General features: G+C 65.0%; 35 protein-coding genes (1 of these 35 running past the window's edge). 4 read left to right on the top strand and 31 right to left on the bottom strand.

The genetic code is table 11. The features are described 5' to 3' along the window. From AX018_RS13780 to AX018_RS13645, 29 genes are all read right to left on the bottom strand, one after another. Nucleotides 1-451: the 5' portion of a PP2C family serine/threonine-protein phosphatase gene (locus AX018_RS13780; RefSeq protein WP_111877969.1), read on the bottom strand. Its footprint begins 275 nt before the window's first position; 451 of the gene's 726 nt are visible here — the first part of the coding sequence; it begins with the start codon at nucleotides 449-451; its stop codon lies beyond the left edge, outside the window. After that, a complete protein-coding gene (locus AX018_RS13775) occupies nucleotides 452-1,246 on the bottom strand; it encodes a vWA domain-containing protein (protein ID WP_111877967.1) in 795 nt (264 codons plus the stop codon). Between the two features lie 33 nt (nucleotides 1,247-1,279). Next, nucleotides 1,280-1,627, bottom strand: a complete 348-nt coding sequence (locus AX018_RS13770; protein WP_111877965.1) for a DUF4258 domain-containing protein — start codon at nucleotides 1,625-1,627, stop codon at nucleotides 1,280-1,282. Between the two features lie 201 nt (nucleotides 1,628-1,828). Beyond that, entirely contained in the window at nucleotides 1,829-4,369 is a 2,541-nt protein-coding gene (locus AX018_RS13765; protein WP_146749312.1) for a phospholipase D-like domain-containing protein, read from the bottom strand. Next, complete coding sequence (locus tag AX018_RS13760; protein WP_146749311.1) at nucleotides 4,335-5,993, bottom strand: hypothetical protein; 1,659 nt, start codon at nucleotides 5,991-5,993, stop codon at nucleotides 4,335-4,337. Before AX018_RS13760 ends, AX018_RS13765 begins: the two co-directional genes overlap by 35 nt. Before the next feature lie 125 nt (nucleotides 5,994-6,118). Beyond that, nucleotides 6,119-7,528, bottom strand: a complete 1,410-nt coding sequence (locus AX018_RS13755) for a DUF2130 domain-containing protein (protein WP_111877993.1) — start codon at nucleotides 7,526-7,528, stop codon at nucleotides 6,119-6,121. 131 nt (nucleotides 7,529-7,659) lie between these two features. Continuing rightward, nucleotides 7,660-8,094 carry a hypothetical protein gene (locus AX018_RS24815; RefSeq protein ID WP_146749310.1) on the bottom strand — a complete coding sequence of 145 codons (435 nt, stop codon included), beginning with the start codon at nucleotides 8,092-8,094 and terminating at the stop codon, nucleotides 7,660-7,662. 123 nt (nucleotides 8,095-8,217) lie between these two features. Further along, nucleotides 8,218-9,969, bottom strand: a complete 1,752-nt coding sequence (locus tag AX018_RS13750; RefSeq protein WP_111877956.1) for an ATP-binding protein — start codon at nucleotides 9,967-9,969, stop codon at nucleotides 8,218-8,220. 74 nt (nucleotides 9,970-10,043) lie between these two features. After that, nucleotides 10,044-11,069: a hypothetical protein gene (locus tag AX018_RS13745; RefSeq protein WP_111877953.1), complete on the bottom strand. Its 1,026-nt coding sequence runs from the start codon at nucleotides 11,067-11,069 to the stop codon at nucleotides 10,044-10,046. 389 nt (nucleotides 11,070-11,458) lie between these two features. Then, on the bottom strand, nucleotides 11,459-12,442 hold the full coding sequence (locus tag AX018_RS13740; protein WP_146749309.1) for a hypothetical protein: 984 nt from the start codon (nucleotides 12,440-12,442) through the stop codon (nucleotides 11,459-11,461). Then, nucleotides 12,439-14,151 (bottom strand): AAA family ATPase, encoded by a 1,713-nt coding sequence (locus AX018_RS13735; protein WP_111877947.1) that lies wholly within the window; start codon nucleotides 14,149-14,151, stop codon nucleotides 12,439-12,441. Before AX018_RS13735 ends, AX018_RS13740 begins: the two co-directional genes overlap by 4 nt. Before the next feature lie 12 nt (nucleotides 14,152-14,163). Beyond that, the gene (locus AX018_RS13730) at nucleotides 14,164-15,189 is read right to left on the bottom strand and encodes a restriction endonuclease subunit S (protein WP_211322432.1); all 1,026 of its coding nucleotides are present in this window, start codon (nucleotides 15,187-15,189) and stop codon (nucleotides 14,164-14,166) included. Between the two features lie 143 nt (nucleotides 15,190-15,332). Further along, nucleotides 15,333-16,877: a type I restriction-modification system subunit M gene (locus AX018_RS13725; RefSeq protein WP_111877942.1), complete on the bottom strand. Its 1,545-nt coding sequence runs from the start codon at nucleotides 16,875-16,877 to the stop codon at nucleotides 15,333-15,335. A gap of 26 nt (nucleotides 16,878-16,903) precedes the next feature. Then, nucleotides 16,904-20,353, bottom strand: coding sequence for a DEAD/DEAH box helicase family protein (locus tag AX018_RS13720; RefSeq protein WP_111877939.1), 3,450 nt, complete (start codon nucleotides 20,351-20,353; stop codon nucleotides 16,904-16,906). A 34-nt stretch (nucleotides 20,354-20,387) separates the two neighbouring features. Continuing rightward, entirely contained in the window at nucleotides 20,388-21,920 is a 1,533-nt protein-coding gene (locus AX018_RS13715) for a sigma 54-interacting transcriptional regulator (protein ID WP_111877936.1), read from the bottom strand. A gap of 305 nt (nucleotides 21,921-22,225) precedes the next feature. Next, nucleotides 22,226-22,816 carry an ankyrin repeat domain-containing protein gene (locus AX018_RS13710; RefSeq protein ID WP_111877933.1) on the bottom strand — a complete coding sequence of 197 codons (591 nt, stop codon included), beginning with the start codon at nucleotides 22,814-22,816 and terminating at the stop codon, nucleotides 22,226-22,228. Between the two features lie 706 nt (nucleotides 22,817-23,522). After that, a complete protein-coding gene (gene dgoD, locus AX018_RS13705) occupies nucleotides 23,523-24,671 on the bottom strand; it encodes a galactonate dehydratase (protein WP_111877931.1) in 1,149 nt (382 codons plus the stop codon). Next, complete coding sequence (locus AX018_RS13700) at nucleotides 24,668-25,399, bottom strand: 2-dehydro-3-deoxy-6-phosphogalactonate aldolase (protein WP_111877929.1); 732 nt, start codon at nucleotides 25,397-25,399, stop codon at nucleotides 24,668-24,670. Before AX018_RS13700 ends, dgoD begins: the two co-directional genes overlap by 4 nt. Continuing rightward, nucleotides 25,396-26,430: a 2-dehydro-3-deoxygalactonokinase gene (locus tag AX018_RS13695; protein WP_111877926.1), complete on the bottom strand. Its 1,035-nt coding sequence runs from the start codon at nucleotides 26,428-26,430 to the stop codon at nucleotides 25,396-25,398. The genes AX018_RS13700 and AX018_RS13695 overlap by 4 nt, the downstream gene beginning before the upstream one ends. A gap of 7 nt (nucleotides 26,431-26,437) precedes the next feature. After that, nucleotides 26,438-27,376 carry a dihydrodipicolinate synthase family protein gene (locus AX018_RS13690; protein WP_111877923.1) on the bottom strand — a complete coding sequence of 313 codons (939 nt, stop codon included), beginning with the start codon at nucleotides 27,374-27,376 and terminating at the stop codon, nucleotides 26,438-26,440. 22 nt (nucleotides 27,377-27,398) lie between these two features. Beyond that, complete coding sequence (locus AX018_RS13685) at nucleotides 27,399-29,132, bottom strand: IlvD/Edd family dehydratase (RefSeq protein WP_111877920.1); 1,734 nt, start codon at nucleotides 29,130-29,132, stop codon at nucleotides 27,399-27,401. A 34-nt stretch (nucleotides 29,133-29,166) separates the two neighbouring features. Continuing rightward, nucleotides 29,167-30,207, bottom strand: a complete 1,041-nt coding sequence (yjfF, locus tag AX018_RS13680) for a galactofuranose ABC transporter, permease protein YjfF (RefSeq protein WP_170146252.1) — start codon at nucleotides 30,205-30,207, stop codon at nucleotides 29,167-29,169. Beyond that, nucleotides 30,204-31,259 (bottom strand): ABC transporter permease, encoded by a 1,056-nt coding sequence (locus AX018_RS13675; protein ID WP_111877914.1) that lies wholly within the window; start codon nucleotides 31,257-31,259, stop codon nucleotides 30,204-30,206. The genes yjfF and AX018_RS13675 overlap by 4 nt, the downstream gene beginning before the upstream one ends. Further along, nucleotides 31,252-32,790, bottom strand: coding sequence for a sugar ABC transporter ATP-binding protein (locus AX018_RS13670; protein WP_111877911.1), 1,539 nt, complete (start codon nucleotides 32,788-32,790; stop codon nucleotides 31,252-31,254). The genes AX018_RS13675 and AX018_RS13670 overlap by 8 nt, the downstream gene beginning before the upstream one ends. A gap of 20 nt (nucleotides 32,791-32,810) precedes the next feature. Continuing rightward, on the bottom strand, nucleotides 32,811-34,016 hold the full coding sequence (gene mmsB, locus AX018_RS13665) for a multiple monosaccharide ABC transporter permease (protein ID WP_415841988.1): 1,206 nt from the start codon (nucleotides 34,014-34,016) through the stop codon (nucleotides 32,811-32,813). A 9-nt stretch (nucleotides 34,017-34,025) separates the two neighbouring features. After that, on the bottom strand, nucleotides 34,026-35,543 hold the full coding sequence (mmsA, locus tag AX018_RS13660; RefSeq protein ID WP_111877906.1) for a multiple monosaccharide ABC transporter ATP-binding protein: 1,518 nt from the start codon (nucleotides 35,541-35,543) through the stop codon (nucleotides 34,026-34,028). Nucleotides 35,544-35,621: 78 nt separating this feature from the next. Further along, nucleotides 35,622-36,692 carry a multiple monosaccharide ABC transporter substrate-binding protein gene (gene chvE, locus AX018_RS13655; protein ID WP_111877904.1) on the bottom strand — a complete coding sequence of 357 codons (1,071 nt, stop codon included), beginning with the start codon at nucleotides 36,690-36,692 and terminating at the stop codon, nucleotides 35,622-35,624. Between the two features lie 75 nt (nucleotides 36,693-36,767). After that, nucleotides 36,768-37,730 carry an ABC transporter substrate-binding protein gene (locus AX018_RS13650; protein ID WP_111877991.1) on the bottom strand — a complete coding sequence of 321 codons (963 nt, stop codon included), beginning with the start codon at nucleotides 37,728-37,730 and terminating at the stop codon, nucleotides 36,768-36,770. A gap of 51 nt (nucleotides 37,731-37,781) precedes the next feature. Then, nucleotides 37,782-39,233, bottom strand: coding sequence for an aldehyde dehydrogenase family protein (locus AX018_RS13645; protein WP_111877901.1), 1,452 nt, complete (start codon nucleotides 39,231-39,233; stop codon nucleotides 37,782-37,784). A 104-nt stretch (nucleotides 39,234-39,337) separates the two neighbouring features. Between AX018_RS13645 and AX018_RS13640 the strand changes: the two genes are divergently transcribed. Further along, the gene (locus AX018_RS13640; RefSeq protein WP_111877898.1) at nucleotides 39,338-40,297 is read left to right on the top strand and encodes a LysR family transcriptional regulator; all 960 of its coding nucleotides are present in this window, start codon (nucleotides 39,338-39,340) and stop codon (nucleotides 40,295-40,297) included. A 114-nt stretch (nucleotides 40,298-40,411) separates the two neighbouring features. On the opposite strand, the gene AX018_RS13635 is transcribed toward AX018_RS13640, so the two are convergent. Then, nucleotides 40,412-41,218, bottom strand: a complete 807-nt coding sequence (locus tag AX018_RS13635) for an SDR family NAD(P)-dependent oxidoreductase (RefSeq protein ID WP_111877896.1) — start codon at nucleotides 41,216-41,218, stop codon at nucleotides 40,412-40,414. A gap of 122 nt (nucleotides 41,219-41,340) precedes the next feature. On the opposite strand from AX018_RS13635, the gene AX018_RS13630 reads away from it, so the two are divergent. The 3 genes from AX018_RS13630 (at nucleotide 41,341) to AX018_RS13620 (ending at nucleotide 57,435) form a co-directional block, all read left to right on the top strand. Further along, a complete protein-coding gene (locus tag AX018_RS13630; protein WP_211322431.1) occupies nucleotides 41,341-42,276 on the top strand; it encodes an SMP-30/gluconolactonase/LRE family protein in 936 nt (311 codons plus the stop codon). 69 nt (nucleotides 42,277-42,345) lie between these two features. After that, nucleotides 42,346-43,272 carry an aldose 1-epimerase gene (locus tag AX018_RS13625; protein ID WP_111877893.1) on the top strand — a complete coding sequence of 309 codons (927 nt, stop codon included), beginning with the start codon at nucleotides 42,346-42,348 and terminating at the stop codon, nucleotides 43,270-43,272. A gap of 288 nt (nucleotides 43,273-43,560) precedes the next feature. After that, on the top strand, nucleotides 43,561-57,435 hold the full coding sequence (locus AX018_RS13620; protein ID WP_170146251.1) for a LysM peptidoglycan-binding domain-containing protein: 13,875 nt from the start codon (nucleotides 43,561-43,563) through the stop codon (nucleotides 57,433-57,435). On the opposite strand, the gene AX018_RS13615 is transcribed toward AX018_RS13620, so the two are convergent. After that, nucleotides 57,386-57,671 (bottom strand): transposase (locus tag AX018_RS13615; protein WP_146749308.1); only part of this gene is annotated, 286 nt, incomplete at its 5' end. The two genes, AX018_RS13620 and AX018_RS13615, sit on opposite strands and share 50 nt — an antisense overlap.

Here is a 57,671-nt window from a genome sequence, read left to right as displayed (position 1 = left end):
CTTTATCGATGCCCATAGCGCGCGTTTCATTGCCGAAGCCGCTTCTCGGCGGCGTCAACACTCGCACTTGGCCTTGCGATCGGACCAAAACCATGCCGTCGCCCAACTGCCACGTCCGCACCTGCCCCTGGGCGGTACAGGCTGCGATGAGCAGTGTGGTGGCTGCGGCGTCGGCTCGGTCCGGCCCTACGGCACGCAGCCAGGCTCGGTAGATGCGCGTCGTCAGTTCCCGCATCACCTGTTGGTGATTCGGCTCGCGGCGCAGCACCTGGTGCGCCGCACGCACCGCGTACCGCGCCCCGATACCACTCTGGGACCGGCTGCCCAGCCCATCCGCAACGCAGGCAATCCATCCGCCACGCCAGCCGCGGACTCCGCAAGCGTCTTGGCTTGACTCGTCCGCTTCGGCATGGGCTGGGCCGATCACAGACGTACCGACGGCGCTCAGCATTTAGAGCGCGTCCAGATCGAGGTCATCCTCGAGATCTTCGCCCACGTTCAGGGGCAGGGCTGTGTTGGGCGATCCACTTGTGGAGCGAGCCACCACGCTCATCGTGACCGCACGGAAGAACTTGACGATGTCGCGTGCGCCGTCGGCTTCGAACACTGGCGCCTCCAGGTCATTGGTGAACTGGCGCAGCATGGCCCGGTCGGCATCTGCACCAATCGCCAGGGCGAAGCGTGTGGCCTTCTGCCCCCGTTCACTGGCCTTCAAAGACTGCAAGGGGCCTTGCCAGTCGTCCGTGGGCGCTCCGTCGGACACCAGCACCAAGACCGGCCTGTATGCCCGCGACGGGACCATGTCCTTGTCTTCCAGCCACTGGCGGGCCATCGCGAAAGCCGAACCCATGGGCGTGCGCCCCTGTGCGCCGAGCGCCTCCACACCTTCGATTCGGTTGGCGCCTACCAAGGGCACATGGGCTTGAGCGGCATCACCCCCAAACGTGATCAGACCCACTTGGATCTCCGCACGCAGGCGACTTTCCCGCCCAAAGCTCAGGATCATGGTCTTGATTGCCTCGTTCAATGCGTCGATCTTTCCGTTCGCCGACATGCTGCCGCTGGTGTCTGCCAGCACGATCACCGGCAATGGCCGAGGTTCCGGTGCGGCAAAGCCTTTCAGCTTGGTTGGCGCGCCCTTGGGCTCAGCCTCGGTCGCCAGCAAAGCGTCATGCTCTTTGGCGCGAATCACCGTGGCTTGATGGAAGCGAGACACGATGTCTTCGCGGAATTTGGCAAGTGCCATGTTGTTTGCTCCCTGTTGCTTACTGTGCAGTACCTAGTGTTGATCGTGTGAATAGCGGCGGCACCTGTCACTCGGCGTGCTGCGGATGGAATGAAAGTCTTTGCTGCGGTACGTTGTCACGACCATGCCCTCAGTTGCCTCCACGAGCACCTGAAGGCCCTCCAGCTTGGCGATGTCCTTTCCGACCAGGGCTTGCCGCTCGACCTCTTTGCGACCGACCACGTAGTAGGTCAGGCCCTTTGCATGAATTCGGCGCCCAAATCGAACGACTTGTTCGATGTCGTCGTCGCGGATGCCGCGTTGCTGCATGCGCACCTTGGCGTGAAGCGTCAATCGCGGCAGATTCACTTCGCGTTGTGCGCTGTGGTTTTGCTGGTTCATTAGGACCTCCAGAGGTTGGCTGTGACCAGTACTTCGCGAGAAGCGTGCCCACCCTGGCCGAACTGTCGGTCCTATATGAATCAATCACTTGAAGTCCGATATGGCATGTCGACTGGAATTATTGTTCTAGCTTTGTAAAATTATTTGCAGTTACATCTGAATGTATAGTAGATCCACCTTGGGGCGAAGGAGGGATGGCGGCTACTGGGCGAGGAACGTCCTGGTCCCATCAAAGTCCCACAGCGTGACCTCTGGACCAGCTACGGCACTCACCACCCGAAGGCGTGCAGGAGCGGACTTTGGCACCATCGCTAGCATCCCGCGGGCAAGACCGGGCTTGATCCTTAGCGTTTCTGGGCTCATGCCCCTCACGGTCAAGCCGACTGCAAGGTGGCGTCGCATCCAGTTCGTCGCTCGAGCGCCTTCCGTGCCAGTTGGAACCAACGTCATACGAACACTCCGCTCCAACTCGGCGGCCTCGTCCGGGTCCGACGCCGCCGCTGGCAGCAACTCGTACAGCACTGCATTTGCTCGCACGGCACGAATGGCGTCTTCTTCCTCCACGAGAGGGCCGATTCGTTCCGTCAGCTCTTCGCCCAAATCCCAGGCCAGCCAAAGCAAAAGCGTTCGAAGGAAACCCACTTCCTCGATGGGCTCGTCCGCCTGATCGCTCACGACTTGCAGCAGCCTGGATTCAGGCCCGAAGAGTGCCGACATCGCACCATCAAGCAGATCTCGTCTATCGGTCTCGTCAACGAGGCTAGGGGTGATGCGCCATCGGGGGTGAAGCCGCAGGCGTCTTAGCTCTCGGATCAGCCCCAATACAGCGACGAGTTGCACGATAGCGCTCTGGGCCTTTCGCTGGTCCTGGCAGGCCGCAATAAGCTGCTTTGTCATGCGCCTTACCAAGGTTCTGGCTTTGCGACGGACAATCTCGGCAATTTCTGCGTCACTGGGTCCGGAGGGGTCTTGTGCAGGCGCCTCGGGCAAGTCGTCATCATCTTGATTGACCGACTCCTCTTCAGTTCGCCCGCGCGAATCTGTTGTGCCCGGCTGGCTCTCAAGGTCAATTCCAAGCCGTCGGATTAGCACGTCTAGCAAATAGGCCAAATCTCCCGACTTCAGCAAGCGCAGCTTCTTCCTCTGCTTCGGCATATCAGCCACATGCACGCCGAGGCTGGCAGGCCGGGCAAGCGTAGTTGCATCGTCGGTCAGGTTCCGCCCAGTGCGCGAAAGCGTTGTCAAATCGGCATGGATGTCATCTGAGAAGATGACCTTCTCGACCGAAGCGATCAAGCGGGCAACATCACCCTCACCAGAGCCCAGAGTTCCGAGCGCCTCACGCAGGATGGCCTGGCGCTTGGTGTGCGCCAAGCCACTCAAGCTGGCAGGGTGATGAACGATGGCGCGAAGCATCCTCTCGTCGCCAACGCGGAACACCACAGACCGAATGCGTCCAAGCGCCCCCTCAGTTCTGATCGCAACCCGTGACGGCCCTGCGATCTCCAGTGATCCATCCCAGCGTTCGTCGGCACTCGCGCCTTCCGTGTGCATCAACGTCAAGCGCTCTGGATTGGGGTAGTCGAAGGCTATTGACTCCGCGTCGGCGTCGGCAATGGCGACGCGAACCGACTCGAACTCATCAGCAAGGTGAACCATCTCGTTATGGCCTCGTTCGGCCACCGACTCAAGCTCTGCCTGGTTCAGGGGCGGGAGACCAAAGGCCTTTGCGAGTCCCATCGCGCCGGCGATCTCTCGGGCCGCTGAACCGGCGCGCGCAACCACTGCCTCAACGTTCCCATTTGTAGCGGTACCGAGCCAAGCCGGTCGACTGGGATTCGCGCTGCCAGAGACGAACAGATCCCCTTGCGCGGACTCGAAGTAGATGGCTTTCGCGTGCAAGTAGCGCGGTGCCTGATCTGGCCACAGCGACCGTGCGTCCACAAAGCGGCAACTGACGTTGTTTAGCCCCTTGCCCAAGTGCACCGAGTCAGGGTCAATGAGCGCAACAAGCTCGGCCATCGGCCATTGGACGGAAAGGCTGCGAAGCAAGCCGAACTCAGCATCAAAGAAAGCGCCCATCATCAGGATGCGCTCGACTCGCTCTGGAACTCTGGGCTTCAACTGCTCGAAGAGACTCTGACCTGACAATGACTGACCTAGAACGTCGGATCTGCCCGCTGCTGAAATCCGCTGAGTGAGTGGCGCGACGAACTTGGCCAGCGCGCGGGCGGACTCCAGCAGCGAGTCCGGGAGATAAGGTGCCTGCTGGTTGATCCATGTCTCCAATAGCGCCCAGGTGTCTGCCAACGCGGCAACCCCGTCAGCATCCTTGGTACCGGCAACGTCAATCCAGTTGGTCACTTCCCGGTTGTAGCCAAAGCCAGAGAGGGTCAGGTTGTGACTACCGATCAGAAGGGAGGCCTTTCGAGGTCCTGCGAGCAGGCACACCTTGGGATGGAATGCGCCCGGCACCTTCATCGGAAGGAGTGCGTAGGCATGTCCGGCGAGACGGGGTCTGGCTGCTTCGCTCGACCATGCCTGCGCGCATTGCGCTGCATCCATCATCACCACGTTGTAGCGGGATCCTGCTGCCATGAGCCTGCGAAGCACGAACTCCTCATAGAACGGCAACGTCGCGTTGAACGTGGTGATCAGTGATGCTTCGTAGCCACCGCGCTTCACCACATCGACAAGGGATATCGGCTCACCCACCGTATGCCTCCAGAAGAGACGTGCCAAGCAGGGTCGGCCGAGTCGGCCTTCCAAGCTTGGAGGCATCCCTTGTCAGCACGCCGATGTCACGCAAGATCTGAACGGCTTGCCGGAAGCGTGGTGTGGTAGCGGCGGGTTCAGGGATATCGACCAACTGCAAGCCTCGCTCAGTGGGTCGGAAGCGAAACGTCGACTGCCCACCCTGGCGCAGTTTTCGCAATGCAACGCGCAGGTGTGTATTCATGCACCAAGCAATTAGGTCTTCAGCGACCTGCTGGAGCGACATCGATTTCCAGGCCTGGAAGCGCGCTTGTGCCGACTTTAGGTTGATAGGAGCGTCCAGCAGCTCGTCGCTACCGATTGGCAGTGATCCGTAGGGCAGGTCGACTTCGCTCGCCCTGACGGACAGTAGCGCGAGCGCTTGGAATGCCCGGCTCAACTGCAAGCCAATGCCAGGATTCGAAGTCGCATCCTTCTGCAGGTCTGCAGCCAATTGAAACTCGTGACTGGAAGACTCCCATTCAGTCAAGGCGGGCCCAGACACTCGGAGCACCTCACACAGCGTCCCGAACGAGTCTGCCGAGAGGTCAGCATAGCAGGCCTTGGCCTCATCGTTCGCTGCCAAAGCCGCAGCAAACGTTTCAACGCTGGACAGGCTCCTTTGATCAGTTGCTGCGGGCGATGTCAGCGTATCCAAGCAGACCGAGAAGACGGCCTGCATGACTACGGATAGAAGGTCGTTGCGCTCGTAGATTGCCCATGCCCTTCGCGTCTCTTCAAGTGCGGGAGGTACCTTCCATTGGACTGCACCTGGCAAGACGCTCGAGTAAGTTGCTGCTCGGAATACCTGTTCGGTCAAGTCTTCACCTGTTTGTGCGTGCAATGCTGTGGCCAGGTGCAGGATGAGCGTGAGCGACTGGCGCCGTTGTTCGCCAAGCGCTCCATAGGCGTTCTCGCGGTCGAAGAAGATGTCCGTCAATGATTCGTGCTCCTGCGTCCCCGCGGAAATGCTGCAGGCACAGAAGTGAGACAAGGCGTCCAAGTCAGCCAACGTTACCCTGTCAGACTGGACAAGTCCCCAGAACAGGTCGCCGGGCACCGCGGCTGCGACTGCTTCCGCCATGGGTTGACCGCGCTCGATAGTGAACTTCACCCATGGCCTTGCAGACGGATCCATCAACTCGAGTTGAGCCAATGTGCCGGCGTAATACTGGCCAAGCCCGCCAAGACGGTTCATGAAGTACCGCCGAGGGTTGCCATCAGCTCGGTCCGTGTAGGTCGAAAGGCGCAGTTCTTCACCTCCTTCCAGCCTGTCCAAGGCCTGGAGCAGTTGGACGCGCCCAACCATGGCAATGCCGTGTCGCTCGGCCTCATGATCGGTCTGCCGCGCATGGCGCTCGGATATCAGGGTGAACAGGCAGTCCGCTCGCCGAAAGTATTCGACAAAGATGTCAGCGTTGGCGGTAGGAAAGTGCTGGTCGAAAGACCAGACAACCCACGGATACAGCGAGTAGTACCGAGCCCGGTCGGTGACGTTCGTGATTCCGGGCAGCAACCGCGCGTAAATTGCCAAACACGGTCCTTGTGTCCCTAGGTGGTCGAGGCCACCAATTGCAGTTGGTGGCTTAACCCAGTGCGTCGAGACTTCCATTCAGGTCTCCTCCCTTTGTTTGAGTGCCGTGCAAGGCGTTCTGGCATAAGCGGCACCAGCTGGCGCCAAGCTGAGTCCCCCAACCTCATGTTATTGATGAAGTCAGGCAGCGCGGGGCCGCACAATCAGCCAATTCCAGTGACGTCGGAATTCTTGAGTTCCGCAAACTTCGCCGCCATGGTTGGGTTGCCCTTGGTCAGCTTCTTGATGGTCACGTCCTGCGCTTTGTCGTTGGCCAAGCGGAGGTTGCGATCAGCTCCCAGCAAGGCGTCCTTGGTCTTTTGCAGGTGATCGATGGACTTGTCGATCTCGTCAATCGCAGTCTGGAAACGCCGGGACGCCAAGTCGTAGTTCTTGGCAAAAGCGTCCTTGAAGCTGTCGAGCTGATTCTCGAAGTTCGTGATGTCGATGTTCTGGGCCTTCACCAGAGCGAGCTCGGCCTTGTACTTCAGCGAATTCATGGCCGCATTGCGCAGCAGCGTGATGATGGGGATGAAGAACTGCGGACGCACCACGTACATCTTGGGGTAGCGATGGAATACGTCCACGATGCCGGTGTTGTAAAGCTCGCTCTCGGGCTCCAGTAGCGACACCAGCACCGCGTACTCGCAGCCTTTCTCGATGCGGTCTCTGTCCAGCTCTTTCAGGAAATCCTCGTTGCGCTTCTTGGTCGCCGTGGTGTCGCTCTCGTTTTTCATCTCGAACATGATCGAGACGATCTCGGCGCTCCCCTCGTCCGTGTCGCGGAAGATGTAGTCGCCCTTGCTGCCACTGCTGGCGTCATTGTCTTTCTCGAAGTAGGCCCTCGGGAACGCAGTGGCGCGGATGCGATTGAACTCGGTCTCGCAGTGCTGTTCCAGGGTTTCACCCACCATCTTGGTGGAAAGCCGAGCCTTCATGTCGCGCAGTCGCTCAATGGCGTCGTCGCGGTCCTTGATCTGGACCTCATAACGGTCCCTGAGAGACTGTTCGGCAAGCTGTTTGTCCAGACGCGCACGCTCCAGACTAATACGCAGTTCATCGCGCTCCTTCTCCACAGCGCTGCGCGCCTCGGTGATGGCCAGCGTCTGCGTCAATTCAGCTGCATCCAATCGGGCGTTGAGGGCCTGGATCTGGGCGTCCTTCTCGGCGGCAGCTTTCTGAAGCTCGTGATCCAGCTTGTCTTCGGCCATCTGCTTCGCCGAAAGGCTTTCCTGCCGAACGCGCTCCAGCTCACCCGCCAAAGCGTCGCGCTGCTTTTCCACGCCAGTCAATGCCTGCGTCACGGCCAATTGCCGGGCCACTTCCTCGGCTTGAAGTTTTGCCTTGAGCGCTTGGATTTCGGATTCACGAGCGGCCGTCTGTTTCTGCAGCTCGGCAGTCATCTGGGCACGGGCCAGTTGCACGGCAGATTGCTTGTCGCGTTCAGCCAACTCCAGGCGCTCGTGCAACTGGTGTTCGAAGTCGCTGTCGCGCACTTGCTTCAGGATGTCGGCGTATCCGGCATCGTCGATCTTGAAGGCTTTGCCGCAATGCGGGCAGATGATGTCGTTCATGGTTTCCACTCCGAAGGGTTGTCGATACCTGACTCTTTGCGAGAGTCATGCCAGGGCGAGAGATGGCAGGAAATCCATATAAATCAACAATATAGGCTCGCGGCCACATTGGTCAGAACAAGAGTTCTTATTTACTCATAAGGTTTTTTACCAACTTCATCTGCAAATGGTTGGCTAGGCCAGTGCGCGGTCAGTCGCCGCAGTTCAAGCGATGCGGATCGCTCGACAGCCAGTTGACCGTTGCCGCCCTGGAAGTTCGCTCGCAGGCTGCTGGGATGGTGGGCCCGCAACCAGGCAGTCACCTCGTCAAGGTGCTTCTGCGCAACCCCTTCGTCGAACCATACAGACCGAGGGTCGTCAGGCCGGTAGTGAATGAGGCTGTCGCCGGGAGCTGCCATCACCTTCGTTATGGGCGAGTCAGACCACACCAGTCGTCCCAGCAACTGCAGCCGCCCCTTGTACCCACGCGGCGTCTTCACCACCCAAATGTCATCCGGGGATCGCTGTCGCAGTTCCTCAAGCTTGTCGTTGGCAGATCGGAAGTAGCCGATACGACCTTGGCGCACATCGGACTCGTAGTCTTTTCAGTAGTACAGAACATCCATCGCTTATTCGAAGCCTTTGTAGCTAAAGGGGAGTGCAGCTCATCCAGAAATGTCCGGCACAAGCGGTGTCAACAGAGGCTAAATTCAGGCCTGCACGGACAGCTGCCAATCGAGTGCGCGGCGGGCGGTCGCGATAGCATCTGCAAAGGTCGCCACCTCCACATCCGGTTCTCGCCGCTCGTTGGGAAAGTCACCAGATCGGCTACCGCCCATCAACAACACCTTGATGGGCTTGTTCATGTGCTTTCGCAATTCGTGCCGGTAGCTGATCGCCTGTACGTAGTCGTCGTGATTTAGCGCATGCGACGGGCGCTTGAACTCGATCAACAGGCACGCGCCGTTTAAGTCTTCGTTGAGCAGCAGATCCGGACGCTCCTGCGCCTTGTCCCCCGTGTACTTTCGGTTCAGGGCATCCTCTACGGTGCGCCTGAGCGTCTGGTTGGAACGGAAGAAGGTGTACGTCGGCCCCAAGATCCAAAGATTCCGCTCGATGGCCTTGTGCATCTCTGCCTCGCGCGTGGTCGGATTGCGCGCAAGTTCCTCAAGCTCATCGAGAAACTGTGCGCGCGCCTTGGCCTGTGTAACTAAGGTTGCCAAGTCAGCTATGCCGAACTCGTCCAGCGCAACCGAGATGGCGACCACATCCTTCCGCGCGGCGTCGTGAATGTGTGACAGGACGATGCCGTACGCTGATTGCTCAATTGCGTCGAGCAGCACATGAACGTACTGCTCCAGCTTGCTCGGTTCTTCTCCATAGAAGCGCTCCAGAGTGCGGCGCACCGCCTTGTCGGCGAACTCGCGACGATGCTCTGGCATCGCAGCCAGTCTGTCCTTGATCGCGCGGTTGATACGCGCTTGCGCCAGCTGGATCTCGCGGCTGTATCGCTCCTTGTATGCAGCGATCAGGATGGGCTGGACCTGTTCGGCGACTGCGGCTAGCAAACTGCTGTTCTCGATCACACTGTCCCAGCCGGCGGTCACGTGGTCACGCAGGCCGTCCGCCTGGACCTCGCCGTAGAGCTTGGATTTCAGCTTCTGCGGAAAGTCCTCCCGCTCTTCAAGACCGAAGAACGAAGGCTTCCCCACCACCTTGTCATCGACTCGAAGCACGATGCCGGCTTGCCGCTGCGCCGACCGCTCGTCAGCGATTGCGAACCGCAACTGGACTGCGCCGACCCCCGGGACTTCCATGCTCTGGTCGGTGTAGGTTCCGGCCACATCGTCGACGCCGAGCGGCTTTCCATCCACGTGAACGGCGAAGTCCGCTGCTCGTCCGTACTCGAAGATCAGCACTTGCCGCATCCTGCCGGCGTCGGGGAAGGCAAGCTCACCGTGCAGGGAGTGGAGCGTGATGGTCGTGCCGTGCGAGTCAGGGTCGCAGCGCTCGGTCTCAATCTGGATGGGCAGGTGCTCGATATCTAAGACACCGGCCAGATCCGTCATGCGGAGCGTGAAGCGGCTGAGCGTTCCGCGTGTGCGGGTCTCGAGTGTCATTTCCGCTGCAGCCATGAGGCCCGCGAACTTGCCGATGCCCTTGCGTCCCTTCACTGAGCGCTGCTTGCCTGCCGTTCGCTCGCCTCGGTGCTCACGCCGGTCTTTGGCGATGGCCAGGTAGTGCGATTCGAGCTCGGCCCGTGTCATGCCCGAGCCGTCATCAGCGATGACGATCGGCGTATCGGTCATCGGCGCCGGCAGTGAAATCCAGACGTTCTCAGCGTCTGCATCCCAGGCGTTGTCGACCAGTTCCTTGAGGGCCTTTTCCGTCGACGGATATTCCTGGCTCAGCAGCCGGGCCAACCTGGAATCAACTTGAAAGCGTGCAGTCTTTGCTGCCATCTTCTTCCTCTCTATCAGGCTTACCTACAGATTTCTCCGACAAGCCGGCCGTCGGCTTGATGAGCATTGAGACTTCATGCAGCCTCTCGTCCTGCAAGCCACCATTCGCGGTGTGCCTGCTGCCTTGCAGCGCGCTGTTCAGGCGCATCAAATGCGATCAAGTACAGCGAGCGCTTCTCGCGCAGTTCCGAGACGGCGCGCTTCCGCTCTTCAATTCCCAACCGAACGGCCTGCTGCTCTACAAGCTCGGCCATCGCGCTCTTCTGGTGATTGAGATCCTTCTGTAGGCCGACCTCATGCCGAACACGTTCGGCCAACTCCGCCTCGACTCGATGGCGTCGCACGCCCTGGTCCCTCAGGTCGAACATGCGCTGCCTTGCCCCCTTCACTGTCGAGATTGACTCGAAGACGCGGTTCAGGCTTGCCTTGTTCTCCTGATGGAGTGTCCGGTTGGCCTTCTGCCGTCCTGCAATTTCTGCAATGGCTGCCTTGCAGGATCCGATGTCATCGCAGGCGCGGGCGCGATCGGCCTTGTATCCGTCGAGATCACCAAAGCTCTGACCGAACAGGGAGTGATCAGGTAGCTTCTTGCCCCCGTTACCGAACAGCCATGGCGTCCGCTCCGATTTCGCATGCCAACTGTCGATCGATGACTTGGCTTCGTTCAAATCGTCATAGGCCTCATTGAGTTCGTCTTGGGCGGCGGAGCGCTCCTGCTGCAAAGCCTTCATCTGTTCGAACAGTACTTGCTTCGTATCCAGAAGGCTCGCCTTCTCTGCATAAAGCTCGTCGAGCTCCCGACGATAGTCCCGGCTCAGTAGTTCAAGTTGCGTCCGGAGCTTGTTGATCTCAGGTTGGAGCGCGTAGATTGAGGATTCCCTCTGGCGAATGTGGGTGCCGTAGGCCGCGCAGCCATCAGCTTCAGCCGTCCGCCAGATTGACTCGATTTCTCGCTCAAGCTGGGCCGTATCAAAACGCCGGTTCGCAGTCGACTCGTGAGCCGCTCGCAGCTCTTGCTCGTAGCGCGGAAAGTCGGCGTCGATTCGGATGTCTTGCACGAACCGCTGGACGCCTCGCCATGCCTTACCGATGAGCGTCACGTTCTTGATCCTTTCGGCGCGGCCAAGATGCGATTGCTCAAGCAGAAGGAAGACGCGGCATTGCGGGCCGACGTAGGCGTGTGTAGATGGCGTGCACAAACTCTATGGCCAGCCAGACCATGACCGTTATGCCGACCCACGGCCTACAGTCTTGGGAAGCGACGCGGCGGCCGCCGCAATGCACACCGCATAGAAGGCCTTTGGCCGAGCTTGATAGAGGCGTGTGAGCAGCATCAGTCCGATCACGATCGCGGCAAGGATCAGGACGCTTTTCACAAGCGCCGTTACGGCTGCAGCGACCAACGCTAGGCCGACAATTAAAAGTAGAAACTTTCCCACTTCGAACCTTTCAACTACACGTGCTGCCTTCTGTTTTCTGCAGCCTTCGACTAGATGAGTTGGCCCTGAACCATGACCGGGTCACCGATGATGTTCAGACCTTCCGCCTTGCTGTATTGCTTCCAGCGCGCCCTGTACTGGCCCTCGAACAACGGCGCGATGTCGTCATAGACGCGCTCCCCCGTCGGGTGCGTACCGTACGGAAGACTTGCACCGCCCACATCAGTCAGCAAGTAGCGGTTGTGCAGCGCATCACCATCCGCAAACGCGGCAGCACACTGAAAGGTGACTGATAGCCCTCTCGGGATGGCCGCTCCAAGCCGCTCCAGTGCCATTCCGCACCGGTGCCTCGCTTCACTCAGAAGCTGCTCTGCACGCGGACGAACAGAGGCCTCTCGATCGCGATCTGCAACGCCAGAGATGAGCACCACCGAAGGTAAGGACCTGCCGGCCGCTCGCGTGCTCACAGTCGTTTGCAGCAGCGCCTTAAGAACGTCCCGATACTCGGGGATGTCGGCTTTGAAATAGGGGTCAATGAGAATGATCTGGCTCGCTAGTCGCAGCAGCGGCGATAACTGGTTGGCGAGCGCGTGAGCAGTCTTGCTAGTGACGTCGATAGTCGGCAAGTACCACCGCGGGTTTCGCAAGTCGCGCGTGACCTCTGGCGTAATTACAGCGTCACACTGAGCATGCTTTTCACTAGACAGGATCGCGTGAAACGGCTCTTCATGATGAACCGCTAGAACTTGCTCCAGCCAGGTCTGTGTAGTGCGGCGCGTTCCACGGGCTGCTCCTTGCTGCAAGAACTCCATTAGGCCTTGCATGAACTGTTCGGCATCGACGTATTCGGGCTCGCCAATCATGTCGACGCCGAAGTGGTTCATCAGCTCGCTGTACACCTCACCCGCCCAGTTGTCCGCGACGTCGGAGATCAAACGCCGCTGGTCGAGACCAAAGTGGCGTGCCAAACCAACGTCCCTGTTCAGCACCCAATCAATCACCAGTCGGGGATTAACTGCGTATTCGTAGATCACTTTGCTGCTCCCTTGAGGCGCGCTTCGAGCTGAGCACGCATGGCCGACGGCAGCACTTCTGCCGCACGCTCGGCAAAGAAGCCGTTCGGCCAGGGCGCATCGAACTTGCCTTGCTCAGTGAGCCCAATGTGAGATGCCCTGACGCACCCAGACTGGTCTCGACCCAGGTAGACGAAGCTCACGTCTTTGGGTTCCAGGGGCTCCGTCTCTGGCGACGCTTCGCCGGCCATCTGCTCGCGCAGGCGTCGCTGAAGGCGCATCACCAGATGCTCGCTGTGCGTCTCAATCAGGAACGACAGGCCCTTGTTCAGTACTCCGTCGATGAACAAGTCGCCCAAGCCGACCTGTACCGCTGGATGGATATGCAGCTCGGGTTGCTCGATGATCACCAAGCTGGCAGAGCGGTCCTGCGCGGCGACAACCACCGGCAAGACTTGGGAGATTCCCACGCCGACGTCTTGCGGAAGATGGCGCTGTCCGTCTGCATCCACCAGTGCCAGGCGCTGCCGCTCTCTACCCAAGGGCTTGGGCTCTGGCCCCGAGACGTCGAACTCTTGGACGACATTTCGCTCGACGCCGTACCCGGTGGCTAGCTTCTGCGGGTGACGCATCCAGTCACCGCATGCGCTTGCCAAATTGCCTTGGTCCGCCATCAGCGCCTGCCATGCTGCCATGCCGTCCGACCAAGCGGCCTCTGTCTTGCTAAGGGCCACGTCAAAGTCGCGCGGCGGAATGCGGCGCAGCGGGCCGAGGTAGCGTGACTTGCGCAATTGATCGCGCAAGAGTTGTGCAGGGCCGAGCAGCAGCCAGGACATGAAGGCCGAAAACTCTTGGAGGACGAACACATTTGAGGCGGTCTCAGGCCGCCCCGCGGGGATCAAGATTGGCTTGTCCAAGGCTGGGAGCGCGGCTTGGAAATCTCGTAGCCAAGTCGCGTAGCCGGGATTTGGGCTGTCGGCGTATGAGCCGCGCACGACTTCCAACGCTGCCAGCAGCACTGAGTTGGGAATCGGCTCCTTGATGTCTCCTTCCTCCAACTCGTCTGTGCACATGCCAAGCTCGGCGCGAAACAGATGGCCGGGCATGCCGGGACGAGCCCATGCCGCAAGCTCACTGAACAACGCATCGCCTTCGATCTCATCCGCAAAAAATATCGGGTGGCTCGCGTTAAGGCGGAGTTGGGGCCTGCTGCCGCTGGCATCAGTCTTGACGTCGACGCACCAAGTGTCATTGAAGTCGACCTGGTAGCCGCTCACGACTGCCCGTTGCTGGAATTCGCTCCAGCTGAGCGTCAGCTGCACCGCCACTCGCTGGACTTGGTTGCGAACCAAATCCAGCGTCTCATGGAAGCGCCAAACCTCGGCATCGACATCCGATCTATCTTCGATCGCATCCTCGAAGAACTCCGGGATGGCTTCGTCGCCAAGTTCCATTTCGACACGGAGGGTGACCTCGCGTGAAAGGTCGCGCTTGTGTACGAAGTTGCGGAAGCCACCGAGGTCGATGGTGTCCCCTCCCTGTCGCGTGCGGTCGACGTTGGCATCACCCCTCTCCAGGATCTCCCGCACCAGTTGCAGCCCCTGTAGCACGCTGCTCTTTCCGGCGCTGTTGGCTCCAAACAGCAAAGTGATAGGGCGGATTTCAATTCGAACTTTCTCTGAGAAGCCTTTGAAATTCGCTACTTGGATTGCTTTGATGATCGAAGTCATGTTGTCAGGGGCTTAGGCAAGTGCAAAGAACTTGGCTTGCAGGGAAGAGAGCAGTTCATCTCCGGACGTGGCGGCGATCGTGCCCGTGGAGGTCATCCCCCACACCTTTCTTGCGAGTTCAGAAAACAAGCGAAGCTCCGCTTCGGTAGCGCAGGGAACAGGGAATGAAGAAAAGTCTTTTGGGGAGATGTGAGGAATCGTGGTCTCTGTAATCCGGCAGTGGACCTTGAAGTCGTGGCCTTGCAGGCAATTGAAGACGAATGCACCTGTGCCTGGCTGCCTGGGACGCAGGCGAGCGACACGTTGCACGAGATAGCTACCAGCAACTCGATCGTCAACAACGGCACATTTGAGACCTGTCGAGATCCAAGGACGGTCCATCGCGAGTACAACGTCACCCTGCTCGAGTCGATATCGTCCTAGATCATCGACAGCGCTCACCGGGTACCCAACAGCGTCGCTCCAGTCGAATCGATCGACGCCGACATTGATGCCACGCAGCAAGCGGACGCCGTCGTGAGGCTTGATGTACTGATCGCTTTTGAATGCAAAGCCCGCAAGAAAATCGCAGTAGTCAGTCAGTACGCTGGATCGGGGCTTAGCTGCGAAGCGCTCGTGAAACACCGCTCTCAGAAATTCATCAGACAGCCGGATGGCCGCCTGTCGCTTGCGGCGCAGGCTGTCGGCCTTGTCGAGGATAGTGGCGATGCGCTCCTGCTGATTCAGCGATGGGGGCGAGAGCTCCATGTCAAGCAGGCTTTCCTTTCGGACACTTGCCTGATTGACCCACGCGTTGCACAGCCGCTGGAACGTTCCTTTGATCCATTGGGATCTCAACCAATGCGCCAAATAGCCAGCACTGAGTTGGTCAGGGTCGGTACGTAGGCGAAGGAAGTGGTTCGAGAAGACTACTGGTTCCTTTGCGCCGAGAAAGAGAGCTGATTTGCCGACTAGCTCTGGGCTGTTCGTAGCGTTGAATAGGACGTCTCCAGGCGCTAGCAGGCATCGATCAAGCTGCTTCTCAGTCGCGGGAACCATGCGCCTAGAGCTCCAGTTCCAGGAGCCGTCGGTCTCAACATTGTTCATTCGAACCTGTAGTACTCCACCCTCTGCAATATCCTCTCCCGACGCAAAGCCAGATTGCGCATCTAGCAAAAGGTCTCCTAGCCTTTTTGGGCGCATCAGAGCATCCCCTGCAAGTCAGCAAGATCATTAGAAATTTCTGCTTCAAGAGCTATCAGCCGTGAAAGGATCTTCGCGGGCGGAGCATGCGAAACTTGCTCGTGCGCATGCACTTGGTAGCGGCCTATTGCCAGGTCGTAGTCCAGAGCTCGAATTGAATCGATGTCGACTTCGAAGGCCTGTGCGGTCCTGTCCTCGAGCCGAGTTGATCCGTCGCACCACCGCCGATACGTGTCGAGCACATCCGGCAAGTCGCCCTTCCCACTGCCAATCTGAGTCCGCTTATCGTCAAGCGTGAAGCCGTCCGATCGCACGTCGTAGAAGAACACGTTCTCGGTCTTGCCACCCTTGGCGAAGATGATGATGGCGGTGGAGACTCCGGCGTAGGGCTTGAACACGCCGGAGGGCAGCGAGATCACCGCCTCCAGCTGGTTGCTCTCGATCAGGTGCTGGCGCAACTGCACATGGGCCTTGCTAGAGCCGAAGAGCACGCCGTCCGGCACAATGGTGGCGCTGCGGCCACCGACCTTGAGCATGCGCAGGATGAGCGCGATGAAAAGCAGCTCGGTCTTCTTGGTCTTGACGACGCGTAGCAGGTCCGGGGCCACGTCTTGCTCATCCAGGCTGCCCTTGAACGGTGGGTTGGCCAGAATGAGATCAAAGGCGCCCTTGGAGCCTTTGGGGTGGCGCTCCTCGAAGCTCTGGCTCAACGTGTCCTGATAGTGCACATCAGGCTCGCCCACGCCGTGCATCACCAGGTTCATGCTGGCGATGCGCAGCATGGTGGCGTCGAAGTCGTAGGCGTGGAACATGTCGCTGTCCACATGCGCGCGGTGGCCTTGCTGGACAAGCAGGTCGCCGCTGTAGGTGACGTGCTCCTCGCCGTCTACCAGTTCCACATGTTTGCCCGCCTCGCTGGTGTGTTCGCGCAGCAGATAGTCGTAGGCTTCGACGAGGAAGCCAGCGGTGCCGCAGGAGGGGTCGCAGATGCGGTCTGTGGGCTGGGGCTGCATCAGCTCCACCATCAGGCGGATGATGTGCCGAGGCGTGCGGAACTGGCCGTTGATGCCGGCGGTGGTGAGCTTGCTGAGCAGGTACTCGTAGAGGTCGCCCTTGGTGTCGCCACGCTCCAGGGGAAGGTCCTGCACGGCCGCTACGGCCTTGGAGAGCAGGGTCTCCTTCTGGATCATCAGCTGCGCGTCCTTCATGAAGGACGCGAACAGGCTGCCAGCACCGGTGCTGCGCTCAGCCAGGCGGCGGAAGTGCGGAAACACGCGGTCGCGCACGTGGGGCAGCATCTTCTCGCTGCCGTAGTGGCGCCAGGTTTCCCAGCGGCAATCCTGGTCGGCTTCACTGAAGCGGCGGGCGAAGGGCTGGCCGGTCAGCGAGGCGCGCTTCTCGTCCTTCCGCTCCTGCATGTCCAGCAGGCGGCTGTACATCAGGAAAGTGATCTGCTCGATCACCGTCAACGGGTTGGTGATGCCACCGGTCCAGAAATCGGTCCAGAGGCTGTCGATGCGGCTCTTGAGGGGCCCTGTGATCATGATGTGCTTTCTTCTTGTCTACGGCTTCAGTTGGCGGCGGGCGGCTGCAGCGGCTCACCAAAGCCGCGCACCAGCGCCACCACCTCGTCGAGTTGGTGTTGATTGGGGAAGACGCCGCCCAGACCCTCGGCATGGAGGGTGTTGAACGGTGCGTCGAAAAGCTGCGCCACGGCAATGGCGCCGAACTGGCGGATGTGGTCCTTGAGCATGCCAAGGAAGCGGAGCTGCTGACTGCTCAGTGCGTGGGATTGGGCGAAGGCTGTGAACTTGGCTTCGACGGCCTCGTGGTCCAGGCCGACGATGGCGCGCAGGATGTGGGCCAAGGGGATGGCGGTGTCGGGATAGAACTCGCGCAGAGTGGCCAGATCCACATCGGGGTTACGCGTGTGGAGCAGGCTGTTGAGCTTGTCCAGTTCGTCCTGGGTGATGGCTTCGCCGTTCCGCACCTTGACCAGCACCGGGTCGCTTTCGAACAGAGGTTCCAGCGCAGCTTGTACCGCCTTGCGGTAGATGACGAAGTCCACGTCCTTGATCTTGGAGGGGCGGACGTGGACCTGGTACTCGGCCTCGTCCTCGCGAACGTCGAGCACGGCTGTCGGCATCGGAGGCGGCAGGATTGGCGCTTCGGCCAGGGCCATCACATCACGCAGGGCCGCGCGCAGCTTGTCCAGGTGGGCAAAGCTGGGCGATTGCCAGAAGGCGTCGGAGCGCAAGGACTTCAACTCGTCGGCTTTGGCTCGCACCGGATTGAGATGTGGCGGCAGGCGCTCTACCCATTCCAGGATCTCGGCCCGATGCGGGTTGGGCTTGCCAGGGTCTGCAATCGCTGCAGCCTGGGCCTTACCCAGCAGAAGATCCCAGCGCAGGGCATCTCCCTCGCCGCGCACATCGACGGCACTCATCAGCGGCGCGACCGTGTCGACCAGCAGCTGACGTGTGACGGGCGCGAACTGGTGAATCAGCTTTGCATCGCGCGCTTGCTGCACCGCTTGCCAGTTCTCGCGCACGGCTATGGCGCCATCGGGCAGGGCTGCTGCGCATTGCCGGATCTGCTCGGCCAAGAGATCGAAGGCGGCCAGGTCGGACCTGGCAAGAGCCAGGGCGGCGAGTTCGATGCGGGCCTCGTAGCGGCGCTGGGTCAGGGGCTTGGGCGTGGAGGGTTCGACCTCCTCGGCGTTGAGCTCGTGGAACTCGAAGTTGTTCCAGTGGTCGAAGATCAAGAACTCGCTCTTATCCTTGCCGGGGCCGAAGAGGTTTTTGCACAGTCGGGTGCCGCGGCCAATCATTTGCCAGAACTTGACCTTGCTCTTGACCGGTTTGGCGAAGACGAGGTTGACCACCTCAGGCACGTCGATGCCCGTGTCCAGCATGTCCACCGAGATGGCGATGCGCAAGTCGCCGTTGGGCTCCTTGAACTGGTCGATCAGATTCTCGGCTCGCGGCTCCTTGGAGTGGATCACTCGGCAGAACTTGCCCGCGAACTGCGGGTACATCTTGTCGAACAGTTCGGCAAGAAGGCGGGCATGGTCGATGTTGCGCGCGAAGACGATGCTCTTACCGGGGAGCTGGCCATCGGCATCACGCAGGCCGTTGTCAATCAAGTTGCGCAGGATGACGCGGTTGGTGTCCTTGTTGAAGACGGCGTCGTCGATTTCCTTGGCGTCGAAGTCCAGGGTGTTGGGGTCGATGCCTTGATCCTCGAGCTGGGCTATCTGCTCATCGGTCAGGTGTGCTGCCTTGATGCCGTCGCGCAGGAACTTCGTGGTGTGCGCGACGACACGGAAGGGCACCAGCTTTCGGTCGGCGATCGCCTGTTCCAGCGGGTAATTGGCGGTGGGCAGCTTGTAGTCGCACCCGAACAGGCGGCAAGTGCTGCGGCTGACCATCTCCACCGGCGTGGCCGTCAGGCCCACCTGGATGGCGTCGAAGTACTTGAAGAGGTCGCCGTAGAGGTTGTAGATGGAGCGGTGCGACTCGTCAGCAATGATCAGATCGAAGAAGCCGACGTCAAACGACTCATAGTCGTTGATCAGCCCTTGGTAGATGCCGATGTAGATGCGCGCATCCATCTTGCCCACGTCGTTGGCCTGGCCGATGACGTAGATGGGTTCCAGGACGAAGTCGTTGAAGGCGTTCTTGGCCTGCTTGCGCAGCTCCTTGCGGTCGCACAGAAACAGCACGCGCTTGACCCAGCGAGCTTCGATCAGCAGCTTGGACAAGGCGATGGCGACGCGGGTCTTGCCCGTGCCGGTGGCCTGCACCACCAGGGCACGGCGATGACGCTGCGTGAAGCGTTCGGCGACGCGGGTGATGCTCTCAAGCTGATGCAGGTAACCGGCGATGTTGGGGTCGGGCCGGACGTCTTTCAGCAGATCCAGCTTCTCCTTGCGCTGGAAGCCCACGCGGTACTGCAGCGTGTCCTTGGAGAAGAAGCCGAACACCGAGCGAGGTGGGTAGCCGGCGGCGTCGTCCCACACCCAGATGTCGTGGCCGTTGGTATAGAAGATCATCGGCCGCTGGTCGTGCAGCTTCTCCAGCGCGTCTGCGTAGAGCTTGGCTTGCTCCTGGCCTGCGCGGGCATCGACCCGCGTCTTCTTGGCCTCCACAACCGCCAGTGGCTTTCCGTTGTCGTCCCAGAGCACGTAGTCGCAATAGCCCTTGCCGGTGGCGGTGGGCTGGTGCGGGACTTCGACCTCCTGGCCCACCGAATCGTTGCTGGCGGTGCCAGGCGGCACATCCCAGCCGGCCATGCGCAGGTCGCGGTCGATCAGCCACTTGCGGGTGTTGTCCTCCGTGAAGCGCAGTTGGCTGGCAGCCTGAGCCGAGGCTTGGCTGACCAGTTGCAGCGCTTCCGCGGTGGGCGGCGCGCTGGCGGCGGTCGCAGGCGCGGCAAGACGATCCGCGGCGCGCAGCGCAGCCAACTCCTCCAGCGCCTGCTTCAGACGCTCTTCCTTGAGGCTGTTCTCCTCGGCCAGCGCCTTGGCCTTGCGCTTGAACTCGGCCTTGCTGTCGATACCCTCGACCGGAGGTTGCTTGAACTCTGGGAAGTCCTCAACCTTGCCGACGAGGAAGGTCACATGGAGCCAGCGGGCGAGTTGCCACGCCTCCTGGACGCATCGGACGGCATCCGCCGCTTCGACGTCTTCGCCATGTGCGCCGCGGTTGCCCAGGCGGCGCAGCAGGTGGAGCTTGTCCAGAACCAGCGGCTGGGCGATAGCCTTGAAGCTGGCGTTGTGCAGCAGATCCACGAAGTTGGATTGCGGGACGCGTTCGAGCTTGAGCTTCAGGTAGAGCCGGTCGACGAGGCGTTCGGCGAAATTGCGCAGCTTGACCAGCGCGCTCTCTGGGTCGGTGTGCGCGTAGTGCTCCGCGTACCCGCCCATGTTGGCGAGCTCCGGGTAGGCCGCGCGCAGCGGCTCAAAGTTCAGCGATTTGATGTCTTGCATCGACATCTGGCTGGCTTTCGGGGCATTCATGCCTCGTGTTTTGCGAAAGCCGTGCCAGCCTCTCCTAGTCGTGTTGTTCCTGCGTTTCCAGCCCCAGGCGCTTCATCCAATTGCCCAACGTTTGATGATTGGCGAAGCCGAGCATCTTGGCGGCGGTGGTCTTACGGTCACCCGTTTGCTTGAGTGCTTTGGCAATGTAGTCGCGTGAGACGTCATCCAAAAGTTTTTGTAAATCAAAGCCTTGCGTCAATTTTCGGCTGAAAAGGCGTTGGTCGGCTGGCTGGACCTGAAGCAGAGCGGCCTGCAGGTCTTCCGCCTGAATTGCTGGGCCAGGAGACCAGATCGCCGCCCTTAGCAGCGTGTGATACAGCTCCCGGATATTGCCCGGCCAAGGATGTTGCGCGAGAAGTTTTCTTGCACTGGCGGAAAGTTTCTTCTCTTGCGCTTCTGGCCTGCCCTGCGCGTCGGCGTTGATCTGGGCCAGGAACGCGTCTGCGAGTAGGTCAGTGTCGCCATCGCGCTCCCGGAGCGGTGGGAGGCGGAGGATGCCAACGGCCAGGCGGTGGAACAGGTCTTCTCGAAAGCGGCCGGCAGCCACGTCCGCTGCCAAATCTCGGTGTGTCGCGGCAATGATCCGAACATCAACCTTGACCGGCTTTGAGTCTCCGAGCGGCGTGACTTCCTTGGCCTGCAAGGCGCGCAGAAGTCGCACCTGGGTTTCGAGGGGGAGGTCGCCGACCTCGTCGAGGAACAGGGTGCCACCGTTGGCTTCCTGGAAATGCCCCTTGCGAGCGGCAACTGCACCTGTGAATGCCCCCTTCAAATGACCGAAGAGCTCGGAATTGGCCAGCTCGGGCGCGATGGCTCCGCAATTGACGGCAACGAAGGGCTTGCCAGCTCGCTCGCTGGCGGCACAGATGGCTTCAGAGAAGAGCTCCTTGCCCGTGCCGGTCTCGCCAAGGATAAGGACGGGGACATCGTGGGCGGCGATCCGACGGGCGAGCAACACCTGCTGGCGCACAGCGTCGCTCTGATGAAGGATCTTGCTGAACTCCGGAGCGCTCTCCGTGGGGCCTTGGGCCAAGCGCTCAATCCGTTCCGCACTGCGCTGAAGGAACTCGGGCAGGAAATCGTTGGCCAGATCGAACGAGAAGTCCACCGACTCGAGGCCGTGTTCCTTCGAGGTCTGGATCAACTTGGCCGGGAAGCGGGTCTTCGCCAGCATGATCCAGATGGCCGCCATGGCGGGGGTGCCAGGGCTCAAGTGAAAGGTGAGTTCGACGTCTGGGCGGGGGAGGCCAAGGTCCTTGAGGTGTTTGCTGACCTCGTCGTAGATCGATGCGTAGTCGATGGGGCTACGAAGGCCGATCTCCTGGAGATCCACGGCGGCGGCGTCGTAGCCACAGCGCCGCTCAAGCCAAGCACAGTAGGCGGCACTGCGCTCATGGGGGTAGTTGGTCAGCAGGCAGACCCGATCAAACCTTGGAGCATCGGTCAGCGCCGTCGCGATCGGGCCATTCCCAGAGGCCGGCGCGCCTTCGGAGGCCTGATGGTCGGCGTTGCCAATCCAGGAGATGAGCCATTGCTTGTTAGTCACGCGCCATGATAAGAAATTTTCCTGAGAAGGAAAATAGATTCCTTGGGTCGAATGAAGGGCGACGGCAAAGCTATCGCTTCGTTCCGTTCCGACGGACTATATTTGCGACGGTGCAAGGTCCACTTTCTGTTTGGAAATCTCCGACGAACTTTCGCGCAATGCGCAAGTGTCGAAAAATCAACAACTAATGAGCGAGGATCTCGACGAACTTTATTTGTCGGAGTCAGTACTGCGTTGAGGCAATATAGGCGAGGGCCGGAGTAGCTTCCACACAGCCTCGGCCGAAAGCTGCCGCCATTCTTGCACTAACGCGGCTTTTTCAAGTTCTCCAGCCGCTCTATGAATGCGGCCGGCAGGCGGCGTGCCCGTGCGATGGTGACGGCGTCGCGCCCCTGGTCGTCGGCAATGGAGACATCCGCTCCGGCGTCGATCAGCAGGTCCAGCGCCTGGAGTCTTTGCAACCGGGCGGCGTAGAAAATCGGGGTTTCGCCGTGCGCCCTCAGGTTCAGATCGGGTTGTGCCTGCAGCAGCATGCGGCACAGGGCCGCGTCATCGCGCTGCACGGCAGCCCAGAGGGAAAAGCTGGTGTTCGCTCCTCGCCCGATAAGGAAGCGGGCGAGCGCATGGTTCTCGCCCCGCGCCACTGCATACCAGAGCGGTGTGGCCCGAAAATCCCCCTCGTCCTGCGGCATGGGCACGGCGGCTTCGAGGTCAGCGCCAGCATCGAGCAGGGCGGTCACGGTTTCAATGCCATGCGGCTCGGCCAGCGATGCGGCACCCGGCTTCACTGCGCAGGCGAGGTGGATGGACATGCGCCCCTGCGGGTCGGCTGCATGTATCAATTGCGGCGCTTCATCCAGGGTCTTCGCCACCGAGGCGGAATCCCAGTTCTTCACAGCGGCGAAAAGTGAGGTTTTTGACGGCCGAGGCACGGGGGTCTCCTGCGTGTGAAAAGTTTGGTCAGCATGTCCGCTACGGGGCCGGAACCGGTCTACCTACTCCACATCTTGCCATCGGCGTGGTATTTGGGCCATGGCCTGTTGGCGACTCCGGATGAAGGCGCCGAGTGATGGGGCTGGTGCTGTGCTGCACCTTCCTTTGTCGTCCCCGGCCATGGGTATGCACGGCGATGGCGCTGGTGAGCCGGCTACCTGCACCGATGCCACCCATTTCGATCGTGGCTGCCCTTTTGCTCGGAAGGATCAGAACGCCGCAGATCACCGAACTTCTGCGCCGGGCCATCGCATCGATACCGGGGGGATCCTTCGACAAAGACTGAGGGCGGTGGCGAGCGTCGATGTGACCTCAGAGGCTAGAGGTCTCTCCATTCCTGTCCTGTATCTCCGGGCGAACGAAGACCACCTGGTCCCGGAGAGCGCGTCGAAGATCGTTCAATCAGTGTGCCCGCAGACATTCGTGCAGGAGGTGCAGGGCCCGCACTGCCTGCTTCAGGCAGCACCGTCGGCTGCAGCTACAGCGGTCTTGGGGTTTCTCGGTGGGATTCCGCGCCCATGATGTTCGCGATGGGCGGCGGATTCAACCGGTCGATCTGGGGGAGCCTCTCTACTTCAAGGTGGTTCAGGTTTTCGCGGTGGCTTCACCTCACCACTCGGCAAAACTCCCATCCCGGTGGCGCCACACGGGGTTGCGCCAGCGGTGGCCTTGTCGCGCGCGCTCCCGCACATAGGCTTCATTGACCTCGATGCCCAGCCCGGGTCCGCGCGGGATGGCGACCATGCCGTCCTGGTAGGCGAACACCTGCGGGTTGGACACGTAGTCCATCAGGTCGTTGTCCTGGTTGTAGTGGATGCCCAGGCTTTGTTCCTGGATGAAGGCGTTGTAGCAGACGGCGTCGATCTGCAGGTTGGCGGCCAGGGCGATGGGCCCCAGGGGGCAGTGCAGCGCCAGCGCCACGTCGTAGGCTTCGGCCATGGACGCGATCTTGCGGGTTTCGGTGATCCCGCCAGCATGCGACGGGTCGGGCTGGATGATGTCCACGCAGCCCTCGGACAGCACGCGCTTGAAATCCCAGCGCGAGTACAGCCGCTCGCCGAGCGCGATGGGGGTGGACGACAGGCGCGCCACTTCCTTGAGCGCTTCGCCATGCTCGCTGAGCACCGGCTCCTCGATGAACATCAGCCGGTAGGGCTCCAGTTCCTTGATGAGAATCTTGGCCATGGGACGGTGCACGCGGCCATGGAAGTCCACCCCGATGCCCACGTGCGGGCCGACCGCCTCGCGCACGGCGGCTACGTTCTGCAGGCAGCGCTCCACCTTGTCGAAGCTGTCCACGTACTGCAGCTCTTCCGTGCCGTTCATCTTCACGGCGGTGAATCCCCGGGCCACGGCGTCCCGGGCCTGCCGCGCGGTTTCGCCGGGGCGGTCGCCACCGATCCAGCTATAGACGCGGATACGGTCGCGCACGTTGCCGCCCAGCAGCTCGGACACCGGCACGCCCAGCGCCTTGCCCTTGATGTCCCACAGCGCCTGGTCGATGCCGGCCAGCGCGCTCATGTGCACGCCGCCACCCCGGTAGAAGCCGCCGCGGTACAGCACCGTCCAGTGGTCCTCGATGTGGCGCGGGTCCTTGCCGATCAGGTAGTCGCCCAGTTCCTCGACGGCGGCGGCGACGGTGTGCGCCCGGCCTTCCAGGATGGGCTCGCCCCAGCCGACGAGGCCTTCGTCGGTCTCGATCTTCAGGAAGCACCAGCGCGGGGGCACCAGGAACGTGGTCAGTCGGGTGATCTTCATGGAGGCGATGCGGAGGACGCGGGTGGGGAGGACGAAGATGGTCTGGGTGCGCCGCCAATCGGCGCACCAGATGCCGCACCACGGGCCGCGACATAGGCGCCGTGCCAGGCTTCGACGAACGCCGCGGCCTTGCGGGCCACGCTGGCGGCGCTGTCGCCCGGGCGGTAGAGGGCCGATCCCAGGCCGAAGCCGCTGGCTCCGGCGGCCGCATACGTGGCGATGCTTTCGGGCACGATGCCGCCCACGGGAATCAGCGCCACGGAGGGCGTGATCACGGCCCGCCAGGCCTTGAGCACTGGGGGCGGCAGGGCCTCGGCCGGGAACAGCTTGAGCATGTGGACGCCCGCCGCCAGCGCGGCGAAGGCTTCGGTCAGCGTGGCCACGCCGGGCACGCAGGCCATGCCGGCGGCCCTGGCCGCGCGGATTACCTCCGGATCGCTGTGCGGCATGACGATGATCTGCCCGCCCGCCGCAGCCACGTCGGCGCAGGCCTGCGCCGACAGCACGGTGCCTGCACCCACCAGGCAGTCGGCGGGCAGTGCGTCGCGCAGCAGGCGGATGCTGGCCAGCGGCTCCGGCGAGTTGAGCGGCACCTCGATGGTGCGAAAGCCCGCGCCGTACAGCGCGTGGCCCATGGTGGCCGCCTCCTGGGGCTGGATACCGCGCAGGATTGCGATCAGCCCGCAGTGCTGCATGGCGCCGGACAGGTGCTTGTCGATCGGGTTCATGCGGCCAAGTTCCTGGAGGACGGGGATTGCGGCGTGCCGGGTGCAAGCAGGCCGGCCGCCTGCGCGATCTGCCACAGCCCGGTGGCCGTGGCTTGCGCGGCGATGGCGGGTGGCGCAAAGCCATGGGTGCGCAGGGCCAGCGCATAGCGCCGGCAGAGGTCAGGCTCGCCGCACAGCACCAGCCTGCATGGTGCGGCGCCGGGGGGCTGCTGCAGGCGCGCGAGGCTGGCGATCTCGTGGCCGATGAGGATGCCGGAGAGATAGTCTGCCTGTGCGCCAGCGGCCAGCACGCCGGTAAGGCCCAGCGTGCGGGTACTGAAGATGTGGGAGAGCAGGCCCAGGTCGGCCTCGCTGCCGCGCGCGACTTCCAGCCCGCGGACGAATGCGGCATCGTCGGGCTCGGCCGGCGCTTGCATCGTCTTGCCCAGGATGGTGTGCCCGCGCAGCGCCGCGAACACCTCGCCCGTCATGAAGGTGTGGAACCGCAGGATGCTGCGCTGGTGCGCCACGACCCATTTGCTGTGCGTGCCGGGCAGGCCGATCAGCAAGGGGCCGTCACCTGCCAGGGAGGCGTCGGCCAGCACGCCGAGCACCTGCGTTTCTTCCCCGCGCATCACATCGGGCAGGCCCGCGCGCTGCAGCAGTCCGGGCACGACGTGCATCGGCGCTGCAGTGCCGCGATCCACCACCGTCAGGCCGCGTGCCAGGTCGTCCAGCGATGCCGGGGCATCCAGGTACCTGGCTTCGCGCCAGCCTTGCGCGCTGCCCACCATGCCGCAGGCCAGCAGGGGCAGCGAAGGCCCGGCGGCCAGCCAATCGCCGCAGGCGTCCTGCAGGGCGCGCTCGAAGGCCGCGCCGGGCTCCGCGCCCGCCTCGCCACCCGGTGCGGGTGGCAGGTTCATGATGCCCCAGGGGCGGTGGCGCAGCTCCAGCACCTGCCCGTCCGCGCCCAGGCGGAAAGCCCGCAGGGAGCTGGTGCCCCAGTCGAGGGCCACCAGGCGGGTGTCGCAATGGTTGGCGGTGTCTGTCATGGGTGGCTTACCTGGCCCAGCGCAGCACCAGCGGGTCGAGCCGGCGCGCGATGCCGATCAGGCCCCGCCGCACCTCGGGGTGCATGGCGGGGAAGGGGTGGCGGCCAGCCTCGCAGGCGATCACGCCGCCTTCCTTCATCAATGCCTTGGCGGTCAGGATGCCGCCCTGGCGGTTCTCGTGGTTGATGAGCGGCAGCCAGCGCTGGTAGAGCGCGAAGGCCTGGTCGGCGTCGCCCTGGCGGTGCGCCTCGATGATGGGGCGGATGCCGTCGGGAAATGCCCCGCCCGTCATGGCGCCGGTGGCGCCGGCGTCCAGGTCGGCCAGCAGGGTGATGGCTTCCTCGCCGTCCCAGGGGCCTTCGATGGCCGAGCCGCCCAGGCGGATCAGCTCGCGCAGCTTGCTGGCGGCGCCGGGCACCTCGATCTTGAAGTAAGCCAGATGCTCGATCTCCTGCGCCATGCGCGCGAGGAACGGGGCCGGGAGCACGGTGCCGCTGGCGGGCGCGTCCTGCACCATGATGGGAATGCCGATGGCGTCCGACACGCGGGCATAGAACTCGTAGATCTGCGCCTCGGGCACACGGAAGGTGGCGCCGTGGTAGGGCGGCATGACCATCACCATGGCCGCGCCCATGTCCTGCGCCGCACGGCTGCGCTCCGCGCACACGCGGGTGCCGTAGTGCGTGGTGGTGACGATCACGGGCACGCGGCCGGCCACGTGCTCCAGCGACAGGCGGGTGAGCGTCTCGCGCTCGGCATCCGAGAGCGAGAACTGCTCGGAGAAGTTGGCCAGGATGCACACGCCGTCCACGCCGGCATCGATCATGAAGTCGAGGCAGCGTTTCTGGCTGCCCAGGTCCAGGCTTCCGTCCTCATGGAAGGTGGTCGGCACCACCGGGAAGATGCCGCGGTAGCGGGGCGGCCGGGATGAGGTTGTTGCTTGCATGTCGTTGCGGGAAAAGGGGGCATCAGTGCGAATGGCGCGGCACGGCAGAACCCCGGCAGCCGATGAGGAAATCGAAGTCGCAGCCCTCGTCGGCCTGCAGCACGTGGTCCACATAGAGGCGCTGGTAGCCGCCCCGCCCGCCGTGGTCGGTGTCCGAGAGGGCGGCCAGGCGCGCGGCCAGTTCCTCGTCGCTGATGTCGAGGTGCAGGCGGCCCTGCTCGCAGTCCAGCTCGATGTAGTCGCCATCGCGCACGGCGGCCAGCGGCCCGCCCGCGGCGGCCTCGGGCGCCACGTGCAGCACCACGGTGCCGTAGGCCGTGCCGCTCATGCGCGCGTCGGAGATGCGCACCATGTCCTTCACGCCCTGGCGCAGCAGCTTTGGGGGCAGGCCCATGTTGCCCACCTCGGCCATGCCCGGATAGCCCTTGGGGCCGCAGTTCTTCATCACCATCACGCAACTGGCGTCGATGTCCAGGCTCTCGTCGATGATGCGTGCCTTGTAATGCTCCAGGTTTTCGAACACCACGGCGCGGCCCCGGTGCCTGAGCAGTTCGGGGGAGGCGGCCGAGGGCTTGAGCACCGCGCCGCGCGGCGACAGGTTGCCGCGCAGGATGCAGATGCCGCCGTCGGCGATCAGCGGCTTGTCCAGCGGGCGGATCACCTCGTCGTTGTATTGCGGTGCCTCGCGCACGTTGTCCCACAGGCTCTTGCCGTTGACGGTGAGCGCGCCCGGGTGGGGCAGCAGGCCGTTCTCGCCCAGGCGGCGCAGCACGGCGGGCAGGCCGCCCGCGTAGTAGAACTCCTCCATCAGGAAGCGGCCCGAGGGCTGCAGGTCCACCAGCGTGGGCGTGCCGCGGCCGATGCGCGTCCAGTCCTCCAGGTCCAGCGGCACGCCGATGCGGCCCGCGATGGCCTTGAGGTGGATCACGGCGTTGGTCGAGCCGCCGATGGCGGCATTGGTGCGGATGGCGTTCTCGAACGCCTCGCGCGTCAATATCCTGGAGAGCGTGAGCCCCTCGTGGGCCATCTCCACGATGCGCCGGCCCGACATGTGGGCCAGCACATAGCGGCGCGCATCCACCGCCGGGATGGCCGCGTTGTGCGGCAGCGAGGTGCCCAGCGCTTCGGCCATGCAGGCCATGGTCGAGGCCGTCCCCATGGTGTTGCAGGTGCCCGCCGAGCGCGACATGCCGCCCTCGGCGGCCAGGAACTGGTGCAATTCGATCTCGCCGGCCTTGAGCGACTCGTGCAGTTGCCACACGGCCGTGCCCGAGCCGATGTTCCTGCCTTCGAGCTTGCCGTTGAGCATGGGGCCGCCCGTGACCACGATGGCCGGCACGTCGCAGCTGGCCGCGCCCATCAGCAGGGCGGGGGTGGTCTTGTCGCAGCCCACCAGCAGCACCACGGCGTCGATGGGGTTGCCGCGGATGGCCTCCTCCACGTCCATGCTGGCCAGGTTGCGCGTGAGCATGGCGGTGGGGCGCAGGTTCGACTCGCCGTTGGAGAACACCGGGAATTCGACCGGGAACCCTCCCGCCTCATAGATGCCGCGCTTGACGTGTTCGGCGATCTTGCGAAAGTGCGCGTTGCAGGGTGTGAGTTCCGACCAGGTGTTGCAGATGCCGATGATGGGGCGGCCGTCGAACGCGTGGTCCGGGATGCCCTGGTTCTTCATCCAGCTGCGGTACATGAAGCCGTTCTTGTCGGCCGTGCCGAACCATTCGGCCGAGCGTAGTTTGCGTGGGGTGGTGGTCATGGCGGATGCGGGGCGGAGGGATGAATGAAGAAGGTCAGGGCCGCTGGTTGGATGCGCGGCGCGTGAGCAGGCGCTGCAGCAGGCAGAAGACGAACAGCAGCACGCCGACGACGATGCGCGTCCACCATGAGCTGAGCGTGCCGTCGAACGAGATCAGGGTCTGGATGATTCCCAGCACCAGCACGCCGAACAGCGTGCCCGCCATGTAGCCCACGCCGCCGGTGAGCAAGGTGCCGCCGATCACCACGGCGGCGATGGCATCCAGTTCCATGCCGGTGGCGTGCAGGCCGTAGCCCGAGAGCATGTAGAGGGTGAAAACCACTCCGGCGAGCGCAGAGCAGAAGCCCGAGAGCGTGTACACGCCCACCAGCGTGGACCGCACGGGCAGCCCCATCAGCACGGCAGAGTTCTCGTTGCCGCCCACGGCATAGACCGCGCGGCCGAACGGGGTGCCGTGCGCGATGAACAGGGCGGCCAGCAGCACGCCGATGGCGATCAGCGCGCCCAGCGAGAGCGAAGCGCCCTCCCGCAGCGGCAGGCGCCATTGCGACAGCTCGGAATACGCCTCGTGGGTGATGCTGATCGAGTCGATGCTGATGAGGTAGCACAGGCCGCGCGCCAGGAACATGCCGGCCAGCGTCACGATGAAGGGCTGCAGGCGAAAGCGCTCGATCAGGAACCCCATGAACGCGCCAAAGGCCGTGCCCATGAGCAGCACCAGCGGTACGGCCGCCAGCGGGCTCCAGCCCTGGTGCTCGACCAGGGCGGCCAGCACCATGGTGCTCAGTGCCACCACCGAGCCCACCGAAAGATCGATGCCGCCCGAGAGGATCACGAAGGTCATGCCCACGGCGACGATGATGAGGAAGGCGTTGTCGATCAGCAGGTTGAGGAACACCTGGGCCGAGAAGAAGCCGGAGTAGCGCACCGAGCCCAGCGTGGCCATGGCCAGGAACAGCGAGACCGTGGCGGCGAGCGGCAGGTATCGGGGGTTGCGCCAGGAGCGCCTCGCGGAGGCCTGCGGCGCGGGGTCGGCCATGGCGCCAAGGCTTGCTGTTCTGGGAACGGCGCTCATGGCAGAACCCCTCCGGGGCCGGGCCGGCGCGCCAGACCGACCACCTGGGCACGGAATTCCGGCGACTGCAGCAGCATGACGATGAACACCACCACGGCCTTGACCACCAGGTTGACCTCCGGCGGCACCCCCAGCGAATAGATCGCGTAGGTCAGCGTCTGGATGATGAGCGCGCCGATCACGCTGCCCACCAGGCTGAAGCGGCCGCCGGTGAGCGCCGTGCCGCCCAGCGTCACGGCCAGGATCGCGTCCAGTTCCAGCAGCTGGCCCGCGTTGTTGCCATCGGCGCTTTTCACGTTGGAGCTGATCAGCAGCCCGGCGATGCCCGCGCACACCCCGCAGAACACGTAGGTGGCCACGGTGAGGCGGCCTGCCTGCACGCCGGCCACGCGCGCCGCCGTGGGGTTGATGCCCACGGCCTGGACGAACAGGCCCAGGGCCGTGCGCGTGACGGCCAGGTACAGCACCGCGAACACCGCCGCCACGATGAACAGCGAGAACGGCAGCCCGGCCAGGTAGCCGCCGCCCATGAAGAAGTAGGGCGTGTAGTAGATGGTGATGATCTGGCCATCGGTGATGAGCTGGGCGATGCCCCGGCCGGCCACCATGAGGATCAGCGTGGCGATGATGGGCTGCATGCCCACGCGGGCCACGAGCACGCCGTTCCACAGACCGCACAGCGCGGCCACCCCGATGGCGCCCAGGATGGCCACGGGCAGCGGAAAGCGGCTGCCGCCGGCCGATGCCGAACCACCGATCAGCCAGGCGGCCACGGCCGCCGCGATGGCCACCACGGCGCCCACCGAGATGTCGATGCCGCGCGTGGCGATCACCATCGTCATGCCCAGCGACACCAGCACCAGCGGCGCCGCGCGGTTGAGGATGTCGATCAGGCTGCCGTAGAGGTGCCCGTCGCGCCATTCGATGCGCAGGAAGCCCGCATTGAAGGCCGCGTTGGCGGCCAGCAGGAGCAGCAGCGTGATCACCGGCCAGGCCAGGCGGTGGCGCAGCAGCGCGGCGAGGGCGGAGGGGGTGTTGCGCGCTTCAGGCATGTTCTGCGGCGATGAGTTCGTAGACCGCGTTCTCGGCGCTGCCCGCCGGCAACTCGCCGACCTTGCGGCGGTCGCGGAGCACCACGATGCGGTGGGCCACGCGCACCACCTCGCCCATCTCGGAGGAGATGAACAGCACGGCCATGCCGGCCTGCGCCAGGCGCAGGATCTGCTCCATGATTTCCTGCTTGGCCGCCACGTCGATGCCGCGCGTGGGCTCGTCGAGGATCAGCAGGCGCGGCTCGGTGGCCAGCCAGCGCGCCAGGATGGCCTTCTGCTGGTTGCCACCCGAGAGCAGGCCGATGGGGGTGTCCACGCTGGCGGTCTTGATGCCCAGCAGCCGCACGTAGCGGTCGGCCAGGGCGGTCTGCTCGGCGCGGGACAGGCAGCGGCCCATGCCCATGCGGGCCTGCAGTGTCAGCGCGATGTTCTCGCGCACCGAGAGCCCGGCCACGATGCCGTCGGTCTTGCGCTCCTCGGGGCAGAGCGCCAGGCCGTGCCGGATGGCATCCATGGGGTTCGCGAACGCCACCGCCTGGCCATCGATGCGCAGCATGCCGCGGTCCGGTTTTTCCAGGCCGAACAGCAGCCGCGCCAGTTCTGTGCGGCCCGCGCCCAGCAGGCCCGCCAGACCGACGACCTCGCCCGCGCGGATCTGCAGGTCCAGCGGATGGATCTGGCCGCTTTGTCCCAGGCCTTCGGCTTGTAGCAGCGTGGCGCCAGCAGCATGCGCCGGGGGCAGGGCGGGGGATGGCGTTGTCTGTGTGGTGAGGTCCCGGCCCAGCATGGCGGCGATCAGGGCCTGCGGGCCCAGGTCCTGCACCGGCCATTCGCCCACCCAGCTGCCGTTGCGCAGCACCGTGATGCGGTCCGACACGGCATACACCTGGTTCAGGAAATGGGTCACGAAGACAATGGCCAGGCCCTCGTCGCGCAGCCGGCGCAGCACGTCGAAGAGCTTGTTCACCTCGTCGTCGTCCAGGCTGGAGGTGGGCTCGTCCAGGATCAGCACGCGCGCCTCGATGCTCAGCGCACGGGCAATGGCCACCAGTTGCTGCACGGCCACGGGGTAGTCCGAAAGCAGGCGCGTCACGTCGATGCGGAGGCCGATGCGCGCTACCAGCTCTCGCGCGCGCTGGTGCAGCCGTGCCCAGTCGATGCGAAAGCCCTGCGCCAGGCCATGGCGCGGATAGCGGCCCGCGAAGATGTTCTCGGCCACCGAGAGGTTGGGGCAGAGGTTGACCTCCTGGTACACCGTGCTGATGCCCAGGCGCTGGGCGGCCTGGGGGGAGGCCGGCCACACCGCCTCGTCCGCCAGGCGCATCCGGCCGCCGCTGGCCTTGAGCACCCCGGTGAGCACCTTGATGAGCGTGGACTTGCCGGCGCCGTTCTGGCCCATGAGGGCGTGGATCTCGCCGGGGTACAGGCGCAACTGCACGTCGCGCAGCACCGGGATGCCGGAGAACAGCTTGTGGATGCCCGCCAGTTCCAGCACGGGTGCCGGGAGGGATGGGGTCGTGGGCGCGTTCATGGGCATGCTCACCGGCGACGTCAGGCCTTGTTCTTGTTGTACACATCGACCAGCACGGCTGCCAGCAGCACCACGCCCTTGATCACCTGCTGGTAGTCGATGCCGATGCCCAGGATGGACATGCCGTTGTTCATCACACCCATCACGAAGGCGCCGATCACCGCGCCCATGACCTTGCCCACGCCGCCCGAGGCCGAGGCCCCGCCGATGAAGCAGGCCGCGATCACGTCCAACTCGAAACCCAGGCCGGCCTTGGGCGTCGCGGTGTTCAGGCGCGCGGCGAACACCAGACCCGCCAGGGCCGCGAGCACGCCCATGTTGACGAAAGCGTAGAACGAAAGGCGTTCGGTCTTGATGCCCGAAAGCTTGGCCGCTTTTTCATTGCCGCCCATGGCATAGATGCGCCGGCCGATGGTGGTGCGGCTGGTCACGAAGTCGAACAGCACGATCAGCAGCACCATCACGATGAGTACATTGGGCAGCCCCTTGTACGAGGCGAGCAGGTAGCTGAGGCCGATGAGCAGCGCGGCAAAGACCGCGGTGCGGGCCAGGAAGAACGCCATCGGCTCGACCTGCACCCCGTGCCGCAGCCGGCTGGCCCGGGCGCGCACGCCCGCCACCACCAGGGCCGCGGCCACCGCCAGGCCCAACAGCAGGGAGGTCAGCTTGAGGCCCTCCACGCTGAACAGCTCGGGCATGAAGCCCGAGCTCAGCATCTGGAAACCTTCCGGAAAAGGCCCGACCGACTGCCCCGCCAGCAGCGCGAGCGCCAGGCCCTTGAACACCAGCATGCCCGCCAGCGTGACGATGAACGACGGGATCCGCGAGAACGCGACGAACCAGCCCTGCACCGCACCGATGAGTCCCCCGCACAGCAGGCAGGCCAGCGTGGCAGGCACGAAGTGCCACTGGTGCTGCACCATCAGCACGGCAGCCAGCGCCCCGATGAAGCCGCACACCGACCCTACCGAAAGATCGATGTGTCCGGCCACGATCACCAGCAGCATGCCCAGCGCCATGATGACGATGTAGCTGTTCTGCAGCACCAGGTTGGTGAGGTTCAGCGGCTGCATCAGCGTGCCGTCGGTCATGTACTGGAAGAAGCCCATGATGGCGACCAGCGTGATCAGCATGCCGTACTCGCGCAGGTTGTGCTTTGCGTGGTCCAGGAGCGACCGGGTCGGGTGGGCCGGTGCGCTGGCGGCGGGGGCGGTGGAGGAGGTCATGGGGGGCATTCAATGGGCTTTCACGATGGCGCGCATGATCTTTTCCTGCGAGGCCTCGGCCGTGGGCATCTCGGCGACGAAGCGGCCTTCGTTCATCACGTAGATGCGGTCGGAGATGCCCAGCAGCTCGGGCATTTCCGACGAGATCACGATCACGCACTTGCCCTCGGCCGCCAATCGGGCGATGAGGGTGTAGATCTCGTACTTGGCGCCCACGTCGATGCCGCGCGTGGGCTCGTCGAGGATGAGCACCTCGGGGTTGGTGAAGAGCCACTTGCTCAGCACCACCTTCTGCTGGTTGCCACCCGAGAGGTTGAGGGTCTTCTGGTCCACGCCGGAGCAGCGGATGCGCAGCTTCTCGCGGTAGTCCTGCGCCACCCGGTGCTCGCGGCCGCCGTCGATCACGGCGGCCGTGGCAACGCCATGGAGGTTTGCCAGCGACACGTTGAACTGGATGTCCTCGTTCAGAACCAGTCCGTTGCCCTTGCGGTCTTCGGTCACGTAGGCCAGGCCGTGGCGCACGGCCTTCTCCACCGTGCCCACGTCGATGGGGCGGCCGTGCAGCAGCACCTGCCCGCTGATGCGCTGGCCCCAGGAGCGGCCGAAGATGCTCATGGCCAGCTCGGTGCGGCCGGCCCCCATCAGGCCGGCGATGCCCACGATCTCGCCCTTTCGGACCCGCAGGTTGATGCCCTTGATGAAGGCGCGGTCGGGGCGCTGGGGGTGGTAGGCATGCCAGTCGCGCACCTCGAACACGGTCTCGCCGATATGGGGTTCGCGCCGGGGATAGCGGTCGGCCATCTCGCGGCCCACCATGGCCTGAATCACCCGGTCTTCGCTGACCGGGGCGGCGCGGCAGTCCAGCGACTCCACCGTGCTCCCATCGCGCAGCACGGTGATGGCATCGGCCACGCGCGAGATTTCGTTGAGCTTGTGCGATATCAGGATGCAGGTGATGCCCTGGGCCTTGAGCTCCAGCAGCAGGTCGAGCAAGGCCTGGCTGTCGTTCTCGTTCAGGCTGGCGGTGGGTTCGTCCAGGATCAGCAGCCGCACCTGGCGCGACAGTGCCTTGGCGATTTCCACCAGCTGCTGCTTGCCCACGCCCAGGTGGGCGATGGGCGTCTCGGGCGATTCGCGCAAGCCCACTTTCCGCAGCAGTGCCTGGGCCTTGCCGTGCGCGTCCATCCAGTCGATCACGCCGTGCCGTGCGGTTTCGTTGCCCAGGAAGATGTTCTCGGCGATGGAGAGCAGGGGCACCAGGGCCAGTTCCTGGTGGATGATGATCACGCCCTGGCGCTCGCTGTCCCGGATGCCGGAGAACCGGCGCTCCTGCCCGTCGAAGACGATCTCGCCGCCATAGCTGCCGTGCGGATAGACGCCGGAGAGCACCTTCATCAGGGTGGATTTGCCCGCACCGTTCTCGCCCACGATGGCGTGGATGTCGCCCGCCTTCACGCGCAGGTTCACCTGGTTCAGCGCCACCACACCCGGGAATGTTTTGCGGATGTTCCGCATTTCAAGAAGCATGGTCTCGGAGTCTCCTGGCGGGTCGGCAGGGCCGCCTGCTGGGCCGGCGGCCCATGGGGCGGCCGCCGGGGCTGCGGCTTACTTGATCTGCGATTCCTGGTAGTAGCCGCTGCCCACCAGGATGGTTTTCCAGTTGGAAGCGTCCACCGACACCGGCTTGAGCAGGTACGAGGGCACCACTTTCACGCCGTTGTTGTAGGTCTTGGTGTCGTTGATCTCGGGCTGCTTGCCCGAGAGCGTGGCATCCACCATGTTGGCGGCCACCTTGGCGAGTTCGCGCGTGTCCTTGAAAACGGTGGAGTACTGCTCTCCCTTGACGATGGACTTGACCGAGGGCACCTCGGCGTCCTGGCCGGTGACCACGGGGCAGGGTTGCTGGGCCGTGCAGTAGCCCACGCCCTTGAGCGAGGACAGGATGCCGATGGACAACCCGTCGTACGGTGAGAGCACGGCATGCACCTTTTCTTTGCCGTAGTAGGCCGAGAGCAGGTTGTCCATGCGCGCCTGGGCCACCGCGCCGTCCCAGCGCAGCGTGCCCACCTTGTTCATGCCCGTCTGCTTGCTGCGCACCACCAGTTTGCCGCCGTCGATGTAGGGCTGCAGCACGCTCATCGCGCCGTCGTAGAAGAAGAAGGCGTTGTTGTCGTCGGGCGATCCGCCGAAGAGTTCGATGTTGAACGGCCCCTTGCCCTGCTTGAGCCCCAGCTTGTCGACGATGGAGTCGGCCTGCAGCACGCCGACCTGGAAGTTGTCGAAGGTGGCGTAGTAGTCCACGTTCTTCGATCCCTTGATCAGGCGGTCGTAGGCGATGACCTTGATGCCCTTGTCGGCCGCGCTCTGCAGGGCCTTGGACAGGGTGGTGCCATCGATGGCGGCGATCACCAGCACCTTGGCGCCCTTGGTGATCATGTTCTCGATCTGCGCGAGCTGGTTCGGGATGTCGTCTTCCGCGTACTGCAGGTCGGTCTTGTAGCCGCGCTCCTTGAGCACCTTGACCATGTTGTCGCCGTCGGCGATCCAGCGCGACGACGACTTGGTGGGCATCGAGATGCCGATGCTGCCTTTGTCCTGGGCCTGTGCCGGGGGCAGGGCGCCGAAGGCCCCCAGGGCAAGGGTGGCGGCAATGGCCTTGAGTGCTGCTCGTTTCATGGTCTGGTCTCCTGGTTTTATCGGTGTGTGCGGGCACTGCCAACCTTGTCCGTGGCGCGCCGTCGATCCACTGGATCAGTACTTGCGGTGGGGGAATTCCCTGGCGGCGACTTCCATGGGGAAGATGCCTTCTTCCGTCACGATGCGCTTGGGCACGGCCTTGCCGGCCTGGATGTCCTTGACGGCGCTCATGAGCTGCGGGCCCAGCAGCGGGCTGCATTCCACGCTCACGTTGAGCTTGCCGGCGATCATGGCTTCGAACGCGCCCTTGACCGCATCGATGGAGATGATGGTGATGTCCCTGGCGGGCTTGAGGCCGGCCTCCTCGATGGCCTGGATCGCGCCGATGGCCATGTCGTCGTTGTGCGCGTAGAGCACGTTGATCTTCCTGCCCTCGGCCTTGAGGAAGGCTTCCATCACCTCCTTGCCCTTGGCGCGCGTGAAGTCGCCGGTCTGCGAGCGCAGGATCTTGAACTTGGGGTCGGCCTTGACGACTTCCTCGAAGCCCTTCTTGCGGTCGATGGCCGGGGCCGATCCCACGGTGCCCTGCAGCTCGACGATGTGGACGTCGCCCTTCTGGTCCTTCATCTTCTCGACCAGCCAGCGGCCGGCCTTGCGGCCTTCCTCCACGAAGTCCGAGCCCATGAAGGTGACATACAGGGAGGTGTCCTTCACGTTGACCGAGCGGTCGGTCAGCACCACGGGGATCTTGGCGGCCCTGGCCTCGCGCAGCACCGGTTCCCATCCCGACTCGACGACGGGAGAGAACGCGATCACGTCCACCTTCTGCGCAATGAAGGAGCGAAGCGCCTTGATCTGGTTCTCCTGCTTTTGCTGGGCATCGGAGAACTTCAACTCGATGCCGGCGTCCTTGGCGGCCGACTTGATCGATTCAGTGTTGGCCGTGCGCCATTCGCTTTCGGCGCCGACCTGGCTGAAACCCAGCACGATGGGCTTTTGCGCCCATGCGGCCGGCAGGAAGGCCGTCACGGGCGCGCAGGCGAGGGCGATGGCAAGGGTGCGGCGGTTCAGCTTCATCATCGTGTCTCCTGGTTTTAATAATCGATGGCGCAGTTGTAGCGCCGGTGGTCAGGCCAGCATGTAACCGGTTTTGACGGTGGTATAGAACTCGGCGGCGTAGCGGCCCTGCTCGCGCGGGCCATGGCTTGAGTCCTTGCGCCCGCCGAAGGGCACGTGGAAGTCCACGCCCGCCGTCGGCAGGTTGACCATCGTCATGCCGACGGCGGCGTGGCGCTTGAAGTGCATGGCGTGCTTGAGCGACTGGGTGCAGATGCCCGCGCACAGGCCGAACGGCGTGTCGTTGGCCAGCGCCAGCGCGTGCTCGTAGTCGTCGGCACGCAGCACGCAGGCCACGGGGCCGAAGATTTCCTCGCGGGCGATGCGCTGCTCGGGCCGGGCCAGGAAGAGCGCCGGGCTCATGTAATGGCCCGGGGTAGGGCGATCGATGCGCTCGCCGCCCCAGATGTGCTCGGCGCCTTCGCCGCGTGCGATCCCGATGTGGTCCAGGTTCTGCTCCAGTTGCGTGCCGTCCACCACCGGGCCCATTTCGGTGCCGCGCTCCAGCGCGTGACCCACCTTGAGCCTGGCGAGCCGCTCGCGCAACCGGGCCACGAATGCGTCGTGCACGCGGGCTTCCACGATCAGGCGGCTGGAGGCGGTGCAGCGCTGGCCGGTGGAGAAGTAGGCGCCTTGCAGGGCACACTCGACGGCCTGCTCCAGGTCGGCATCTGCCAGCACGACCAGGGGGTTCTTGCCGCCCATCTCCAGCTGCACCTTGGCGCGCCGCGCCGTGGCCGAGCGCAGGATGCGGTCGCCCGTCGAAACCGAGCCGGTGAAGCTCAGTGCATTGACCAGCGGGTGGTCCACCAGCGTCTGGCCCACCTCGCGGCCACTGCCCATGACGAGATTGAAGGCACCGGCGGGCAGGCCGCTGCGGCTGATGATCTCGGCCAGTGCCCAGCCGCAGGCGGGCACCAGTTCGGCGGGCTTGAACACCACCGTATTGCCGTAGGCGAGGGCCGGGGCGATCTTCCATGCGGGGATGGCGAAGGGAAAGTTCCAGGGCGCGATGGCGCCCACCACGCCCACGGGCTCGCGGGTCACATCCACCTGCACGCCCTGGCGCACCGACGCCATGAGCTCGCCCGGTATGCGCAGTGCCTCGCCGGCAAAGAACTTGAAGATCTGTCCGCTGCGCGTGACTTCGGCCACGGCTTCGGGCAGGGTCTTGCCCTCCTCGCGGGCCAGCAAGGCGCCCAGCTCGTCCTTGCGGGCCAGCAGTTCGCTGCCGACCATGTCCAGCACATCCGCGCGGCGCTGCGGGGTGCTCTGGCTCCAGTAGGGCAGGGCGTCGGCGGCAGCGCGCACCGCCAGCTCGGTCTGGTTGCGATCCGCCCGTGCGTATTCGGCCACCACCTCGCGGGTGTCCGACGGGTTGGTGCTCACCCCGGTGGTGGTGCCGATTTCCCAACGCCCGTTGATCAGGTGCCGAGGGGTCTGCTGCATGTCGCCGAGCTTCATGGGACCTTTGCTGTTGTTGCGGCAAAGTCTATGGATGATTTTCGTATCGATCCAATAGTTTTCTAGACAAAATACATATCTATCCTTGCATTCTGGAAAACCCCATGAGCACCTACAACCACTGGTTCATCCGTGCGCGCCTCAAGACGCGGCAATTGCTGTTGCTGGTGGCTCTTGCGGAGGAGGGCAACATCCACCGTGCGGCCCAGGTGCTCAGCATGACGCAACCGGCCGCGTCCAAGCTGCTCAAGGACCTGGAGGATGTCCTGGAGGTGCCGCTGTTCGAGCGCCTGCCCCGGGGCATGCGGCCCACCTGGTACGGCGAAACCATGATCCGGCACGCGCGCATGGCATTGGCCAACCTGAACCAGGCGCACGACGAGATCGGTGCGCTCAAGACCGGGCATTACGGCCAAGTGGGCATTGGCGCCATCACGTCGCCGGGCCTGAGCCTGCTGCCGGCGGCCGTGGCCCTGGTCAAGCGGGAGCATCCCAGCCTGCGCATTTCACTGGACATCGAGACCAGCCCGGTGCTGCTGGAGCGGCTGGAGCAAGGCAAGCTCGACATCATGGTGGGGCGGCTGTTTGCCGAGCATGACAAGAACAACCTGCGCTATGAGTCGCTGACGGAGGAACTGGTCTGTGCCGTCACGCGCCCTGGCCACCCGCTGTCGGGCATGAGCGGCCTGACCCTGCGCGATGTGCTCTCGGCCAGCTGGATCGTGCCGCCCGCGGGCAGTGTGCTGCGGCACCGGTTCGATCTGATGTTTCAGCAGGATGGTCTGGCGCCGCCGATCGACACGGTGGAAACCTCGGCGCTGCTGTTCATCACCCGCATGCTGCAGCAAAGTGAAATGATCGCGGTGCTGGGTGCCGATGTGGCCCACTACTATGCGGCCCACGGCATCGTCACCGTGCTGCCGATCTCCATGCCCTGCCACATGGATGCCTTCGGCATCATCACCCGCACGGATCGCCTGCTGTCGCCCGCGGCCAAGGTGATGATGAAGGCTCTCAAGCAGACCAGCCTGGTCCAGTACGGGTGCCGCCTGGATCCCGACTGATGCGGCTTCGCCATCCCAAAGATAACTGCGTTGCTTCGCTTTTCAGTGCTGGAGCACTGCTTGTGGCCTCGCGCCCGGGGCAAACCCTTGCAAGCCCGTCGAAGGCCGTCGGGATCAAACCCAGCCGGCATCCACCTTGAACTCTTGCGCGGTGCACATCGCCGCGTCGTCCGAGGCCAGGAACAGCACCATGCGTGCAATGTCGTGCGGGCGCAGCTTGTCGGGCAGGCACTGGTTGCGTGCAAGCTCCTGCTCGCCCTCGGCGTCCAGCCAGAGCCTGATCTGCCGCTCCGTCATGACCCAGCCGGGCGAGACGGTGTTGATGCGGATCCGGTCGCGCCCCAGGGTGCGTGCCAGGCCCCGGGTCAGCCCGTTCACCGACGATTTGGCGATGGCGTAGCAGGGGTAGCCTGCGCCCTTGCCCTGCCAGCCGGTGGAGCCCAGGTTGATGACCGAACCCGCGCCCAGCCGGCGCATGCCCGGCACCACGGCCTGGATGGCGAAGAAGGCGGGGCGCTCGTTGATGGCCATGCGCTCATCGTAATAGTCCGGCGTCACGGCTTCGAGCGTATGCCGGTCGTCGCTGGCCACGTTGTTCACCAGCACGGAAAAATCACCCAGCTCTGCGGCTGCCGCATGGATGGAAGCGCGCAGTGCCTCGATATCGCGCACATCACATGCGCGCCACCAGGGGCGTGCCATCCCCGCCTCCGCGAGTTGCTGCGCCAACTGCTCGCTCGCCTCCTGGGCCACGTCGACGAATGCCACGCGAGCGCCCTGTTCGGCAAACGCCGCGACGATGGCGGCGCCGATGCCGCTGCCGCCCCCCGTGACAAACACCGAGCGTCCGCGCAGGCTGGGAAAAAGCGAAAGACCCTGAGGTTGGGATGAAGCTGTGGAGATGGGTGGGGAATATGGCATATCAATATTGGTATTGATTGATGATAAAAATATGGATTACAAGCATCAATTTGCGTTGATAAGATGCCCACCGTCAAGAGCCATGCGAAAGACATGGGCATCCACAACGACTGGAGACCCGCGTGAACCACCTGGATACTTCCATCGCCAGACCATGGGCCTCGGCCTTTTCTGCGCCTGTGGTTGGCGCGGCGTGTTGCGTGCAGGCGCTGGGCTCGGAACTGGGCGAGGGCCTGCTGTGGTCGGTGCGTGAGCAGGCGCTGTACTGGGTGGATATCCTCGCGCGCCATTTGCACCGCTGGGACCCGGTGAGCGGCGCGTACCGTTGCTGGGTCTTCGCAGAAGAAATCTCGGCCCTGGCCGAGCGGGCCCAGGCCCCCGGCCTCATCGTGACTTTGCGCAGGGGCTTTGCCCTTTTCCATCCGGGCACGGATGCCGAGCCCCGCTACCTGCACCAGCCCGAGCCCGAACGCCAGGGCAACCGATTCAATGACGGCAAGTGCGATGCGCAGGGGCGTTTCTGGGCAGGCTCCATGGACTTTGCCTGCCAGGCGCCCACCGGCGCACTCTACCGTTACGACCCCGATGGCCGCTGCACGCGCCACGACGATGGTTTTGCCGTGACCAACGGCCCTGCGTGGTCACTTGGTGGGCTGTACTTCAACGCCACCATCGAAGGCTGCACCTACCGCTACGACTGCGATCCCGCCACGGGCACTTTGTCGCGCAAGGCGCTGTGGAAACGCTGGCTCCCCGAGGAGGGTGCGCCCGACGGCATGACCACCGATGCCCTGGGGCGCCTGTGGATTGCGCACTGGGGCGGCTCCTGCGTGACCTGCCACGATCCCGTGACGGCCGCAGAGCTGGGCCGCGTGACGTTGCCGGTGAGCCAGGTCACCACGTGCGCCTTTGGTGGGGCCGACCTGTGCACGCTGTTCATCACCTCGGCGCGCGTGGGCCTGACGCCCGCACAACTGTCGGCCGAGCCGCTGGCGGGGGCGCTGTTCGCCGTCTCGGTGGACAGCCCGGGCTTGCCCGCGCATCTGTTTGGCGGCTGAGGGCTGCATGGCGCGTTCGCCGCTGGCGCTTTGGGTAAACCCTTCGCCACCCTCCAAGAAAGCCCGCCCATGAACGATGTCTTCCATCCCATCGTCTGGCTCCACCATGCCGGCCAGCACCTGGGGTTGGTCCCCTCTCTAGGGGGCAGTGTCGCGGCCTGGCAGATGGATGGCCCCCGGGGCTCGGAGGCCCGCATGGATCTGTGGCGGCCTTGGGATGGCAAGACGCCGGATATGTACCAGATGGCTTCCTTCGCCATGGTGCCTTGGTCCAACCGCATGAGCGGTGAGGGGTTCTCGCACGGAGGGCAATTCCATCCCATGCAGCCCAACCGCGCTGGCGAGCCTTACCCCATCCATGGGGATGGCTGGCTGCAGCCGTGGACGATCCGACAGCCGGCCAGCGACACCCTGGAGATGGCTTTGCGGTCAGAGTGCTTTGGTGGCAATCCTTATGACTACGAGTGTGTGCAGACCTTTCGCCTGGTGGACGGCGGCCTGGACCAATGCGTGCAGGTGCGGCACTGCGGCGTGCAGCCGCTGCCGTATGGCCTGGGATTGCACCCCTGGTTTCCGCGCACGCCAGCCACGCGGATCACGGCGCCCGTGCAGGCGGTCTGGCTCAGTGGCAGCGATCCGCTGCCCACCGAGCACACCACGCTGTTTCCGCCCGGCTGGGATCTGAATGCAGGGGTGTCGGCCCACGGGAGCCTGATCGACAACGCTTACACCGGCTGGGGCGGCACGGCGCGCATCGAATGGCCCGAATGGGGCCTGCAGCTCACGGCCCATATGCCCGACTTCGTGCAGGACGGCGGCGCAGCGCAGCACTGCTGCCTGATCTACCGCCCGCCCCAGGGGCCGGCATTCTGCTTCGAGCCCATCACCCAGCCCATCGATGCCTTCCACCTGCCTGGTTTGCCGGGCCTGCGCATCCTGGCCCAGGGGCAGGCCCTGGCGCTGCGCGTGCAATGGCGCTATGGCCGCTGCCTGTGAGTCCCGTATCGGGTTTCGACGCGATGGCTGATGCGGCCGACAGGGGGAATGGAATCCCGACTGATCCAAAGGGTCTCTCCTCAACACTCTCGTTTTGCTGCGGATGCATTGGCATACGGGCCGGGGATTTCCCCCTTTGCGGCTCCAGCAGTGAACATCGATCGAGGGTGGATAAAAATGGTTGGCATCGTCAGCGGCAGCAGTCTTGGGCTCGGCAACAGTTCTTTGGCCACGCTAGGGCAGAGGGCATCCCAAGGCAATGCTTCCCAGGGGCGCGGCGGTGAGCAGGTGTTCGTCAACGTCGCGACCGGCAACTTGGTGATCGCCCAGAGCGACGATCAGTGGGTCGCGCACGGAGGGGGCTACCAGGCGGTTCGCACCTACAACAGCCAGGGCTTGCTCAACGACGACAACGGAGACAACTGGAGCTCCGGCTTCTATCGTCGCCAACTGGCGCTCTCCGGGCAGGCGGGCCAGCCGGGCAGTTCGATCACGCTGCTCGGGCGCGATGGCGGGAGTTCTCTCTTCACCTGGGATGCGGCGTCCAGCCGTTATGTCGGCACGGATGGGGCGGGGGCCTACGATCGCATCGAGTCCACCACCTCGGGCTATGTGTGGACGGATGGACAGACGCAGAACCGGGAGTTCTACGCCGCGGACACGGGCCGCCTCGACAAGTCCGTGGACGCGAGCGGCAACACGACCACCTACGGCTACGATGCCGACGGCAACATCGCGAAGGTGCTCAACCCCGGTGGGGAGGCCCTCTACTATGACTACGCCGGCGGCCTGCTGACCCGCATCCGGGTGGTGGACAGCCAGGGTGCCACGGCCATCCGCACCAGCTATGCGTACGACGCGCGCAACCGCCTCGCCAGCGTCACGGTGGACCTGACGCCGGCGGATGGATCGACGGCGGACGGCAAGGTCTATCGCACCACCTATACCTACGATGGCGACAGCCACCGCGTGGCGACCATCGGCCAGAGCGACGGCACGCAGCTCGCCATCGAATACGTGCAGCTCGGGGCGGATTTCAAAGTGGCCTCGCTGCGCGACGCGCTGGGCCAGACGTTCCGGTTCGGCTACGACGCTGCCGCCAGGACCACCCAGGTCACCGACCCCACCGGCAAGAGCTACGCATACGGCTACGACGCCAAGGGGCAGTTGCTCAGCATCACGGCCCCCGCGTCCGGTGGGATGGCGTCCGTGCAGCGGTTCGAATACAACGCCAACGGCGATCTCGTGCGCACGACCGATCCGGACGGGCGCTCGGTGTTCATGGCCTACGACGCCATGGGCAACCCGGTGCTGCAGCGCGACGCCCTTGGCAACACGGTCGCCCGCACCTACAACGGCAAGAACCAGCTACTGACGGAGACGGTCTACACCCAGCCGGACCCCGATGGCGATGGCGCGGGGCAGCCGTCGGGAGCGCTCACCACGCGCTATGTGTACGACGATGCCAACGGAGTCAGCCTGCGCTTTGTCATCAGCGCGGAGGGGCGCGTCTCCGAGTACCGCCGCAACGCCTATGGCGAGACCGTGGCCGTGCTGCAGCACCATGGGGCGGCCTATCCGGTCTCCGGGCTGGCCCGCGATGCAGCGCCGAGCGTGACCACGGTGTCGTCCTGGGTGGCGCAGCAGAATCTGCAGCAGGTCCAGCGCACGGACTATGTGCTCGACTTCCGCGGGCAGGTCCAGACGACGACCACCTACGCGGCCACCGATGCCTCCGGCAACGGGCTGGCCGCGGGCAGCAGCACCACCCGCTACGTGTACGACCCCGCGGGCCGCCTGCTCCAGACCATCGACGGCAACGGCGGAGCGACGGTGTATGCGTACGACGGGCTGGGGCGGCTGGTTTCCACCACGGACAGCAAGGGGCAACTGGCGACCACCACGTACGACGATGCGGGCAGCCGGACCGTCTTCAAGGCGGCCAATGGCCTGCAGGAGACCCGGACCTACGACCGCGCGGGGCGCCTGACCGGCAGCCAGCGCTCCGATGGAACCTCCGCCGATCTCGGCACCAGCACGTTCGCCTACGACACTGCGGGCCGCCTGCGGCTCAGCCAGGATGCGACGGGCGTCAAGTCCTGGATCCTCTACGACGAGGCCGGCAGGAAAGCCGCCGAGGTGGGGGCGGCCGGGGAGCTGCGGGAATACCTCTACAACGCGTCGGGGCAGCTCACGCGCACCATCGCGTATGCCACGCCGGTCGATACCCGCTTGCTTACGGCCGTTGATGGCAGCCCCGCGGAGGTCGCCGTCGCGGCGTTGCGCCCGGCCGCCGCGGCGGGCGACCGCAGCGAGTGGATCGCCTACGACGCAGCGGGCCGGCGCTGGAAAACCGTCGGGAGCGACGGCAGCGTCACGGAGAACGTCTATGACGGCGCGTCCCGACTGATCGCCACGCGCCAGTACGCCCGGACGATCTCCACCACGTCGCTGGGCAACGCCCCTGCCGGCAGCGCGATCAGCCCGGCCGGCGATGCGGCAGCCGATCGTGTCACCCGGCACTTCTACGACGCGGACGGGCTGCGCACCGGCACGCTGGATGCCGAGGGCTACCTCGTGCTCAACACCTACGACGCGGCCGGGCGGCTGGCCACCACGACGCGCTTCGCACGCGCCACGGATGCGGCCAAGCGGGCCAGTGGCACGCTGCAGGATCTGAAACCCGCGACCCAGAGCCAGGACATCGTCGAGCGCCGGATCTACAACGAAAAAAACCAGCTCGTGGCCTCGGTGGATGGCGCGGGCTACCTGACGGCCTTCGAGTACGACGCCAACGGCAACCTCGCAAAGCAAACACGCTGGGCGACGGCGCTCAAGGCCGCTGTGCTGTCGTTGATCACCAGCGCGACGCCGGTGGCGCAGATCCGTCCCGCCGCATCGGCGCAGGACCGGGTCGGCCTGTTCGAATACGACGCGCTCGGGCGCCTGGCCGCGGAGACCGACTACCAGGGCACGCGCACCGAGCACGCCTACGATGCCGGCGGCAACCGCATCGGCAGCACCGTCGCGGCCGGCACGGGGGAGGCGCGTACGCGGCTCGCCCGCTACGACAGCCAGGGCCGCCTCGTCGCGGAACTGTCCGCCGAGGGGGCGCGGCAACTGGCCTCCGCGCAGGGCGCGGCGCAGATCGATGCCGTCTGGAGCAGCTATGCCACGACGCACACCTATGACCGCGCGGGCCGCCGGAGCAGCACCACCGACGCCAACGGGCTGCGCACGCTCTTCTTCTACAACACGGCCGGCCAGCTCACGCACACCATCAACGCGCTGGGCGAGGTCACGGAAACCCGCTACGACGTGCTGGGCCAGGTCAGCACGCAGGTGCGCTACGGCACCCGCATCAACCCCGGCGCGCTGACTGGGGGGCTGATCAATGCCCGGCTGGTGTCGCTGTTGCAGGCGGCGGCCAGTCCCGCGCTCGACCAGGTCACGCGCTATACCTACAACGCCACGGGCACGCTGGCCAGCGTGACGGATGCGCTGGGCTTCGCGAGGAACTACGTCTACAACGCGTTCCGCGAGGAGACGCAGCGCAGCGAGGCGACGGGCACGGGCAGTGGCAGCACCACCGTGCTGACCCGCTACGACCGGCGCGGCCAGGTGGTGGGCCAGACCCGCGATGCGGGCGGCCTGGCCGCGGCCACCACGAACAAGTACGACGCCTTCGGCAACCTGGTCAGCGCGACCGATGCGCTGGGCCGGACCCGGACGCGGACCTTCGACAAGCTGGGCCGGGAAGTCTCCAGCACCGATGCGCTCTGGGCGACGCTCACCACCAAGTACGACGCGTTCAGCCGCGTCGTCTCGCAGGTCAACGCCGAGGGCAACACCACCACGTATGCCTACGACGCGAAGAACCGCACGGTCACCATCTCCACGGACGAGGGCCTGCGCGTCAAGCAGACCTACAACCGCCATGGCGACATGGTGCAGGCCTCGGATGCCCGCGGCAATGTAACCAGCTACAGATACGACGCCGAAGGTCGGCAGACGGGCACGTCGGCGCAGGTGTGGCACTTTGACACGAACGTCACGGAGACTGTGGCCACGGCCCAGGCCTACGACCGTGCGGGGCGGCTGATCGAGACGGTGGATGCGAACGGCACGCGGACCACCATCGCGTACGACGCGGCGAGCCGCGTGCTCACCCGGACCGTGGATGGCGGCGGGCTGTCGCTGGCGACGCGCTATGCCTACGACCCACTGGGGCGGCAGATCCGCATCACGCAGCCGGGGGGCAGCGTTACCGAGCTGCGCTACGACGCCAGGGGGCAACTGCTGGAGCAGGTGGTGGACCCTGCCGGCCTGGCGCTCTCCACGCGGTATGCGTATGACGCCCAGGGCCACACCCTGGAGGTGACGCGCCCGGAAGGCACGCTGACGCGCTACAGCTACGACAGCGCGGGCCGCCGCATCCGCGAGCAGGTGGACCCGGCGGGGCTGAACCTGGCGCGCTCGTACACCTACGACCAGGGCGACAACCTCACCAGCAGCGTGGATGCCAACGGCAACACCAGCTACTACCTCTACGACGCGGAGAATCGCCAGACGCTGGTGGTCGATGGCGCGGGCGCGGTCCAGGCCACCGCCTACGACGCGCTGGGGCGGGTGAGCCAGCTCACCGAATACCGCAACGTCCTCGCGGACACCGCGGTACTGCGCCAGTACGTGGGCGGCGGCGCGGCGTTCGGGCCGGGCACCTGGGAGTCGCAGGTGCGCGCGGGCATCACGCCCTCGGCCAGCGACAAGATCGAGTACCGCACGTACGACGCCAACAACCAGCTGCAATCGGTGGTGAGCGGCCTCGGGGAGGTGACCACCTACCTGCGCGACGGCAACGGCCGGGTGATGGAGCAGCGCAGCTTCGTCAACCGCATCGCCATCGGCGGCGCGGGGGGCTGGACACCGGGCACCTTCCCCACGCCGGTGGCGAACGACGCACAGGACCAGCGGGTGCGCATGGCCTACGACGCGCTGGGGCGGGTGATCGCGACGGTGGACGGCACGGGGGCGGCCACCAAGATGCGCTACGACGCGGCGGGCAACGTGGTGGAGCGGGTGCGGTACGCCCGGGCGATCAGCGCCAGCGCGGACGCGTACGACGAATCGTTCATCTTCCAGCTGGCGGCGCAGGAGGGCGCGGCGGGCAACGTGGTGCAGAAGAGCACCTACGACCGCGCGGGGCGGCTGGCCTGGAGCGCCGACGGGGCGGGCTCGGTGACGCACTATGCGTACGACGGCGACGGCAACGTGGTCAAGAAGGTGCGCCTGGCAACGGCGCTCGCGGCGGGGCAGCAACCGCAGGACGTGGCGCTGTCGGCGGGGGACCTGGCAACCGACTACGTCTACGACGCGGCCGGGCGACAGATCTACGAGGTGGGGGCGGACGGGGCGGTCATCGGCAGGGTCTACGACCGCAACGGCAACCTGAGGCAGCGCACGGAATACGCCACGCCCGTCACGGCGCCGGTGATGGTGCGCGGGGCGGTGTTCTCCCCGGCGGTGACGAACTACGACCGCTTCAACATCGGCAACGTACTGCGCCCACTGGCGGGCGACCGGAGCACGTCGTGGGTCTACGACGGGGCCGACCGGCAGGTGCTGGAGGTGGGGGCGCTGGGGGCGGTGCGGCAGACGATCTACGGGCAGGGCCGGGTCACGACCCGGGCCTACGCCAGCGCGATCGACCTGGCGGGCCTGGCGCTGGAGAGCGTCACGCTCGCGCAGGTGCTGGCCAGGGTGCCGAGTGGGCCGGACCGGGCGAGCACGCAATGGCTGGACGGTGCGGGCCGGGTGGTGCGCACGGTGGATGCGGGCGGCGCGGTCGTCGCGCGGGAATACGACGGTGCGGGGCAGCTCGTGCACCTCATCGAGTACGCGGCTGCTTCGGGCACCTCCACGCAGGACCGGCACACGCGCTACGGCTACGACGCCGCGGGCCGGCTGGTGGACACGACGGACGCGCTGGGTCAGAAGGAGAGCACCACCTACGACGCGCTGGGGCGCAAGACCAGCTTCACCAACAAGGCCGGCAGCACCTGGACCTACGGCTACGACGCGGCGGGCCGGCTGGTGCGCGAGAGCTCGCCCCCGGTGGAGCTGGCGGCGCTGCGGGCCCCGGCCGCCCAGGCGAGCGGTCCGGCGGTGTTGCAGCTGGACCCCGACCAGACGGTCGTGGCCAGCGTCGTGACGCTGCTGGGCTACGACGCCTTCGGCAACCTTGTTGCGCGCACGGAAGCGGCGGGCCGGCCGGAAGAGCGCACCACGCGCTACGAATACGACGCACTGGGCCGGCAGACCAAGACGATCTTCCCGCCCGTGGCCGTCTACCAGGGCGAGAGCGCCGCAGCGCTGCTGGACAACGGCCGGAACGCCGCCGGCACCCGCACCGACGCGCAGCCCACCGAGATCAGCAGCGAGACGCGCTATGACGCGTTGGGCAACGCGGTGGCCGGGCGGGCGGCGGGCAGTACGGCGTGGAGCTACAAGGCCTACGACCGCGCGGGCCACGTCGCCTGGGACGTCGATGCGCTGGGCTATGTCACCGGCTATACGCGCAACGCCTTCGGCGATGCCGAACGCCTCGTGCGCTACGCGCAGGCCATCGCGCTGCCCACGGGCGATCGCGCGGTGCTGCAAAGCGGCGACGTGCGCCAGGCCGTGCAGGCGGGCGGCGCCGACCGCGAGATCCTCACCGGCTACGACCGGCTGGGGCGTGTGGTGGAAGTGCAGGAGCCCTTCGCCTTCTACTACGACAGCGAGACGGGCGAGCAGGGCGCGGGGCGCAAGACCACGCGCAACAGCTACGACGCGCTGGGCAACCTCGTGGCCGTGGCCACCAACGCGGGCAGCACGCGCTGGGCGACGACCCGCTATCGCTATGACCTGCTGGGCCGCAGGGTGGGCACGACCGACGCGCTGGGCTACGTCACCACGCAGGCCTACGACGCGCAGGGCCAGCTCACGCGCAAGGTCGAATACGCCAGCGCGGGCCGCACGGACGCGAGCGCGCCGGACACGGGCGCGGGCGACCGGGTGACGGACTACACCTACGACCTGCTGGGCCGCAAGACCACGGAGACCCGCCGTGGCGTGGCCTACACGGCCACCAACGCGGGCGCGGCCGGCATCGGCGACGTGCTGCAGGAAAAGACCGGCGACCTCGCCACCCGGTACGCCTACGACGCGCTGGGCAACCTCGTACGCACCACCGATGCGCTGGGCGGCACCACCTACCAGTACTACGACGTGCTGGGCCGCGTGCGCGCGACCATCACGCCGGCCGTCAACCTGGGCGTGGCGGCCAACGGCCAGGGCCGGGCGCCCGTGAGCCCGCTCACCGAATACCGGCGCGACGCGCACGGCAACGCACTGGTCACCACCCAGTACGCGGGCGGCGCCACGGTCTCGGGCGACGGGCAGAGCTACACGCGCAGCGCGGATGCGCAGCAGGACCGGGTGTCGTACGCGCGCTTCGATGTGCAGGGGCACACCCTGCAGACCACGGACGCGGCGGGCGCGAGCCAGTACTACACCTATGACGCGCAGGGGCGCCTGGCCAAGGAATGGCAGACGGTGACCGCCATCGACGATGCGGGGCGCCGCCAGCAGCACAGCCTCTGGCGCGCCTACGCGTACGACGCGCTGGGGCGGCAGACGCACAGCTACGCGCCGCTGCAAAGCGGCGGGGAGTGGGGCGAGCTCACGCTGGGCGACACCGAGATCACCTACAACGGCTTCGGGGAGGTGACGCGCCGGCGGGTGCTGGACGCGGGCCGGGCGATGTTCGGCGGGGAAGGCTTCCAGGTGCCGGGAGCGGGCGAGGAGCGCTACGAATACGACAACGCGGGGCGCGTGTGGCGCAGCAACGCGGGCGACGGGGTGATGAAGGTGCTGGCCTACAACCTGCAGGGCCAGCAGACGGTGCAACTGGTGGCCGCGGGCGACATCGGGCTGGGCGGGTACCGGGACACGATGGAGGCGCTCACGGCCCAGGCGGGCGCGCCGGCGCAGTTCCGGCGCACGGACATGCGCTACGACCTGCTGGGTCGGCTGGTGCAGACGCTGGCGCCTGATCGCGCGAGCGATCGGGCGATGGGCATCACCGCGCGGCAGAACCTGGTGTACGGGGTCATCAGCCAGAGCGAGGTGGGCCCGGTGAGCGGCGACACGGGCGCGGTGCAGTGGCGGCCCTACAACCAGGTGGACCTGGTGTGGCGCTCGCTGCAGGACCTGGGCAGCGGGGACGTGCGCATCACGCTCCAGTACCTGTCCGACAGCTACCACAACGTCAACCAGGACAACCCCGAGCCGAATCCGCCCAAAACCGTCACCCGCAACATCGTGGTGAGCGCGGAGGAGGCCGCGAGCGGCTACTCATTCAAATGGCAGTCGCCGCAATCTTCCGAGCCCGGCATCGCCAAAGGCATCAGCGCCATCCAGAACATCAAGGTCGAGAAGCTGGACGTCTTCGGCAACTGGGCGACGCTCTATGACGTGCCGTCGCCGGTGCGCCAGAGCACGCCCGTGAACTGGAGCGAGGCGACGAGCCCGGGGTACCTCTGGAGCGAAGCGGGCGAGGGCCGGGTGCCGATCTACCGCTACTACAACCGCTACAGCGACAGCCACTACTTCAGCACCCAGGCCTCGGACCGCGAGCGGCTGCTGGGCCAGGGCAGCGGCTGGCTGGACGAGGGCATCGCGGGCTACGTGAGCCGGGACGCCGGGCCGGGGCTGGTGCCGCTGTACCGCGCGGGCAAGAACGACACGAGCGTGTACACCACGGATGCGGACGAATACAGCCGGCTGGTGGGCCGGGGCTGGACGTCCCTGGGCATCGACGGCTACATCGGCGCGCCCGGCCTGTCGGCGGATGATCGCGCGGCGCGGGGCTTGGTGCGGCTCTACAGCCTGCAAAACAACGTGAGCGCGAGCGGGCTGGACGGCGAGCGCCGCGACGGGCTCTACACCACCTCGCTGAGCGACCGCAACGCGCTGCTGGGGGTGAACGCGGACGGCACGCTGGGCCGGGGAGAGAACCGGGCCAACCCGCGCACCCTGCAGCTGTACGCCTCGGCGCAGGGCCAGAGCATCGAGGTGAGCTACCCGCAGGACCTGGTGAGCGAGCTGCGCATGGAAGTGCGCGCCTACGGCAGCAGCGACGCGGACTGGAAAGCGGTGGACATGACCGAGGCCCAGCGTTCTTTCGGCGCAGGGCATCGCATCGCGCTGGAGAAGCTCTATGTCTATGACCCCGACAACGGCAGGCAACTGCTGTCCGAGGGCAGCTACGAATACCGCCTGCGCAATGCCAAGACGCAGGGGAACAACACCGAGGAGGTGCGCGACGTTGGCACGGGCAGCTTCACCCTCTACGGGCCGAATGTGCGCGACGTGGAGAGCCAGCCGACGATTCCGGATATCGGCGTGGCGCAGGCCACCATCGATGGCAGCTGGTACGACGTGTTGCAATGGCCCCAGCCGGCGCCGGGCCAGAGCGTGAGCTTCCGCTGGCGTGCGCAGGGCAGCAGCGCCTGGGCGGGCGTGCGCACGATCGGCAATGGCATTTTCGCGTATGGCGACGGGCGCACCCACGGCCTGGGCGTGGGGATGCAGGGCGTGGCGCTCAACATGGATGCGGGCAGCTTCGAGTACGAAATCGTGATCGCGGGCCCCTCGGGAAGCGTGGTGCAGCGCGCCAGCGGCGTGGTGAACCTTTCGCCGAAGCCATATCCGGAAATGAGCGAAATCACGCCCCGCATTTTCTATGACGGCCATGTGTCCAATCTGGGCATTGCCGGCTATGTGTGGAGCACTCCTGCGCCGGACCGCAAACCTCTGTACCGCTACTACTTTCCGTACCAGGGCAACGATCACCACATCACCACGGCGGACTTGCAAGTCATCGCGGACCTGGACGACCGGATCGCCCGGGACGCGGCAGCGGGCGCAGCGCCAGCGATCATCAAGGAAGGCGTGCTGGGCTATGTCCAGACCGCGCCTTCCGAAAGCAACCAACGCCTCTACCAGTACATCTATGGCGGCGATACCGTGTTCCGTCTGACGACGGACGCTGCGAACGTAGGGTCGTTCACCGTTCTCGATCACGATCCGAGCAACGACGACGGCTTTGCCTGGAATGCCGACGCCTGGTACCAGAACGCGTACCAGGACGACGGCTACATCTCCAGGGTGCCTGTGGAAGGAACGCAGCCCTTGTATGCGGTCTATGACGGTAATTCGGTGGGTAGCCGCACCATGGGGGACTACCTGACATCCACTTCGGAGGCCGAAATCCTTCAGTTGCTGGGCGGGCCCATGGTGGCCACGCAGTGGGACTTCACTGCGGGAGGCATCAGGACCGGCACGGCCACCATCGACGGCCAGGTCCATCGCGTCCTGCAGTGGCCCAAGCCTTTCGACCAGGCGAGGGTGACGATCACGTCGACGCCATCCATCCCAGGGGGCACTCCGGGCCCCGCCCTGTTCTGGCAGGGCGATGGACGCTCGCAATTCAATGATTTGGCAGTGGGTGCACCGCAGGGCTTCGTGCTGGATGCCCTGGAGCCCGGGACCACGTATCGGATCCAGATCCAGGTGGAACACGCGGGTACGAGCTACCAGCCTCCCTACATCGCCCGCAGGGATGTCGAAATCACCTTGCCTCGCGGATGGATGCCGAGCGTCAGTGTCGACACGGGAGGCGCCATTGCGCAGCTGCGCGCGCAGACATCCGGGCAGGGTGGCCAGAGCGGCCGCCCGGTCACGGTCCGTGAATACGACCGCTGGGGCAACGTGGTGGAGGTGGACGAGACGCAGGGGCAGGGCTCGGGCACGCTGGTGCGCACGACGGAGGTGCGCTACGACGCGAACGACCAGGTGGTGGAGCAGCGGCGGCTGCACGAGGACGCGAACTTCGCGCAGTCGTGGGCGAGCACGCGCATCTACTACGACGCGCTGGGCCGGCAGGTGGGCCTGCGGGACGCCAACGGGAACGTGAACGCCCAGGTGCGCGACCTGGCGGGCAACGTGGTGCAGGAGAGCCATGCCGACGGAGGCCGGGTGGACTACGCCTTCAATGCCTTCGGGGACAAGGTGTCGGCGGCGGAGCTGGTGTATGCCGGCACGGGCGGCACCACGGTGACGAACTACGCCTACGACAAGCGCTCGCGGCTGGTGCAGACCACGCTGGTGCAGGGCGATGCGCTGCGCTACCGGGTGAACGGCATGGACGGCAAGCCGGTGCAGCTGACATCGGACGTGCACGGCAGTAGCGGGGTGTCGATGGGCCCGCCGGAGGCGATGAGCGTGCTCGAGCGCAACGAGTACGACGAGGCGGGGCGCAAGGTGCGGGTGGTCAACGGCAACGAGGAGGCCACGCGCTACCGCTACGACCGCGCGGGCAACGTGGTGCTGAGCGGGCAGGAGACGGGCTATGCGACGGCGGGAAGCGTGGCAGCGCAGGCCGATGCGAACGCGGTGGCGAGCCCGCTGGCCTATGTGGTGCGCTACCGCTACGACGCGCTGGGCCGCAAGATCGGCCAGGGCGATGCGGCGGGCATGAACCAGGCCTGGACGTACGACGCGTTCGGGCACCTGATCGGGCGCACGGAATCGAAGACCGGCGGCGGGACGGTGGACTACACGTACGTGTACAACCGGGCGGGCGATCTCATGCACGAGGGCAACGGGCTGGGCAAGAGCGTGGACTACCGCTACGACGGAGCGGGCCAGCGCACCGAGATCCGGGACAACTACCTTGGGCAGACGACGCGCTACGGCTACGACCTGGCGGGCAACCGCACGAGCGAGCGGGTGGAGCAGAAGACGCTGCTGTCCTCGGGGGTGCTGGAGAACGTGGTGTACCAGGACAACCACCTGGTGTACGACGCGCAGCGGCGGCTGCGGGCGGTGTTCGACGGGCGTGCGGACGTGCGCATCACCTACGACCTGGCGGGCAACCGCTCGCAGGTGACGACGCACGTGATCAACACGGTGCGCAAGGACCCGAATGCGGACATCGCGAGCGTGGGGCGCCAGGAGCAGGAGGTGATTCACACGAGCACGACGGCGTACGGCTACGACGCGATGAACCGGCAGACGAGCAGCCTGGAGCAGCCCGGGGGCGCGCAGGTGCGCAGCATCCAGCACATCTACGCCTTCGACCTGGCGGGCAACCGCACGGAGGACAAGATCGCCACGGTGAACATCACCGCGACCCAGGGCGACCAGACGGTGAACACCCGCTTCGAATACCACTACGACGCGCTGCACCGGCTGACGAGCTACCGTGGCTATGGGGTGGCCGAGGACCAGGTCAACCAGTACGACGGAGCGGGGCGGGTGGTGTACTCGAACTCGCTGGTGATGCGGGGCTCCGGGAACAAGACGCCGCAGTACGAGAACCGCTACAACCGCTACGACGCGATGGGCAAGCTGCAGGACACGCGGGTGGTGGTGCGGGGCACGGCCGGGGACGTGGTGAGCCGGGTGGACGTGGCCTACCACGACGCGGGCGGCGCCACGGGACTGGGCTACGACGCGGCGGGCAACCTGAAGGGCAACCGGCAGGTGACCGATGGCGACGAGGGCAAGGCGACCACCACGCGCTACGAGTACCAGTTCCTCGCCGGCAGCTACCAGCAGACGGCCTCCACGGCCCAGCGCGAGGGCACCACGGCGACGACGAAGACCTGGCGGGACGCCAACGGCTTCGTGAGCAACATCGAGCAGGTGACGGGGGTGGGTGACGAACGGTTCAACCGGGCGTTCGTGAACGACGCGCAGGGCAACGCGATCTACGTGAATCAGGGAGCGGGCCACGTGGGGCGCATCCAGAACCCGGGCACGTACCTGGGCGGCTGGGTGGGCGATTCACTGAACCCGGGCCATGTGCAGCGGCAGCTGGTGGCCAATGGCGAGGTGCTGGCGCGCTACGGGGATGCCCCCGACAGCGAGAACCCGCCGGCGAACGCTGGGGAGCTGCAGAAGTACGTGGACACGGCGGAGTTCCGACTGAACGCGGCGCCGCTGCAACTCAAGGGAGCGAACCTGGACGCCATTGCCTACACGGTGGTGGGCGGGGAGACGCTCAAAGACATCGCGCGCAACGTGCTGGGCGACGCCACGCTGTGGTGGCGCATTGCGGAAGCCAACGGGCTGGCGGTGTCGGGAGACGGACAACTGGCGGCGGGGCAGACGCTGCGGGTGCCCAAGCTGGCGCTGAACGCGAACAACGTGGAGACGTTCCAGCCGTACGACCCGAGCCGGGTGACGGGGAGCCTGGATGCGGTGCTGCCGGCGCCTGCGGGGCAGGGGGGCGGCTGTGGGGGATTGGGCAAGATCATCATGGTGGCGATTGCCGTCGTGGTGACGGTCTATACGGCCGGTTTGCTGAGCGGAGCGTCGGGCGCTTTGGGTGAGACGCTCATTGCGGGAGTTGGGGCCATGGCTCCAGGCGGCACATTGGGAATAGCAGAGGCGGCGATTGCTGGGGCCGCCGGCTCGATTGCCAGCCAAGCGGTAGGCAACGCGATTGGCGCACAGCAAGGCTTCAGCTGGAAGAGCGTTGCACTGAGCGCGCTGGGAAGTGCGGTGACTAACGGTCTCGGTACTGCGGATTGGCTGCCCAAGACTGACAGCGTCTTCGCGAGTGCGGCAATGCGGCAGGCGGTTTCTGGAACGATCTCACAAGGTGTGGGCACAGTGCTGGGATTGCAGCCGCGATTCGACTGGAAGGGGGTGGTGGCTGGAGCGGTGGGAGCAGGTGTCGGAGCCTCGGTGGGGCAGGCGCTTCAGAACGCCAATGCCTTCAGTGGTTTGAGCGACTTCGGCACGGCGCTGGCGCGTGGAACGGTCTCGGGCTTCGCGGGCGGGCTGGCCACGGCGGTGATGCGAGGAGGGCGGGTAAGTGTGCAGCAGGTGGCCACTGATGCGTTTGGTAATGCTCTGGGTGAGAGTTTGGCGAACGTGCCTAATAGGGCGCAAACCCAAGGTGAAGGACCATGGTCTGCTTACAACTATCGCAATGGTTCCGACCGGCTTTGTTGCACAAATCAGTTCGAAGACGGCATAGCCCCAACCCCAGACGGATTTATGCCATGGCGGCCACCAGAACGGTTTGAGGACGACCGATCTGGCTGAAGCGGTTGAGTACGGCCACGCGGACATGCAACTCCACCACCTGATGCTCGAACGTGCGCGCCGTCACCCGTTCGCCCAGTCGCTTGAAGCAGTGCATCTTCGTCTCGACAAGGCTGCGCCGGTGGTAGCCGCTCCACTTCTTCCAGACGCTGCGGCCCAAACGCTGGCACGCCCGGATGGCTTCGTTGCGCTGCTCCGATCCCGGACTCGGCTTCTTCCAGTGGCGGGCGTTCTTG

Source organism: Paracidovorax anthurii (assembly GCF_003269065.1).
In the GTDB taxonomy this organism is placed as follows: Bacteria; Pseudomonadota; Gammaproteobacteria; order Burkholderiales; family Burkholderiaceae_C; genus Paracidovorax; species Paracidovorax anthurii.
The sequence above is the reverse complement of the archived record's forward strand: the minus strand, read 5'-3'. Positions and strand labels throughout refer to the sequence as shown.

Coding starts and splice junctions, on each gene's coding strand:
- AX018_RS13775 (WP_111877967.1), bottom strand. CDS start 1,246: ATGGCACTTGCCAAATTCCGCGAAGACATCGTGTCTCGCTTCCATCAA.
- AX018_RS13770 (WP_111877965.1), bottom strand. CDS start 1,627: ATGAACCAGCAAAACCACAGCGCACAACGCGAAGTGAATCTGCCGCGA.
- AX018_RS13760 (WP_146749311.1), bottom strand. CDS start 5,993: ATGGAAGTCTCGACGCACTGGGTTAAGCCACCAACTGCAATTGGTGGC.
- AX018_RS13755 (WP_111877993.1), bottom strand. CDS start 7,528: ATGAACGACATCATCTGCCCGCATTGCGGCAAAGCCTTCAAGATCGAC.
- AX018_RS13750 (WP_111877956.1), bottom strand. CDS start 9,969: ATGGCAGCAAAGACTGCACGCTTTCAAGTTGATTCCAGGTTGGCCCGG.
- AX018_RS13735 (WP_111877947.1), bottom strand. CDS start 14,151: ATGACTTCGATCATCAAAGCAATCCAAGTAGCGAATTTCAAAGGCTTC.
- AX018_RS13730 (WP_211322432.1), bottom strand. CDS start 15,189: ATGGTTCCCGCGACTGAGAAGCAGCTTGATCGATGCCTGCTAGCGCCT.
- AX018_RS13725 (WP_111877942.1), bottom strand. CDS start 16,877: ATGATCACAGGGCCCCTCAAGAGCCGCATCGACAGCCTCTGGACCGAT.
- AX018_RS13720 (WP_111877939.1), bottom strand. CDS start 20,353: ATGAATGCCCCGAAAGCCAGCCAGATGTCGATGCAAGACATCAAATCG.
- dgoD (WP_111877931.1), bottom strand. CDS start 24,671: ATGAAGATCACCCGACTGACCACGTTCCTGGTGCCCCCGCGCTGGTGC.
- AX018_RS13700 (WP_111877929.1), bottom strand. CDS start 25,399: ATGAACCCGATCGACAAGCACCTGTCCGGCGCCATGCAGCACTGCGGG.
- AX018_RS13695 (WP_111877926.1), bottom strand. CDS start 26,430: ATGACAGACACCGCCAACCATTGCGACACCCGCCTGGTGGCCCTCGAC.
- AX018_RS13690 (WP_111877923.1), bottom strand. CDS start 27,376: ATGCAAGCAACAACCTCATCCCGGCCGCCCCGCTACCGCGGCATCTTC.
- AX018_RS13685 (WP_111877920.1), bottom strand. CDS start 29,132: ATGACCACCACCCCACGCAAACTACGCTCGGCCGAATGGTTCGGCACG.
- yjfF (WP_170146252.1), bottom strand. CDS start 30,207: ATGAGCGCCGTTCCCAGAACAGCAAGCCTTGGCGCCATGGCCGACCCC.
- AX018_RS13675 (WP_111877914.1), bottom strand. CDS start 31,259: ATGCCTGAAGCGCGCAACACCCCCTCCGCCCTCGCCGCGCTGCTGCGC.
- AX018_RS13670 (WP_111877911.1), bottom strand. CDS start 32,790: ATGAACGCGCCCACGACCCCATCCCTCCCGGCACCCGTGCTGGAACTG.
- mmsB (WP_415841988.1), bottom strand. CDS start 34,016: ATGACCTCCTCCACCGCCCCCGCCGCCAGCGCACCGGCCCACCCGACC.
- mmsA (WP_111877906.1), bottom strand. CDS start 35,543: ATGCTTCTTGAAATGCGGAACATCCGCAAAACATTCCCGGGTGTGGTG.
- chvE (WP_111877904.1), bottom strand. CDS start 36,692: ATGAAACGAGCAGCACTCAAGGCCATTGCCGCCACCCTTGCCCTGGGG.
- AX018_RS13650 (WP_111877991.1), bottom strand. CDS start 37,730: ATGAAGCTGAACCGCCGCACCCTTGCCATCGCCCTCGCCTGCGCGCCC.
- AX018_RS13645 (WP_111877901.1), bottom strand. CDS start 39,233: ATGAAGCTCGGCGACATGCAGCAGACCCCTCGGCACCTGATCAACGGG.
- AX018_RS13640 (WP_111877898.1), top strand. CDS start 39,338: ATGAGCACCTACAACCACTGGTTCATCCGTGCGCGCCTCAAGACGCGG.
- AX018_RS13635 (WP_111877896.1), bottom strand. CDS start 41,218: ATGCCATATTCCCCACCCATCTCCACAGCTTCATCCCAACCTCAGGGT.
- AX018_RS13625 (WP_111877893.1), top strand. CDS start 42,346: ATGAACGATGTCTTCCATCCCATCGTCTGGCTCCACCATGCCGGCCAG.